The 54873-nt window shown below is 65.0% G+C and carries 58 protein-coding genes (1 of these 58 only partly in view); 41 read left to right on the top strand and 17 right to left on the bottom strand.

The window, feature by feature from the left end:
* On the top strand, nt 1-230 hold the 3' end of the coding sequence (locus FJ471_RS07975; protein ID WP_140802626.1) for a LysR family transcriptional regulator. Its footprint begins 667 nt before the window's first position; 230 of the gene's 897 nt are visible here — the last part of the coding sequence; the start codon falls outside the window, past its left edge; it ends in the stop codon at nt 228-230.
* Between the two features lie 32 nt (nt 231-262).
* Here FJ471_RS07975 and FJ471_RS07970 read toward each other — a convergent pair whose 3' ends face one another.
* Nucleotides 263-1438: an acetyl-CoA C-acetyltransferase gene (locus FJ471_RS07970; protein ID WP_140802625.1), complete on the bottom strand. Its 1176-nt coding sequence runs from the start codon at nt 1436-1438 to the stop codon at nt 263-265.
* 136 nt (nt 1439-1574) lie between these two features.
* On the opposite strand from FJ471_RS07970, the gene FJ471_RS07965 reads away from it, so the two are divergent.
* From FJ471_RS07965 to FJ471_RS07900, 14 genes are all read left to right on the top strand, one after another.
* Nucleotides 1575-3521 (top strand): acetoacetate--CoA ligase, encoded by a 1947-nt coding sequence (locus FJ471_RS07965; protein WP_140802624.1) that lies wholly within the window; start codon nt 1575-1577, stop codon nt 3519-3521.
* Nucleotides 3518-4669, top strand: coding sequence for a thiolase family protein (locus FJ471_RS07960; RefSeq protein ID WP_140802623.1), 1152 nt, complete (start codon nt 3518-3520; stop codon nt 4667-4669). The genes FJ471_RS07965 and FJ471_RS07960 overlap by 4 nt, the downstream gene beginning before the upstream one ends.
* Nucleotides 4669-5109, top strand: a complete 441-nt coding sequence (locus FJ471_RS07955) for a zinc ribbon domain-containing protein (protein ID WP_140802622.1) — start codon at nt 4669-4671, stop codon at nt 5107-5109. Before FJ471_RS07960 ends, FJ471_RS07955 begins: the two co-directional genes overlap by 1 nt.
* Nucleotides 5106-5558 carry a MaoC family dehydratase gene (locus FJ471_RS07950; RefSeq protein ID WP_140802621.1) on the top strand — a complete coding sequence of 151 codons (453 nt, stop codon included), beginning with the start codon at nt 5106-5108 and terminating at the stop codon, nt 5556-5558. Before FJ471_RS07955 ends, FJ471_RS07950 begins: the two co-directional genes overlap by 4 nt.
* Nucleotides 5555-6793 carry an MFS transporter gene (locus FJ471_RS07945; RefSeq protein ID WP_140802620.1) on the top strand — a complete coding sequence of 413 codons (1239 nt, stop codon included), beginning with the start codon at nt 5555-5557 and terminating at the stop codon, nt 6791-6793. Before FJ471_RS07950 ends, FJ471_RS07945 begins: the two co-directional genes overlap by 4 nt.
* 89 nt (nt 6794-6882) lie before the next feature.
* A complete protein-coding gene (locus tag FJ471_RS07940; protein WP_140802619.1) occupies nt 6883-7719 on the top strand; it encodes a GntR family transcriptional regulator in 837 nt (278 codons plus the stop codon).
* Nucleotides 7720-7920: 201 nt separating this feature from the next.
* A complete protein-coding gene (locus FJ471_RS07935; protein WP_140802618.1) occupies nt 7921-8697 on the top strand; it encodes an SDR family oxidoreductase in 777 nt (258 codons plus the stop codon).
* A 15-nt stretch (nt 8698-8712) separates the two neighbouring features.
* On the top strand, nt 8713-9372 hold the full coding sequence (locus tag FJ471_RS07930; protein ID WP_140802617.1) for an L-fuculose-phosphate aldolase: 660 nt from the start codon (nt 8713-8715) through the stop codon (nt 9370-9372).
* A gap of 70 nt (nt 9373-9442) precedes the next feature.
* The gene (locus FJ471_RS07925) at nt 9443-10444 is read left to right on the top strand and encodes a sugar ABC transporter substrate-binding protein (protein WP_210241999.1); all 1002 of its coding nucleotides are present in this window, start codon (nt 9443-9445) and stop codon (nt 10442-10444) included.
* Between the two features lie 68 nt (nt 10445-10512).
* Nucleotides 10513-12039, top strand: coding sequence for a sugar ABC transporter ATP-binding protein (locus FJ471_RS07920; RefSeq protein ID WP_181179230.1), 1527 nt, complete (start codon nt 10513-10515; stop codon nt 12037-12039).
* A complete protein-coding gene (locus FJ471_RS07915; RefSeq protein WP_140802616.1) occupies nt 12036-13067 on the top strand; it encodes an ABC transporter permease in 1032 nt (343 codons plus the stop codon). The genes FJ471_RS07920 and FJ471_RS07915 overlap by 4 nt, the downstream gene beginning before the upstream one ends.
* Nucleotides 13064-14050 (top strand): ABC transporter permease, encoded by a 987-nt coding sequence (locus FJ471_RS07910; RefSeq protein ID WP_140802615.1) that lies wholly within the window; start codon nt 13064-13066, stop codon nt 14048-14050. The genes FJ471_RS07915 and FJ471_RS07910 overlap by 4 nt, the downstream gene beginning before the upstream one ends.
* Nucleotides 14051-14070: 20 nt before the next feature.
* Nucleotides 14071-15036 carry a sugar kinase gene (locus FJ471_RS07905; protein ID WP_140802614.1) on the top strand — a complete coding sequence of 322 codons (966 nt, stop codon included), beginning with the start codon at nt 14071-14073 and terminating at the stop codon, nt 15034-15036.
* On the top strand, nt 15033-15800 hold the full coding sequence (locus FJ471_RS07900; RefSeq protein ID WP_140802613.1) for an SDR family NAD(P)-dependent oxidoreductase: 768 nt from the start codon (nt 15033-15035) through the stop codon (nt 15798-15800). Before FJ471_RS07905 ends, FJ471_RS07900 begins: the two co-directional genes overlap by 4 nt.
* 65 nt (nt 15801-15865) lie before the next feature.
* On the opposite strand, the gene hutH is transcribed toward FJ471_RS07900, so the two are convergent.
* Nucleotides 15866-17362, bottom strand: a complete 1497-nt coding sequence (gene hutH, locus FJ471_RS07895; RefSeq protein WP_140802612.1) for a histidine ammonia-lyase — start codon at nt 17360-17362, stop codon at nt 15866-15868.
* Between the two features lie 251 nt (nt 17363-17613).
* Here hutH and FJ471_RS07890 point away from each other — a divergent pair, with 251 nt between their 5' ends.
* The 10 genes from FJ471_RS07890 (at nt 17614) to FJ471_RS07845 (ending at nt 25832) form a co-directional block, all read left to right on the top strand.
* Nucleotides 17614-18111 (top strand): carboxymuconolactone decarboxylase family protein, encoded by a 498-nt coding sequence (locus tag FJ471_RS07890; RefSeq protein WP_140802611.1) that lies wholly within the window; start codon nt 17614-17616, stop codon nt 18109-18111.
* Between the two features lie 59 nt (nt 18112-18170).
* Entirely contained in the window at nt 18171-18968 is a 798-nt protein-coding gene (locus tag FJ471_RS07885; RefSeq protein ID WP_210242001.1) for a sigma-70 family RNA polymerase sigma factor, read from the top strand.
* A gap of 138 nt (nt 18969-19106) precedes the next feature.
* Nucleotides 19107-19325 carry a hypothetical protein gene (locus FJ471_RS07880; protein WP_140802659.1) on the top strand — a complete coding sequence of 73 codons (219 nt, stop codon included), beginning with the start codon at nt 19107-19109 and terminating at the stop codon, nt 19323-19325.
* A gap of 272 nt (nt 19326-19597) precedes the next feature.
* Nucleotides 19598-20800 (top strand): ABC transporter substrate-binding protein, encoded by a 1203-nt coding sequence (locus tag FJ471_RS07875; protein ID WP_140802609.1) that lies wholly within the window; start codon nt 19598-19600, stop codon nt 20798-20800.
* Between the two features lie 82 nt (nt 20801-20882).
* Nucleotides 20883-21749: a branched-chain amino acid ABC transporter permease gene (locus tag FJ471_RS07870; RefSeq protein WP_140802608.1), complete on the top strand. Its 867-nt coding sequence runs from the start codon at nt 20883-20885 to the stop codon at nt 21747-21749.
* Between the two features lie 7 nt (nt 21750-21756).
* Complete coding sequence (locus tag FJ471_RS07865; protein ID WP_140802607.1) at nt 21757-22737, top strand: branched-chain amino acid ABC transporter permease; 981 nt, start codon at nt 21757-21759, stop codon at nt 22735-22737.
* Nucleotides 22738-22740: 3 nt separating this feature from the next.
* The gene (locus tag FJ471_RS07860; protein ID WP_140802606.1) at nt 22741-23520 is read left to right on the top strand and encodes an ABC transporter ATP-binding protein; all 780 of its coding nucleotides are present in this window, start codon (nt 22741-22743) and stop codon (nt 23518-23520) included.
* A complete protein-coding gene (locus FJ471_RS07855; RefSeq protein WP_140802605.1) occupies nt 23517-24239 on the top strand; it encodes an ABC transporter ATP-binding protein in 723 nt (240 codons plus the stop codon). The genes FJ471_RS07860 and FJ471_RS07855 overlap by 4 nt, the downstream gene beginning before the upstream one ends.
* Before the next feature lie 11 nt (nt 24240-24250).
* On the top strand, nt 24251-24994 hold the full coding sequence (locus FJ471_RS07850) for an aspartate/glutamate racemase family protein (protein WP_140802604.1): 744 nt from the start codon (nt 24251-24253) through the stop codon (nt 24992-24994).
* Nucleotides 24995-25124: 130 nt separating this feature from the next.
* Nucleotides 25125-25832: a GntR family transcriptional regulator gene (locus tag FJ471_RS07845; RefSeq protein WP_140802603.1), complete on the top strand. Its 708-nt coding sequence runs from the start codon at nt 25125-25127 to the stop codon at nt 25830-25832.
* A gap of 49 nt (nt 25833-25881) precedes the next feature.
* On the opposite strand, the gene FJ471_RS07840 is transcribed toward FJ471_RS07845, so the two are convergent.
* Nucleotides 25882-26784, bottom strand: a complete 903-nt coding sequence (locus FJ471_RS07840; RefSeq protein WP_140802602.1) for an SDR family oxidoreductase — start codon at nt 26782-26784, stop codon at nt 25882-25884.
* A 98-nt stretch (nt 26785-26882) separates the two neighbouring features.
* Here FJ471_RS07840 and FJ471_RS07835 point away from each other — a divergent pair, with 98 nt between their 5' ends.
* Nucleotides 26883-27716, top strand: a complete 834-nt coding sequence (locus FJ471_RS07835; protein WP_140802601.1) for a helix-turn-helix transcriptional regulator — start codon at nt 26883-26885, stop codon at nt 27714-27716.
* Nucleotides 27717-27727: 11 nt separating this feature from the next.
* Here the strand turns inward: FJ471_RS07835 and FJ471_RS07830 are convergent, their stop codons facing one another.
* On the bottom strand, nt 27728-28666 hold the full coding sequence (locus FJ471_RS07830) for a GlxA family transcriptional regulator (protein WP_140802600.1): 939 nt from the start codon (nt 28664-28666) through the stop codon (nt 27728-27730).
* A gap of 89 nt (nt 28667-28755) precedes the next feature.
* On the opposite strand from FJ471_RS07830, the gene FJ471_RS07825 reads away from it, so the two are divergent.
* Complete coding sequence (locus FJ471_RS07825; protein WP_140802599.1) at nt 28756-29904, top strand: DJ-1/PfpI family protein; 1149 nt, start codon at nt 28756-28758, stop codon at nt 29902-29904.
* A 4-nt stretch (nt 29905-29908) separates the two neighbouring features.
* On the opposite strand, the gene FJ471_RS07820 is transcribed toward FJ471_RS07825, so the two are convergent.
* Nucleotides 29909-30853 carry a LysR family transcriptional regulator gene (locus FJ471_RS07820; protein WP_140802598.1) on the bottom strand — a complete coding sequence of 315 codons (945 nt, stop codon included), beginning with the start codon at nt 30851-30853 and terminating at the stop codon, nt 29909-29911.
* Between the two features lie 84 nt (nt 30854-30937).
* Between FJ471_RS07820 and FJ471_RS07815 the strand changes: the two genes are divergently transcribed.
* Nucleotides 30938-31765: a class I SAM-dependent methyltransferase gene (locus tag FJ471_RS07815; protein WP_140802597.1), complete on the top strand. Its 828-nt coding sequence runs from the start codon at nt 30938-30940 to the stop codon at nt 31763-31765.
* A 70-nt stretch (nt 31766-31835) separates the two neighbouring features.
* On the top strand, nt 31836-32339 hold the full coding sequence (locus FJ471_RS07810) for a hypothetical protein (RefSeq protein WP_140802596.1): 504 nt from the start codon (nt 31836-31838) through the stop codon (nt 32337-32339).
* Here the strand turns inward: FJ471_RS07810 and FJ471_RS07805 are convergent.
* Nucleotides 32336-32875: an Lrp/AsnC family transcriptional regulator gene (locus tag FJ471_RS07805; RefSeq protein WP_140802595.1), complete on the bottom strand. Its 540-nt coding sequence runs from the start codon at nt 32873-32875 to the stop codon at nt 32336-32338. The two genes, FJ471_RS07810 and FJ471_RS07805, sit on opposite strands and share 4 nt — an antisense overlap.
* A 48-nt stretch (nt 32876-32923) precedes the next feature.
* Here FJ471_RS07805 and FJ471_RS07800 point away from each other — a divergent pair, with 48 nt between their 5' ends.
* Nucleotides 32924-34102, top strand: a complete 1179-nt coding sequence (locus FJ471_RS07800) for an MFS transporter (RefSeq protein WP_140802594.1) — start codon at nt 32924-32926, stop codon at nt 34100-34102.
* A gap of 4 nt (nt 34103-34106) precedes the next feature.
* Here the strand turns inward: FJ471_RS07800 and FJ471_RS07795 are convergent, their stop codons facing one another.
* From FJ471_RS07795 to FJ471_RS07785, 3 genes are all read right to left on the bottom strand, one after another.
* Nucleotides 34107-35024: a sigma-70 family RNA polymerase sigma factor gene (locus FJ471_RS07795; RefSeq protein ID WP_140802593.1), complete on the bottom strand. Its 918-nt coding sequence runs from the start codon at nt 35022-35024 to the stop codon at nt 34107-34109.
* A 48-nt stretch (nt 35025-35072) separates the two neighbouring features.
* The gene (locus FJ471_RS07790; protein WP_140802592.1) at nt 35073-35492 is read right to left on the bottom strand and encodes a GFA family protein; all 420 of its coding nucleotides are present in this window, start codon (nt 35490-35492) and stop codon (nt 35073-35075) included.
* Nucleotides 35493-35583: 91 nt separating this feature from the next.
* Entirely contained in the window at nt 35584-36123 is a 540-nt protein-coding gene (locus FJ471_RS07785; protein WP_140802591.1) for a dihydrofolate reductase family protein, read from the bottom strand.
* A 157-nt stretch (nt 36124-36280) separates the two neighbouring features.
* Between FJ471_RS07785 and FJ471_RS07780 the strand changes: the two genes are divergently transcribed.
* The gene (locus FJ471_RS07780) at nt 36281-36703 is read left to right on the top strand and encodes a GNAT family N-acetyltransferase (RefSeq protein WP_140802590.1); all 423 of its coding nucleotides are present in this window, start codon (nt 36281-36283) and stop codon (nt 36701-36703) included.
* Here the strand turns inward: FJ471_RS07780 and FJ471_RS07775 are convergent.
* The gene (locus FJ471_RS07775; RefSeq protein ID WP_140802589.1) at nt 36700-37815 is read right to left on the bottom strand and encodes an anhydro-N-acetylmuramic acid kinase; all 1116 of its coding nucleotides are present in this window, start codon (nt 37813-37815) and stop codon (nt 36700-36702) included. The genes FJ471_RS07780 and FJ471_RS07775 overlap by 4 nt on opposite strands.
* Before the next feature lie 189 nt (nt 37816-38004).
* Between FJ471_RS07775 and FJ471_RS07770 the strand changes: the two genes are divergently transcribed.
* From FJ471_RS07770 to FJ471_RS07735, 8 genes are all read left to right on the top strand, one after another.
* Nucleotides 38005-38688 (top strand): SDR family NAD(P)-dependent oxidoreductase, encoded by a 684-nt coding sequence (locus FJ471_RS07770; RefSeq protein ID WP_140802588.1) that lies wholly within the window; start codon nt 38005-38007, stop codon nt 38686-38688.
* 202 nt (nt 38689-38890) lie between these two features.
* Nucleotides 38891-39727 (top strand): transporter substrate-binding domain-containing protein, encoded by an 837-nt coding sequence (locus tag FJ471_RS07765; RefSeq protein ID WP_181179227.1) that lies wholly within the window; start codon nt 38891-38893, stop codon nt 39725-39727.
* A gap of 29 nt (nt 39728-39756) precedes the next feature.
* Entirely contained in the window at nt 39757-41094 is a 1338-nt protein-coding gene (locus FJ471_RS07760; RefSeq protein WP_224670258.1) for a cation:dicarboxylase symporter family transporter, read from the top strand.
* Entirely contained in the window at nt 41091-41888 is a 798-nt protein-coding gene (locus FJ471_RS07755) for an amino acid racemase (RefSeq protein WP_140802586.1), read from the top strand. The genes FJ471_RS07760 and FJ471_RS07755 overlap by 4 nt, the downstream gene beginning before the upstream one ends.
* Before the next feature lie 208 nt (nt 41889-42096).
* Nucleotides 42097-42948: a MetQ/NlpA family lipoprotein gene (locus tag FJ471_RS07750; protein WP_140802585.1), complete on the top strand. Its 852-nt coding sequence runs from the start codon at nt 42097-42099 to the stop codon at nt 42946-42948.
* Nucleotides 42949-43029: 81 nt separating this feature from the next.
* Complete coding sequence (locus tag FJ471_RS07745) at nt 43030-44121, top strand: methionine ABC transporter ATP-binding protein (RefSeq protein ID WP_140802584.1); 1092 nt, start codon at nt 43030-43032, stop codon at nt 44119-44121.
* Nucleotides 44102-44755, top strand: a complete 654-nt coding sequence (locus FJ471_RS07740; RefSeq protein ID WP_140802583.1) for a methionine ABC transporter permease — start codon at nt 44102-44104, stop codon at nt 44753-44755. Before FJ471_RS07745 ends, FJ471_RS07740 begins: the two co-directional genes overlap by 20 nt.
* A 223-nt stretch (nt 44756-44978) precedes the next feature.
* The gene (locus FJ471_RS07735) at nt 44979-45998 is read left to right on the top strand and encodes an isopenicillin N synthase family oxygenase (protein ID WP_140802582.1); all 1020 of its coding nucleotides are present in this window, start codon (nt 44979-44981) and stop codon (nt 45996-45998) included.
* A 217-nt stretch (nt 45999-46215) separates the two neighbouring features.
* Here the strand turns inward: FJ471_RS07735 and hpaH are convergent, their stop codons facing one another.
* The 5 genes from hpaH to FJ471_RS07710 form a co-directional block, all read right to left on the bottom strand.
* Entirely contained in the window at nt 46216-47019 is an 804-nt protein-coding gene (hpaH, locus tag FJ471_RS07730; RefSeq protein ID WP_181179225.1) for a 2-oxo-hept-4-ene-1,7-dioate hydratase, read from the bottom strand.
* A complete protein-coding gene (locus tag FJ471_RS07725; protein WP_140802580.1) occupies nt 47016-47891 on the bottom strand; it encodes a fumarylacetoacetate hydrolase family protein in 876 nt (291 codons plus the stop codon). The genes hpaH and FJ471_RS07725 overlap by 4 nt, the downstream gene beginning before the upstream one ends.
* A gap of 100 nt (nt 47892-47991) precedes the next feature.
* Nucleotides 47992-48972: a 3,4-dihydroxyphenylacetate 2,3-dioxygenase gene (hpaD, locus tag FJ471_RS07720; RefSeq protein WP_140802579.1), complete on the bottom strand. Its 981-nt coding sequence runs from the start codon at nt 48970-48972 to the stop codon at nt 47992-47994.
* A gap of 12 nt (nt 48973-48984) precedes the next feature.
* Nucleotides 48985-50502 carry a 5-carboxymethyl-2-hydroxymuconate semialdehyde dehydrogenase gene (hpaE, locus tag FJ471_RS07715; RefSeq protein ID WP_140802578.1) on the bottom strand — a complete coding sequence of 506 codons (1518 nt, stop codon included), beginning with the start codon at nt 50500-50502 and terminating at the stop codon, nt 48985-48987.
* Between the two features lie 35 nt (nt 50503-50537).
* Complete coding sequence (locus FJ471_RS07710) at nt 50538-50924, bottom strand: 5-carboxymethyl-2-hydroxymuconate Delta-isomerase (protein WP_140802657.1); 387 nt, start codon at nt 50922-50924, stop codon at nt 50538-50540.
* Nucleotides 50925-51159: 235 nt separating this feature from the next.
* Between FJ471_RS07710 and hpaR the strand changes: the two genes are divergently transcribed.
* Nucleotides 51160-51564, top strand: a complete 405-nt coding sequence (gene hpaR / locus FJ471_RS07705; protein WP_246684639.1) for a homoprotocatechuate degradation operon regulator HpaR — start codon at nt 51160-51162, stop codon at nt 51562-51564.
* A gap of 156 nt (nt 51565-51720) precedes the next feature.
* On the opposite strand, the gene FJ471_RS07700 is transcribed toward hpaR, so the two are convergent.
* The gene (locus tag FJ471_RS07700) at nt 51721-52230 is read right to left on the bottom strand and encodes a flavin reductase (RefSeq protein ID WP_140802576.1); all 510 of its coding nucleotides are present in this window, start codon (nt 52228-52230) and stop codon (nt 51721-51723) included.
* 24 nt (nt 52231-52254) lie between these two features.
* The gene (locus tag FJ471_RS07695; protein ID WP_140802656.1) at nt 52255-53799 is read right to left on the bottom strand and encodes a 4-hydroxyphenylacetate 3-hydroxylase family protein; all 1545 of its coding nucleotides are present in this window, start codon (nt 53797-53799) and stop codon (nt 52255-52257) included.
* 94 nt (nt 53800-53893) lie between these two features.
* Here FJ471_RS07695 and FJ471_RS07690 point away from each other — a divergent pair, with 94 nt between their 5' ends.
* Nucleotides 53894-54772, top strand: coding sequence for a helix-turn-helix domain-containing protein (locus tag FJ471_RS07690; RefSeq protein WP_140802654.1), 879 nt, complete (start codon nt 53894-53896; stop codon nt 54770-54772).
* Nucleotides 54773-54873: the final 101 nt, after the last annotated feature.

Here is a 54873-nt window from a genome sequence, read left to right as displayed (position 1 = left end):
CGGTACGGCAAGGGCTCGGGATGACGACACTGCCGTGCTTCGTCGGCGATGCCGACCCCCTGCTGGCGAGGGTGCCGGGCACCGACCTGCATATGTACGGAACGCTCTGGCTTCTCACACAGGGGGAGACGCGCAAGACGGAGCGCGTGCGGCTCTTCACTGAGTTCGTATCCCGCAGGCTGGCCGCGTACGCTCCGCTTCTCGCGGGACTGTCCTTATCGCGCGATTGACGCGCGGCCGGTCGCCGGGCGATCGCCCGCGCTCACCGCTCCAGGCAGATCGCGACGCCCTGGCCGCCGCCGATGCAGAGCGAGGCCAATCCTTTTCGCGCGTCGCGGCGGATCATCTCGTGCAGCAGCGTCACCACGATGCGGCAGCCGGAACCGGCCAGCGGATGTCCGAGCGCGATGGCGCCGCCGCTCATGTTGATGATGTCCTCGTTCCAGCCCATCTCGCGGTTGACCGCGATGGCCTGCGCGGCGAAAGCTTCGTTGATCTCCATCACGTCGAGATCGCGGGTCTGCCATCCCGCCTTCTCGAGCGCCAGGCGTGAAGCAGCGACGGGACCGAGCCCCATATCCATCGGTTCGACACCGGCGGAAGCATAGGACGCGATGCGGGCGAGGGGCGTCATGCCGAGTTGCTTCACCCGCGCTTCCGACATCACCAGCACCGCCGCGGCGCCGTCGTTGAGGCCTGACGAGTTGCCGGCGGTGATCGTTCCCGCTGCATCGAAGACCGGTCTCAGCCGGCCGAGGCCTTCGATCGTGGTCGAGGGATTGGGATGCTCGTCACGCTCGATGACGACATCGCCTTGCCTTGTCTTGATCGACACGGGGACGATCTCGTCGTCGAATCTGCCTGCCCGGATGGCGGCGTCGGCCTTCTCCTGCGAGCGCAGCGCGAAACGGTCCTGTTCCTCGCGGGTGATCTGGTAGCGCTGCGCCAGCGCTTCGGCGGTCACGCCCATATGCACCTGATGGAAGGCGTCCCACAGCCCGTCGGTGATCATGGAATCCTTGACGGTCCGGTCGCCCATGCGGATGCCGGCGCGGGCGCCGTGAATGAAATGCGGCGCCGAGGTCATCGAATCCTGCCCGCCGGCGATCACGCAATCGGCGTCGCCGCAGCGAATAGCCTGGGCGGCGAGATGGATCGACTTCTGGCCGGCGCCGCAGACCTTGTTGACGGTCATGGCTGGGACGCTGATCGGCAGGCCGGCCTTGAGGGCAGCCTGCCTGGCCGGGTTCTGTCCGGCGCCGCCGGTCAGCACCTGACCCATGATCACCTCGCTGACGGCATCGGGCGCAAGCAGAGCATCGGCAAGCATCGCCTGGATCAGCTGCGCCCCCAGCTCTGCTGCCGAAAGATCGGAAAACGCGCCGTTCAGCTTGCCGATGGGTGTCCGCTTCGCGGCAACGATATGCACGGCATCCATCAGTCTGCTCCTCCGCCGGCGCGGTCCGCTTCGATGCGATCGCCGCTTGACATTCTGGTTATAACCAATAATCATGAAATGCATCGGCAAGCAAGGTCGCGGCATCGAGCTCGGCCTGCATTGCGGGAGGAAATCCATGTCATCCGTGCTTTGGACGCCGGCGCCGGCCGCGTTCCAATCGTCCAATCTTGCGCGCTTTTCGATAGCCAATGGCTTCGACCCGCGCGACTACGAGACGTTGCATCGCTGGTCGATCGGCGACCCCGGCGCATTCTGGCGGGCAGTGTTGGATTTCGCCGGGGTGATCGGTGATCCCGGCGCGATCTCTTTCTTGCGCGACGACAATGCGCCGATGACCGGGAGCCGCTTCCTTCCGGAAGCCTCGCTAAATCTTGCGGAAAACCTGATGCGCGGTGATGAGGACAAGGTTGCTCTCATCGAGGTTGATGAGAGTGGTCATTTCCGCACCATCACGCTCGGCGAGTTGCGCCGGCTCGTCGCCAGGGCTGCGCATGGCCTGCGCGCTGCCGGCGTCGGCAAGGGCGACTGCGTCGGCGGCATCCTCTCCAATCGTGTCGAAGGTCTCGTGGCGCTGCTGGCGACGCTGTCGGTCGGCGCTGTCTGGTCGTCCTGCTCGCCGGATTTCGGCGCCGCCGCGATCGTCGACCGCCTCGGCCAGATCGGCGTCAAGGTGCTCTTCGCGGCACCACGCTACCGCTATGCGGGCAAGGAGCACGACATCTCCGACAGGCTGGCCGAGATCGTCGCGGCGATGCCGACGGTGACGACGCTGGTGCTGACCGGCGAACCGGGTTCCAAGCCGGACTGCGCGGCGCATTGTATTTCGCTCGACGACTTTGGCGGCGACGGCCCACTCAGTTTCGAGCGTGTGCCCTTCGACCATCCGGCCTACGTACTCTACACCTCCGGCACGACAGGCGCACCGAAGGCGATCGTCCATCGCAGCGGCGGCGTGCTGCTCCAGCATCTGAAGGAGCATCTGCTGCATGGCGACGTCCGCCCGGGCGATGTCATGAGCTGGTACACCAACACCGCGTGGATGATGTATCACTGGCTGATCTCTGGTCTCGCCTGTGGCGCGACGGTTGTGCTCTATGACGGCGCGCCGATCCTGAAGACGGCCGACGGGCTCGACCCCAGCCCGCTCTGGACAATGGCCGAACGCGCCCGCGTCACGCATTTCGGCACCAGCCCGAAATACCTGGCCACGCTCGCCGCCGAAGGCTACGCGCCGGGGCGCTCGCACGATCTGTCGTCGCTCCGCTCGCTGCTGTCGGCCGGCGCACCGGTCTCTCCGGGGCAATTCGACTGGGTCTACGAGCACGTGAAGCGCGACATGATTTTTGCCTCGATCTCCGGCGGCACCGAAATCATCGGCTGCTTCCTGCTGGGATCGCCGATCCATCCTGTGCGCCGTGGCGAACTGACTGTGAAAGGGCTTGGCCTCGCGGTCGCAGTGATGGACGAGCGCAACGCGCCGGTCATCGGCCGCCAGGGCGATCTCGTCTGCACCGAGCCGTTCCCGTCGATGCCGCTGACCTTCTGGGGCAAGGACGGCGACGCGCGTTATCACGCCACCTATTTCGCCGCCCGCCGCGAGATCTGGACGCATGGCGACGTTGCCGAGATGACCGCCTATGGCTCGGCTGTGATCCATGGCCGTTCGGATACGACACTGAAGCCCGGTGGCGTGCGCATCGGCACGGCGGAAATCTACGCAGCCTGCGAAAATTTCGCCGAGATCGAGGACTGCCTCGTCTTTGGGGCGCCGGTCGAAGGCGACGAAGAAATCGTGCTCTGCGTCAAGCTCAATGACGGTTATGCGCTGACCTCCGAGCTTGCCGCGCAAATCCGCCGCGCGATCCGCGACGACGCCTCACCGCGCCACGTGCCGCATCGCATCCATGCGGTGCAGGCCGTGCCTTACACGCTGAACGGCAAGCGCGTGGAGGGCGCGGCCCGCACGACGCTCGAAGGCAAGCCGGTCAAGAACATGGCTTCGCTCGCCAATCCGGCCTGCCTCGAGGAATATCGCGCGCTCGATCGGAGCAAGGCGGCATGAGCCGGTCGAAGGGAGCGATCGTCGGCATCGGCGAGCTGAAGCCGCGGCGCCTAACCAGCGGCGTGACGACGCTGGAGATGATCGCCGAGGTCTCGCGCCTGGCGGTGCTCGATGCCGGGCTGGAGCCGGCGGCGATCGACGGGCTGCTGGTCGGACCGCAGGTCGGCGAGACGCCGCAGCATGTTCCAGCAACCATCGCCGAATATCTGGGTCTCGCACCGACCATGGCCAATGTCGTCGACCTTGGCGGCGCATCCGGCGCCGGCATGGTCTGGCGTGCGGCGGCGGCGATCGAGGCCGGCATGTGCGAGGCGGTGCTGTGCGTGCTCGGCAACAACCGCGAGGAGGCGGCGCCCCGCTCGCCCAACCGCAATCCGATCCGCGAGTTCGACGTGCCCTTCGGCGCCTCGGGCGCCAACATCTCCTATGCGCTGCTGATGCAGGCGCATATGGCGGCATACGGTTCAACCGCGCGGGACTTCGCCATGATCGCCGCCGCGGCGCGCGCCAACGCCCAGCTCAATCGCGATGCGATCTTTTATAGCAAGCCGGCCGATGTCGAAGCGGTGCTGGCCTCGCCAATGATCGCCTCGCCGCTGCATCTGCTCGAAATCGTCATGCCGGTCGCCGGCGGCGAAGCTGTCGTCGTCACCTCGGCCCAACGCGCGCGGTCGTTGCGCAGGCCGCCCGTCCATCTGCTCGGCGCCGGCGAGAAGGTCACGCATCGCGCCGTCAGCCAGGCGCCGAGCCTGACTTCCGGTCCGCTGAAGAGCGCCATGGCGCGGGCCTTCCAACAGTCCGGCACCCATGCCGACGAGATGGACCTTCTGTCGCTCTACGATTGCTACACAATCATGGTCGCAACGACGATCGAGGATGCCGGCCTCTGCGCGCCGGGCCAGTTCGGCGCGTGGCTCGGCGATCGCGACCTTTCGCACAAGGGCGACAAGCCGCTCAACACGCATGGCGGCCAGCTCGGCTTCGGCCAGCCCGACCTTGCCGGCGGCATGACCCATGTCGTCGAGGCGGTGCGCCAGCTGCGCGGCGAGGCGGGCGAACGCCAGATCGGCAAGGCCGGGCTCGCGTTGGTCACCGGCAATGGCGCGACGATGAGCGAAGCGACCGCGCTGGTGCTGGGAGCCGCCTGATGTCCGTCGATTTGAAGACGCTGAAAACCCCTGGCCCGACGATCACCGCGCTGACCAAACCGTTCTGGGATGCCGCCGCCGAAGGGCGCCTGACCATCCAGCACTGCGAGGACTGCGGCAAGGCCGTGTTCTATCCACGCCCGATCTGTCCGCATTGCTGGAGCAAACGCCTGGTCTGGAAGGACGCATCGGGCAGGGGGCGGCTCAAATCCTTTTCGGAGGTGTACAAGCCCGGCCATCCCGGCTGGCTGCCGGCAGCACCCTACGTGGTCGGCCTGATCGAGCTGGCCGAAGGCCCGACGATGCTGAGCTTCATCCTGGCCGGCACACGGCCGCTACAGATCGGGGACATGCTGCTTCTTGCGCCGACAGCCATCGGCGGCCGTGTCCTGCCGGCCTTCAAACCAATCGAACCCGGAGCAGAGGAGAAGCCGCAATGAGTAACGAGACGAAGGACGGTTGGGTGGGTGTCGTGAAAGGCCGCCCGCAGGTCGGCGCCTTTGCCGAGCGCACGCGGCGCACGCGCGTCAGCGACATCGAGGCCTTCACCGACATCACCGGCGACCGCAATCCGCTGCATTACGACCGCGCGCTGGCCGAGAAGTCGGTGTTCGGCAAGCTGATCGTCCAGGGCGGCGTCACCTCCGGCATCCTCAATGCGCTGGTCGCCGAGGATCTGCCCGGGCCCGGAACCGTTTTCCTCGAAGTGGCGTGGAAGTTCGTCAAGGCCGTGGGCGTTGATGAGGAGATCACCGGACGCGTGGAGGTCAAGGAAGTGCGCCCCGACAAGCCGATCTGCAAGATCGAGACCAGCGTGCGCAACGGCCAGGGCGAGCTTTGCCTTACCGGTACGGCCACGGTCTTCACCGTGCCGCTGCAAACCGCATGAGCACGGTCGGCCGGCTTGGCATGGCGGCCGATGGCGAGCGCTGGCGAGTGCTGTCGTTGCTTTGCCTGGCGGTCGTCCTGTCGCTGACCACCTGGTTTTCGGCGACCGCTATCCTTCCCGAACTGAAGCAGGAGCTCGCGCTAGGCGCGAGTGCCGAGGCGTGGCTGACCAATGGCGTCCAGGTAGGCTTCGTCATCGGCGCGCTGGCGGCGAGCCTGGTCAATCTTCCCGATCTTGTGCGGCTCAGCCGCCTGATGGCGGCCGCGGCGCTTGTCGCCGCGCTCGCGAATGCAACGCTGCTGCTTCATCCCGGGCCGGCCGGCGTGATCGCCGCGCGCATCGTCACCGGGGCAGCGCTCGCCGGCGTCTATCCGCCGGCGTTGAAGCTGGTCGCCACCTGGTTCACGCGCGACAGGGGACTGGCGCTCGGCGCGGTCATCGGCGCGCTGACCGTCGGCTCGGCGCTGCCGCATCTCTTCCGCGCCGTCTCGTCAGCGCTCGACTGGCGGCCGGTGGTCGCCGCCGCCAGCGTGGCGACGGCGGCAGGCGCGCTGCTCTTCCTGCTGTTTGCCAGGGAGGGACCTTATCCCTTCGGCAAGGCGGTGTTCGAGCCCTCGCGCATCGGCCAGGTGTTTCGCGAAAAACCGCTGCTGCTCGCCAATCTCGGCTATCTCGGCCATATGTGGGAGCTCTACGCCATGTGGGCCTGGCTGCTTGCCTATACGCGCGCCGCCTTCGAAGCGCAGGCGATCGGGACGGCCGCCACTGCCTCGCTCTCGACCTTCCTTGTCGTCGCCTCCGGCATCCTTGGCTGCCTGCTCGGCGGCTATCTGTCGGACCGCATCGGCCGCACCGCCACCACGGCCGGCATGATGCTGGTCTCGGGAAGCTGCGCGTTGCTGATGGGCTTCCTGTTCACCGGCCCGCTGTGGCTGTTCATGCTCGTCGCCATCGTCTGGGGCATCTCGGTGATCGGCGATTCGGCACAGTTCTCGGCTGCCGTCACCGAGCTTGCCGACCGCCGCTTCGTCGGCACCGCTCTGTCGGTGCAACTGGGCGCCGGTTTCGCGCTGACGGTGCTCGCCATATGGCTGACGCCGCGTTTCGCCGATTTCATCGGCGGCTGGCGCTGGGCCTTCCTGCTCTTGGTTCCCGGACCGCTTCTGGGGGCAGCCGCCATGCTATGGTTGCGAAACTTGCCGGAGAGCGAGAAAATGGCTGGCGGGCTCCGGTAGGGCCGCTGCTGCGCGTTGAGTCGCGGCAAACATTCATACCGGGCAGTTTGCCCGCAGCCTGAAGACCGATGATGGAACAAGCAACCAGAATGCGCGGGCGTCCTCGTTACGACCAGGAAGATGCCGGGGCGGCCGAGGCTTTCCGCTCGATCGGCTCAAAAGTCCAGCTCAACCGCGATGAGGCGGCGCCGCTCTGGGTGCAGTTGCGCAACCAGGTCGAGGAAGCGATCAACACCGGCCTGCTGGCCGCCAATTCGCGCATTCCCTCGGAACAGGCGCTGTGCGATTTCTTCGGTGTCTCGCGCCCCGTGGTGCGCGCCGCGATTGGCTCGCTGTCGAATGAAGGCCGCATCATCAAGATGCCGCGCAAGGGCATGTTCGTCGCCGCTCCCCGCGAGCATGTCGACTTCATGACCGCCAATCTCGGCGTGTTCGACGATTTGACCGCCAAGGGTCACAAGGTCTCGACCCGAACGCTGGAGATCTATCGCTGTCCGCCGAGCGACAAGGAGTCCAAGGTCTTCGGCATTCCCGCCAATGGCAGCGTGGTCCGCATCAGCCGCGTCTACATGACCGACGGCGCGCCGATCACCATGACGCGCATCAGCCTGCCGGGGCATCGGGTGCCCGGGCTGGAGAACATCCTGTCGGAAAACCAGTCGATCTTCGGCACCATCCGCGCCGTCTTCGGCCTGACGGTGAAGCGCGCCGACCGCTGGCTGCGGGCTGCACTTCCCACCAAGGAAGAGGCCGATCAGATGGGCGTCGCCGCCAACACGCCGCTGATCGAGATCGAGTCGATCGCCTATGACGCCGATGGCGCCGCGCTCGAATATTACGAGGCCTTCTACAACTCCTCCGTCGCCCGCATCCACATGGCGGTCGAGCAGCCTTCGGCGACCGTGAACGGCGTCGATCGCACCTGATTTCTTAGTCATCAAAAAAGATTCTGTTTTCTGGTTATAACCAGATTGACGGACCCGGGAAGCTTCTGTAACGTCCCTGTCATGGGGTCGGGAGGAGCCTGACCCGGAGGCATTTATCAGGACCTGTCGGCTTGCGACGCTGCTTCGGCGGCGAGGGTGGAGTTTTGCCCGCGCTCAAGTCCGTTCTGATGGAGGACGTGCATGGATTACCGGTCGCAATTCGATCTGGCAGGCGAGGTCGCCGTCGTCACCGGCGGCGCCAGCGGGATCGGCCTGGAGGCCGCCAAGGCGCTCGGAACTTGCGGCGCGAGAATCGTCCTGCTCGACATGAATGCGGATGGACTGAAGGCCGCTGCCGAAGCGCTCCAGGCCGCGGGGGTCGCAAGCGTCGATGGCCGCGTGCTCGATGTCACCGATCCGCAAGCGGTCGAAGCGATAGCAACCGCGATCGTCGCGGACTTCGGCAAGGTCGATATCCTGGTCAACAGCGCCGGCATCGCGCGCCTCAACACCGCGATCGACACGCCGGACGAGGAATGGCGCCTGGTGATGGATGTCAACATCAACGGCGTCTACTGGGCCTCGCGCGCTTTCGGCCGCTCGATGGTCGCCCGCAAGAAGGGTTCGATCGTCAATCTGGGTTCCATGTCGGGCCTGATCATCAACCGCCCGCAGACGGCACCGTCCTACATGGTGAGCAAGGGCGCCGTGCACATGATGACCAAGGCGCTCGCGGTCGAATGGGCGAAATCGGGCGTGCGCGTCAACGCGCTGGCGCCGGGCTATGTCGGCACCGAGATGACGCTGAAGATGCGCGAGCGTCCCGAACTCTTCAACACCTGGATCGACATGACGCCGATGGGGCGCTTGGGCACACCGCAGGAGATCGCCTCGGCGATCCTGTTCCTGGCGTCGCCGGCCTCGAGCTACGTGACCGGCGCGATCCTGTCGATCGATGGCGGCTACACGGCCTGGTAAGGATTGGAATATCGCATGACCCTTTCGGACCTCGAGGCGCGCCAGGCAATCATCGACGCCTGCATCGAGATGAACGCGCTGGGCATCAACCAGGGCACTTCAGGCAACATCAGCCGGCGCCATGGCGAGGGCATGCTGATCTCGCCGACCAGCACACCCTATGACGCGCTGCAGCCGGAAGACATCGTCTTCATGGGTTGGGATGGCGAGGTCGACGGACGTTTGCCGCCGTCCAGCGAATGGCGCTTCCATCTCGACATCATGAAGGCGCGGCCCGAGGTCAACGCCGTCGTCCACGCGCATCCGACCTACTGCACGACGATCGCCATCATGGGCCGGAAGATACCGGCGATCCATTACATGGTCGCGGTAGCCGGCGGCAGCGACATACGCTGCGCGCCCTACGCCACCTTCGGCACGGCGGAGCTTTCAGCGCATGCCGTGGAGGCGTTGCGCGACCGCAAGGCCTGCCTGCTTGCCCAGCACGGCATGATCGCCGTCGGGTCGAACCTTGCCCAGGCGATGTGGCTGGCCGTCGAGGTCGAGACGCTGGCGCGCCAGTATCACGGCGCTCTGCAGATCGGCGAGCCGCCGATCCTGTCCGACGAGGAGATCGAAAACGTCATCAAGCGCATGGCGAGCTATGGCCTGCGCGACAATGACGCCGCTGCCTGAGGAGGCAGCGATCCACTGTTTCGCATATCCTCCGGGAAGGCCCGGAGCGATCAACAAGGGAGGAAATGAAATGACCAGATCCATGAAAGGCCTCGTCAAGGCGCTCGCCCTGGGGTTGGCGGCGGCTTGCAGCCTTGCCGCCATCTCCGGCGCGACGGCAGAGGAGTTGTCGCTCAAGGGCAAGCGCATCGGCGTCTCTGCCATCGGCACCGACCATTATTGGGACCTGATGGCGTTCCGGGGTATCCAGGACCGCGTCAAGGAGCTCGGCGGTGAGGTGATCGCGCTCGATGCCGGCCGCAAGGACCAGCAGCAGATCGCGCAGTTGCAGACGCTGATCGCGCAGAAGCCTGACGCCATCATCGAGCAGCTCGGCAACCTCGAAGTGCTGAACCCGTGGCTGCAGAAGATCCGCGACGCCGGCATTCCGCTGTTCACGGTCGACACCGCGACGCCGCACGCTATCAACAACACCACCTCCAACAACTACAACATCGGCGCCGAGATCGCCTTGCAGATGGTCGCCGACATGGGCGGCAAGGGCAATGTGCTGGTCTTCAACGGCTTCTACAGCGTGCCGGTCTGCAAGATCCGCTACGACCAGCTGAAATATGTGCTGACCTCGTTCCCGGATGTGAAGATCGTCGAGCCGGAGCTGCGCGACGTCATCCCGAACACGGTGCAGAGCGCCTATTCCAACGTCACCGACATGCTGACCAAGTCGCCCGAGAAAGGCTCGATCGGCGCAGTCTGGGCCTGTTGGGACGTGCCGCAGATCGGCGCCACGCAGGCGGTTGAAGCCGCCGGCCGCAACGAGGTCAAGACCTACGGCATCGACGGCAGCCCGGAAGTCATCAAGATGGTGATGGATCCGAAGTCGTCGGCCGGCGCGGTCGCGGCGCAGCAGCCCTATGAGATCGGCAAGACTTCGGTCGACAACGCCGCCAAGTACCTGGCCGGCCAGAAGGTGCCGCCCTTCACCTTCGTTCCGTCAGTGCTGATCAACAAGGAAAATGCCGCCGAAAAAGGAAAGCCGTTCCTCGACGCCGCCGAGAAAGCAGGCGTTAAATAAGACGGAACGAAACGGCGGGCAGCCGCGCCTACGCGGCTGCCCGCCACATCCAATCGGGATTGACGGCCATGCAGACAGCAAAGCGTGAAATTGCTGTGTCGATGACGGGCATATCGAAGCGGTTCGGTCCGGTGCGCGCCTTGGAAGACGCGAACCTCGAGATCGCGCGCGGCTCGATCCTCGGCCTTGTCGGCCAGAACGGCGCCGGCAAGTCGACCATCATCAAGGTGCTAGCCGGCATCATCAAGCCGGACAGCGGCTCGATCGTCATCAATGGCGAGACGGCCAGCACGCTGACGCCGGCTTCGGTCGAAAAACTCGGCGTGCACTTCATCCATCAAGACAGGCTCCTGGTGCCGACCGCGACTGTCGGCGAGGCAGTCTTCCTCGGCCACGAAATCGGCCTCGGCCCGTTCGTCAGCCGACGCGCCATGGAGCGCAAGGCCGCGGACCTGTTGAAGCGCTTCTTCGGCATGGAACTGCCGGCCGGGACCTTGGTCAAGGACCTGACGACCGCGCAGCAGAAGGTCGTCCAGATCACCCGCGCTCTGGCGCAAAAGGCCTCTGTGCTTGTGCTGGACGAGCCGACGGCGGCGCTGGTCAAGCGCGAGGTCGACAGCCTGTTCGACGTGCTGCGCCGGCTGCGCGACGACGGCATCGCCGTGGTCTTCATTTCCCATTACATGCAGGAGATCGAGAAGCTCTGCGACCGCGTCACCGTGATGCGCAACGGCACCGATGTCGGCACGGTCGATCCGCGCGTAACCCCGATCGACGAGATCATCTCGATGATGATCGCCCGCGATGTCGGCGAGATGTTTCCGAAGCGCGCGGTCGAGCTTGGCGCGCCGGTGCTTGAGGTTTCCAATCTCCGCCTCGGCGGCAGTTTCGAAAACATCGGCTTCAACGTGCGCGCCGGCGAAATTGTCGGCCTGACCGGTTTGCTGGGCTCCGGCGCCAAGGAAATCGTCCAGTGCCTGTTTGGCCTCAAGACCGCCGATGGCGGCCAGGTCAGGGTCGAGGGCAGGGAGCTGTCGCTGTCGACGCCGGTCAAGGCGGTGCGCGACGGCATAGCGATGTTGCCGGAAGATCGTCGCGCCCACGGCGTGGCGCTCGGCCTGTCGGTGCGCGAGAACATTTCCTTGGCCAGCCTGCGCCGCTATTCGCGGACTGGCATGGTCAGCCGGAGCAGTGAGAACCAGGCGGTCGACGGACTGATCAAGGAACTGTCGATCAAGACGCCGCACCGCGACGCGCTGGTGCGCGAGCTCTCCGGCGGCAACCAGCAGAAGGTAGCCATCGCCAAATGGCTGAGCTGCCAGTCGCGCGTCTATGTGCTGGACGAGCCGACGGTCGCCGTCGATGTCGGCGCCAAGGTCGAGATCTACAACCTCCTCAATCGCCTGGCGGGCGAGGGCGCGGCGATCCTGCTTCTTTCCTCCGACCTGCTGGAGCTGGTAGGGGTCTGCGACCGCGTGCTGGTGGTCTATCGCGGTCGGCTTGCGGGCAGCTTCTCCGGTCCTGCAATGAACAGCGACGCGCTGCTGGCGGCTTCGTCCGGCGCGCGCTCGAACGCTGATGGAGTGGCCGCATGAGCGCGACTGTCCTCCACACCGAAGCCGGCGTTTCCGACGAAAAACAAGCCGCCGCCAAGAGCGCCGGCCGGCGCTTCGGAGCGCTCGTCGTGCGACTCGGCGCGATCGCCGCCTTTGCCGCGATCATGGCCTATTTCGTCATCTTCGCGCCTGGTTTCACCTCGACCTTCAACCTGATCAACGTCGTCGAGCAGTCGGCAATCCTGGGCGTGCTCGCCTATGGCATGACCGCGGTCATCATCGGCGGTGGCTCGGACGTCACCGAAGGCGGCATCGACCTGTCGATCGCCGCCAATATGGGGCTCTGTGCCGCCGTCTATGCGACGCTTCTGTCGATGGGCTATGGCGACTTCCTCTCGGTGCTTGCGGCGATCGCCGTCGGCATGGCGGTCGGCGCGCTCAACGCCCTTGCCGTGGTCGGCCTCGGCATCCTGCCGCTGCTCGCCACGCTTGCCGTGCTCAATGTCGCTGCCGGCATGGAACTAACGCTTACCCAGAACACGGTCGTCGGCGCATCCTCCCCGCTACTCGGCGTGCTGGTTTCGGGGAGTTTCCTCGGCATCTCCGCGCTGGCCTGGGCGCTGATCGTCTTCTCCGCGATCATGATCGTGATTGTCCATGGCACGTCGTTCGGGCTCAGGCTCTACGCGGTCGGCGGCCATCCCGAAGCGGCCCGCGCGGCGGGCCTCAGCGTGCCATTCTATGTGTCCTTCACCTATGTGCTGAGCGGCTTCTGCGCGGCGGTGGCGAGCATCCTCACTGTATCGCGCCTGTCGGCCAGCACACCCGGCTCCGGCGAGCTGCTGCTGTCGGTGCTGGCCGCGGCACTGCTCGGCACCGTCTTTTCCCGCCGCTTCGTGCCGACCATGGGCGGCACGCTGCTCAGCGTGCTGTTCATCGGCCTTTTGGCCAACGGCTTCCAGTTGCTCAACGTCTCCAGCTACTGGGTCAACGGCGTTCAGGGCGCGCTGATCCTGCTGGTGGTGGCGATCACATCCTTTGCCCGCGGTTCGGAGGGTTCGCGATGAGCGTCTCGGCCAACGACAACAACACCAAGGCGAGCTTGCGCGGCTTCCTCGCCAAATACAGCGTGCTCATCGCCTTTGCCGCGATCGTCATCTTCTTCGCCGTGGCGAGCCCGACTTTCCTGACGCCTGCCAACCTCTTCAACGTGTTGGTCAACAACGTCGTCATGCTGGCGATCGTGGCGCTCGGCCTTACCATCGTCATCTCGTCGGGGGGCATCGATCTCTCGGTCGGCGTCTCCGTCGACATGGCGAGCATGATCTTCGTCATGCTTCTGGCCGCCGGCTACAGCGGCGTGGTCGGCGTCGCGGGCGGGCTCGGCGCCGCGCTGATCGTCGGCATCCTCAACGCGATCCTCATCACCAGGCTCAACATCAGCCCGTTCCTCGCAACGCTCGGCGTGCTCTTCATCGGCCAGAGCACGCAGCAGCTCGCCACCAGCGGCGGCCAGCCGATCTATCTCACAAGTGGTTATGCAGCAGACCAGTTCAACGCCATCGCCCGCACCGCTCTGTTCGGGATGCCGACGCCGGTCATCGTGCTGATCGTGCTCGCCGTCGCGGTCCATCTCCTGCTGCATCGCTCGGTCTTCGGCCGCTATGTCCAGGCCATGGGCGCGCAGCCGGGCGTGGCCTGGTATTCCGGCATCCGCGTGCCGCGCGAATTGTCGATGGTGCATGTGCTGTGCGCGCTGCTCTCCGGCGTCACCGGCATCCTGCTGTCGGCGACGGTGAAGTCCTACGTGCCGCTGTCTGGCAACGCCTTCCTGCTCGACGCGATCGGCGCCACCTTCATCGGCACGACGCTGAGCCGCGAGCGCAAGCCTTCGGTCATCGGTACGCTGCTCGGCGTGTTGCTGCTCGCCATCGTCAAGAACGGGCTGCTGCTCGTCGGCTGGAATTTCTACTGGCAGCAGGTCGGCATCGGCGTGCTCGTCTTCCTGGTGCTGGCCGCGAGCTTCGGCCTGCGCCGCGCCGCTCATTGAATTCGAAAGGTCAGTCAGCCATGCCCCAATTCGACGTCAGCTCGATCGGCTTCTACGTCCTCGACATCCTGGGACGACCGGTCTCGCGCATCCCCGAAGGCGGCCGCGCCGACTATATCGAGGAGATCCGCATGACCGTCGCCGGCACGGCGGGCGCGACCGGCATGGACTGCGCCATCCTTGGCCTGAAGACCCGTGCCGTCACCACGCTCGGCACCGACGACATGGGTGACTGGTTCCTCGCCAAGCTGAAGAAATACGGCCTGGAGACGAGCCTCGTGCGCCGCGACGGCAGCGTCCAGACCTCGTCCACCATTTTGCCGGTGCGGCCGAACGGCGAACGTCCCGCTTTGCATGTGCCGGGCACGGCCACCTTGTTCGAAGTTGCCGATGCCGATCTCGATGCGGCGCTCGACGCGACCGTCGTCCATGTCGGCGGCACCGGCCTGTTGAAGCGCTTCGACGGCGAGCCGACCGTCAGGCTTTTGAAGCGCGCCAAGGCGCTTGGCCGCGTCACCACCTTCGATCTGATCCAGGCGACGCCGGAGACCTGGAAGCTGGTCGAGCCGTGCCTTCCTTACATCGACTATTTCGTGCCGAGCATCGATGAGGCCGGCGAGATGGCGCATGACCGCGAACCGGCCCGCGTCGCCGCCTTCTTCAAGGCGAGGGGCGTGAAGAATTGTATCCTGACGCTTGGCGCCGGCGGCGTCTATGTCTCGCCCGAACATGGCGAGGATTTTCATCTGCCGGCCTTCGAGGTCGAGGTTTTCGACACCACGGGCTGCGGCGACTCCTTCACCGCCGGCATCATCGTCGGCATCGTCAAGGGCTGGGACCTCAAGCAGTCCGCGCGCTTTGCCAGCGCGGTCGCCGCCAAGGTGGCGATGGGGCTGGGCTCCGACGGCAAACTCGTTTCATTCGACGACACGGTCGCGGCGATGAACTCGCTTCCGGTCAAGACATCAAAGGTGGAAGCAGCATGACCATTCTTCCTGAGGCGAGGGGCAAGACGGCTCTCGTGACCGGCGCGAGCCGCGGCATCGGCAGGGCGCTCGCGAAGGGGCTCGCCGAAGCGGGCTTCGACGTCGCCATCACCGATCTGCCCTCGCAGGCGGCGGAACTCGACACCACCAAGGGCGAGATCGAGGCGGCCGGCCGCAAGGCCTATGTCTACACGATGGACGTCAGCAAGAAGAAGGACATCGAAGCGACCGCGCAGGCGCTGCTCAAGGCGGCGGGCAGCATCGACGTACTGGTCAACAACGCCGGCATCCTGAAGCCCAGCCTGCTGCAGGATCTCGACGAGGCCAATTGGGACGCGCATTTCGACATCAACGCCAAGGGCGTGCTGATGATGTGCCAGGCGGTGCTGCCGCATATGCGCGCCAGGAAATCGGGCAGGGTGATCAACATCGCCTCGATCGCCGGCCGCCAGGGCGTGCCGACGCAGGGCCACTACGCCGCGACGAAGGCGGTGGTGATCACGCTCACCCGCGTGCTGGCGCAGGAGGTCGGCATGGACGGCGTTACCGTCAACGCGATCTGCCCTGGCATCATCCTGACCGAGATGGGCAAGAACAATCTTGGCAGCGAGGCGGCGATCCGCCATTGGGAGGACGTCGCCGCGCTGAAGCGCCTCGGTGCGCCGGAAGACATCATCGGACCGGTGTTGTTCTTCGCCTCGGACCTGTCGGCCTTCGTCACCGGCCAGGCGCTCAACGTCGACGGCGGCATCTACTACCATTGAGGCCGTAGCATCCCGAACGGGTGCTGCGTCGACCGGTGCGGCGGTTACGCGGGCCTCCTGGCTCGCTACAGCCGCGGCCCCGCCACCATGCGCGCGACGCGCGCCATGTCGGCGCTCATCTCGCGGTCGTCGTCGAGCGGGGCGACCAGCGCCCGCACGGCGTCATAGCTGCGCCTCGGGCCTTCGCCCATGCTGTCCAGCACGCCGCGCAGTTCCACGCCGGTGGCGGCGAAGATCAGCTCCATCGCCACCAGATAGCGCAGCCGCTCGATGATCCCTGCCGTCTTGGCCACCACGCGCGGCGCCATCGACGACTGGTCCTCGACGCCGTCCGAGATGGGGAGAGGGCTGAGCGACATCGGATTGGCGAGGTGGCGGATTTCGGCTTCGAGCGCCGCGACCGGCTTCTGCAGTTCGGCATAGCCCTGGCGGCTGCCGCCTCTGGCTGACAGGAAGCGCGGCAGCTCCGCCACCGTCGGCGACATCAGCTTCATCGAGCGGTTGGCGGTGCCGACCGCGCAATGCGCTAGCGCCTGGCCGAGGTTTTCCCAGGTCAGCGTGAAGGCGGTGAGGTCGAAATTGCCGTTGGAGACGACCCGTTCGGCTTCGGGCAGGATGACCGGATTGTCGCCGGAATGGCCGAGCTCGATCTCCGTCGCGAGCTTCGCCTGCTCATAGGCATGCAGCAGGCCACCCCATACCTGCGGCACGCAGCGGAAGCTGAGCGGATCCTGCAGGCGCCGCGCGGCGTTCTCCTGCCACAGCCCGGAGCCTGAAAGCTCCGCCCGCAGCCTTGCGCCGATCTCGACTTGGCCGAAGGCCGGCCGCGCCGCCAGCGCGTCCTGGTCGATGGCCTTGAGCGATGAGCGGAATGCCTCGTAGTTCAGCGCCACCGCCGCCAGCGACCAGTCGATCAGGCACGCAACCTCCTCGAGGGCGAGGCAGGCCGTTCCTGTGGACAGGCTGTTGGCGACGATGATGGCGTGGCCGTCCTTCTCGCGCAGGTCGAGGGGTTCGAGCCCGGCGAGCTTGAGCGCCTCGGCCGATGGCATGATCCTGCCCTGGTACTCGCTCTCGCCGTCGCCGCGCAGCGCCCGCGCCAGATGGCCGAGCGGCGCGAGATCCGCGGCGCCCACTGAGCCCCAGCTCGGAATGACCGGATGGACGCCGGCATTGAGCGCCGCGACCAGGCCCATGACGACGCCCTCGGAGGTGCCGGTGCCGCCCGTTGCCATGCCGCAGATGCGCGCGACCATCAGCGCCCGCACCGCCTCGGTCGGCAGCGACGGTCCGGCGCCCATCGAGTGGCTGAGCGGCACGCTGTGCTGGAAGGCGATAAGGTCGGCCTGCGCCAGCGGCGTGTCGACACAGGCGCCAAGCCCGGTGGTGACACCGTAGAGCGGCTTGCCGAGCTGGGTGAGGTGCTCGATGAGGGCGCGGCTGGCGCGGATGCGGCGCATGGCTTCCTCGCCGAGCACAAGCCGGGCATTGCGCCGCGCGATCTCGGCGACATCGCTTGTGCCGAGCGGCTTGGCGTCGAGGACGATCACTCTGGCTGTCATGTCCGGCGTCCATTCCCATGCGTCCCGGGCCGGTAGCCTCGGGCTGAAAGCGCACAAGATAGCCGCCATCGGCTCCGGCCATTGTCGAGAATCCGTCGTTGCGGCCGCCGTTATTTTTCGGCTGCGGCGGGCTATTTGAATCAAAACAGCGCAACTGCTCGACGGCGGCGGCGCATAAAATTTCGGCACCATGTCACATCAGACGAAACCTCGCTCGTCTTGAAGTCGGAAACAAACGAAAGGAACCGACCATGACTGTCAGACTTGACCCCCTTGCCGCCGCCCCTTCGCTGATGAAGGAGTGGCACCGCGCCTCTTTGGCCATCGCCGGCAGCCTCGATCCGGTGCTTGCCGAGCTCGTCGAGATCCGATCCTCGCAGATCAATGGCTGCGCCAACTGCATCAACATGCATTCGACCTATGCCCGCGAGCGCGGCGAGACCGAGCAGCGCATCTATCTGTTGTCGGCCTGGCGCGAGGCGCCGTGCTATACGGACCGCGAGCGCGCCGCGCTCGGCTGGACCGAGGCGCTGACCAGGATTTGCGAAGGCCATACGCATGAGGCGGCCTATGAAGCGCTGGAAGAGCATTTCTCCGAGGAGGAGCGCGTGAAGCTCACATTGATGATCAACATAATCAATGGCTGGAACCGCATCGCGGTCGGCTTCGGCGGCTTTGTCGATCCGGCGGCCATCAAGGCTGCCAATAAGGCCACCGTCCAGGCCGCCAACAAGGCGGCTGCGGCTTGACGACGGAGCCGGCTTTCACGGGCGCGGCGGCGGAATTCCAGCCGCTGCGCCCGAAGCTGATGCGGGTCGCCTACCGTATGCTTGGCTCGGTCGCCGATGCCGAGGACGTGGTGCAGGAGGCCTTCATCCGCCGGATGCGGACCGAGCGCGCCGAGGTGCGCCAGCCCGAGGCGTTCCTGCGCCGCACGGTCACGCGGCTTTGCCTCGACCAGCTCAAATCCGCGCGCCATCAGCGCGAGACCTATGTCGGCCCCTGGCTGCCGGAGCCGCTGGTGGAGGAAGACGAGGCCGACGACGTCACCTTGCCGCTGATGCTGGCGCTGGAGCGCCTGTCGCCGCTCGAGCGCGCCGCCTTCCTGCTGCATGACGTGTTTGGCCTGCAGTTCGAGGAAGTCGCGGCCGAGATCGAGCGGGACCCCGCCGCATGCCGCCAGCTTGCCGCCCGCGCGCGTGAGCATGTCCGCGAGGCGCGGCCGCGCTTCAAGGTCGAGAAGCAGCGCGGGTTGGAGATCGCCGAGGCTTTCTTCAACGCCTCGCGCAGCGGCGACATGAAAGCGCTTGGCGCGATGCTGAGCGCCGATGTCACCGCCCACGCCGACGGCGGCGGCAAGCGCCCGGCGGCGACCGAGCCGGCGCTCGGATTCGAGGCGGTCATGACGCAATACGCGGTCGTGGCGGCATGGCTGAAGGACAACCGCTCGAAGCTGGTCCGTTACGGCTTCATCAACGGCCTGCCCGGCTTTGTCACGCTGGAGGTCGATGGCGAGCTCCAGACCACGGCGCTCGACATCGAGGACGGCAGGATCACGGCGATCTACGTCATGCGCAATCCCGACAAGCTGCGACATCTGCACTAGCCGGGTCGAAAGCAGGGAAATGGGAACTTTTGCTCCGCTGGCGATTTTGGATATGCTGCAGATCCAAATTGCCAGAAGGTCGCTGCCGTGACGAAACATTTTGCAATCGCCGCGCTCACGCTTGCCGCCGCAGCCGCGATGATGGGCCCGGCTGCCGCCGGCGAGCATCGCCACCGCGTCACCGAACAGGAGCGTTATGTCCCGGCCAGCGACGACATCATCGAGACGCTGTTCGGCGGTCCGCGCTACTACGACCAGCAGATGACCAACACGGCGGCGGGCGCCTGCGCGTATCACCGCGTCGGACCGGACGCGAATGCCGTGAACGATATCAACGACCACTATTGCGGGAAGTAGGATCCCACGGGGGCCATAAGCCTCGACCCTCTTTGCGTTTATGGTCCTTACGAACTTATCCGAGTCGCTGGGGTGGCTTTCGTCGCCCGGACCAGGCCTCCTTGAATACTGATCCTGTAAGGGCTTGGCAGGTCATCGCACACATTCGGTCAAAATATTGTATACAATACTGAAGAAAGATGTTGACAATATGCCGCAGCCGGTTTCCCTTACGCTATACGCGCAGCCTACGAGCAAAACACAAAGCGCGATAACCAAGGGGAACTGTAGCTATGATCAACCGTCGCTCGACTTTGAAATCAATGGCGCTCGGCGCCGTCTCGACCCTGGCGATTGCCGCTGTCGGCATTTCGTATGCGCAGGCTGAAAACAAGGAACTGAAGATCGGTTTTGTCGGCGTCACCAGCGGTCCGGCGGCCGCCTGGGGCACCTCGAACGTGCGCTCGATGCAGACCCGCGCCGCCTGGATCAACGAGACAGGCGGCGTCAAGATTGGCAACGACACCTACAACGTCAACATCGTCACCTTCGACGACCAGAAGGATCCCAAGCGTGCCATCGCCGGCATGGAGAAAATGGCGCAGGAAGGCGTCCACTATGTCGTGGGCCCGAATGTCGATGACGGTGCTGCCGCGGTGCGCCCGGTCGCCGAGGCCAACGGCATCATTTATTTCCCCTACGCTTTCCCCAAGGCGCTCTACCAGAAGCCGGCCTCCAATGCCGTACTCGGCATGATCGCCAACTATCAGTCCGGTCCGGCGATCTACAAATACCTCAAGGAAAACAAAGGCGTGAAGAAGATCGCCTTTGTCGCCGCGAATGAGTCCGATCCGCTCAGCCAGCGTGACGGCGGCGTCGAGGCGGCCAAAGCGCTCGGCCTCGAAATCGTCGCCCAGAACGACACCTACCAGAACGACACCCGCGACTTCACGCCGGTGCTGACGCCGATCGTCGCGCTGAAGCCCGACCTGCTCGTCTTGTCCGGCGTGGCGCCGGCCAACGCGCCGCTGCTCATCCGCGCTGCCCGCGAGCTCGGCTATGAAGGCCTGATCTCGACCGAAACGGCACAGGACGCCAAGGTTCTGGAGGAAGGCGCCGGCGAATACGCCAACGGCTTCATCTCCGTCGGCGGCGCTTCCACGCCGGAGATCGCCTCCGACACGATGAAAGAGTTCGTCACCCGCTACACCAAGATGTTCGGCGAATATAACGATGAATCCAACACCAAGGTTTACGCGCTGGAATACATAATCGACACGCTGAAGGCCAATCCTGCCGCCATCAATGACGTCGCGGAATTCAAGAAGACCATGGACACCTTCACCGCGCCCAATCCCTTTCTCAAGGGGGACGCCAAGCTGGGCTATGTCGGCACGACGTCGTTCGGCCAGAAGCGCCAGCTCTCGGTGCCGATGGTGGTCAACGAATACAAGGATGGCGCTTTCCAAACCCTGTTCGTCGGCTCCGTCGACTAGCGTTACCTTCGAACGTCATTTCCTCAAGCTTGCCGCGGGGGCCGGACGATAGGCCGGACCCCGCGGAAGATCGAAGGTATCCATGGAACAGGTCATCGCCAACGGATTGTATCTCGGTGCCCAATACGCGCTGATCGCGCTGGGCCTGACCCTGATCTTCGCCCTGATGAACGTGCTCAATTTCGCCCACGGCCAGATGTATGTGCTGGGCGGGTTCATCACCTATACCATCTATGGCCAGCTCGGGCTGCCTTTCGTGGTGGCGCTGCTCGCCTCCGGCGTCACGCTCGCCGTCATCGGCGCGCTGATGGAGAAATTCCTCTTCCGCACCGTCATCAGGCGCAGCCACCGCGAGGAAAGCACCATGCTGCTCGCCGCTGCGACGGCCTTCTTCTTCGACGCCGTCATCCTGCTTCTGTTCGGCGAAAAGCAGCGCGGCGTTCCCAAGATCGTCAAGGGCGTCTTCAACGATGCCGGCATCATCATGCCCTATGACCGGCTCGTCGTCGGCGCTTTGGCCATCATCTTCATCGCCGCTTTCGTCCTTTACATGCAATACAGCCGGGTTGGCCGCGCCATGCGGGCGCTCGCCCAGGACCGCGTCGCCGCCCAGCTCATGGGCGTCCGCGTCGACCGCTACTCGATGATCGGCTTCGCCATGGGCGCTATGCTCGCGGGGGTCGTCGGTGGGCTTCTGGTCACCATCACCGGCGTCAATTCCGGCATTGGCGGGCCGATCTCGATCAAGGCCTTCCTGATGGTGATGATCGGCGGCGCCGGCGTCGTCGGCGGCGCGATCGCCGGCGGCTTCATCCTCGGCATGATGGAGTCGGTCGGCCTCACCGTGCTGCGCGAATATGGCGACGTGACCTACCTCGTCATCTTCGCCGCCCTGATGGTGTTCCTGTCGGTCCGTCCCAACGGGCTGATGGGCAAGCCGTGGGGTTGATCGCGCAATGACCCTCAATCGCAACACCAGGATCGCCGCGGTCGTCGCCTTCCTCGCGATCGTCTTTGTCGCCGTGCCGGCCGCCATCTCGTCGAGCGGCCGCTTCGACCTCTATTACACGCTGACCTCGGTGGCGCTGCTCAGCATCGCCAGCGCCGGTGTCTGGCTCACCTTCTATATCGGCCGCATCAACATCGGACAGGGCGCCTATGCGCTGATGGGCGGCTATGTCTCGGCCATACTGGTGATGAACCATGGCTGGTCGTTCTGGCTGACGCTGCCCGTCGCGGGGCTGTTCTGCGCCGCTGCCAGCGTGCTGATCGGCCTGCCGATCCTGCGCCTGCGCGGCGTCTATTTCGCCATGGTCACGCTGGTGTTGACCGAGGTGGCGCGGCTGCTCGCGCTGGCGCTGCCGATCACCAACGGAGCAAAGGGCATCGTCAGCATCCCGCTGCCCGGCGCGCTGTCGGTCTTCGGCGTCACGCTGATCCCCGATTTCGCCACGCTGCAGAATTCGCGGCTCGCCTTCTATCTGCTGGCGGTGACCGTGATGGTAGTCTGCTTCGCGGTCATGTACCGGCTGGTCAATTCGCGCATCGGCAAGCTCTGCCAGTCGCTTCAGCAGAATGAGGAGCTTGCTTCCTCGATCGGCGTCAACATCGCTTATCTGCGCGTCATCGCCTATGCCGTCTCGTCCTTCTTCGGCGGTGTTTCCGGCGCCATCTTTGCCGCCATCTCGCAGTCGATCTACCCGTCGAGCTTCACCGTCACCGATTCCGTCAACTTCATGCTGAACTGCTTCCTCGGCGGCCTGGGTTACGTGTTCGGACCGATGCTCGGCACGCTGGTGCTCTATTTCGGTTGGGACCTCCTGTTCCAGACCGGCCAGTTCCAGCTGCTCATCTATTCCGGCCTGATGATCGTCCTGATGCTGGTGCTGCCCAACGGCCTGCTCAGCCTTGCCGAAATGACCCGGAAGAAGGGTTGAGCCATGGCCGAAATGCTCGAAGTCTCCGGCCTGACAAAGCGCTTCGGCGGTCTCGTCGCGGTCAACAACGTCTCCTTCTCGGTGCGCGAGAAGGAGATCCTGTCGGTGATCGGTCCGAACGGCGCCGGCAAGTCGACTTTGTTCAAGCTGATCTCGTCGTTCCTCAAGCCCACGACGGGCGAAGTGCGGCTGAAGGGCGAACGCATATCTGGTCTTGCTCCCCATATCGCCGCCCGCAGGGGCGTGGTGCGCACCTTCCAGGAAACGACGATCTTCAGGAACATGAGCGTGCGCGACAACGTCATCATCGCGCACCATCTGCGCTCCAAGGCGAGCCTCTTCGGTTTCTTCCTCGGCACCGGCGCGGCGAAGACGGACGAAGCGGCCTTCGGCCAATCGGCCGACGAGATCCTGACACTGCTCGGCCTCTCCTCGCTCTCCAATGAGACTGCCCGCAACCTGCCGCATGGCCATTTGCGGGCGCTGGGCATCGCCATCGGCCTCGCCACCAACCCGTCCATCCTGCTGCTCGACGAGCCCTTCGCCGGCATGAACCACGACGAGACCATGCGTATGGTGGAAATGGTGCGGCGCCTGCGCGAGCGCGGCCTGACCATCCTGCTCGTCGAGCACGACATGCCGGCCGTGATGAAGATTTCGGACCGGCTCGTCGTGCTCAATTTCGGGCAGAAGATCGCCGAGGGAACGCCGTCGGAAATCCAGGCCGACGAGAAGGTGATCGAAGCCTATCTCGGCAGCGAAGACGAGGCGATCGGCCTATGAACCAGATCCTGAACTTTGCCAATGTCGAGCTCTATTACGACCACGTCTATGCGCTGAAGGGCGTCTCGCTTGAGGTCAATGAGGGCGAGACCGTCGCGCTGATCGGCGCCAACGGTGCCGGCAAGTCGTCGATCCTTCGCGCCATCACCGGCCTGCGCAAGATCAGGACTGGCGAAATCCATTATGGCGGCAAGCGCATCGACGGCGCGGCCCCCGACGAGATCGTCAAGATGGGCATCGCCATGGTGCCGGAAGGGCGCCGCGTCTTCCCCTTCATGTCGGTCAGGGACAACCTCCTGATGGGCGCCTTCACCCGCACCAGCAAGGCCGAGATCGCCGCGTCGATGGAGATGGTGCTGGGTCGCTTCCCGCGGCTGAAGGAACGCTTCTCGCAGGCTGCCGGCACGATGAGCGGCGGCGAGCAGCAGATGCTGGTCATCGGCCGCGCGCTGATGGCGAAGCCGAAGCTCCTGCTGCTCGACGAGCCGTCGCTCGGCGTCGCGCCCAAGCTCGTCCAGGACATCGCCCGCTCGATCGTCGCCATCAACCGCGACGAGAAGGTCAGCGTGCTTTTGGTCGAGCAGAATTCGCGCATGGCGCTGCGCATATCGCAGCGCGCCTATGCGCTGACCACCGGCAGTGTCGCGCTGAGCGGCAACTCCGCCGAATTGCTGACCGACGACCGGGTCAAGCGTCTTTATCTCGGCGGCGAGATCTGAGGCTGATTGGAATGCGCATTCTCGTCATCAATCCCAACACCACCCAATCGATGACCGCCAAGATCGGCGAGGCGGCAGCGAGTGTCGCCTCCGGCTCGACCCAGATCGTCGCCGTCAATCCGGCCGACGGCCCGCCGAGCATCGAAGGTTATTTCGACGAGGTCTTCGCCATTCCGGGCATCATCGCCGAGATGGGCAAGGCGCCGGCGGCCGATGCCTATGTCATCGCCTGTTTCGACGACACCGGGCTGGACGCGGCGCGCTGCGCCACCGAGGCTCCCGTCATCGGCATCGGCGAGGCGGCGTTCCATATGGCGAGCCTCGTCGCCGGCAAGTTCAGCGTCGTCACCACGCTTGCCCGTTCGGTTCCGGCGATCGAGCACAATCTGGCGAAATACGGCCTCGCGTCGCGCTGCGCCAAGGTGCGCTCGTCGGACGTCGCCGTGCTCGAGCTCGAACGTCCGGGCTCGAATGCAAGACACCGGATCTCGCAGGAGATCGCGCGCGCCATCAGCGAGGACAGGGCCGAAGCGATCGTGCTTGGCTGTGCCGGCATGGCCGACCTTGCGCACAGCCTGTCCGAGGAGCACGGCGTTCCGGTGCTGGACGGCGTCGTCTGCGCCGTCACGCTGGCCGAGAGCCTGTTCAAGGTCGGCTTGAAGACATCGAAGATCGGCGGCTATGCGGCTCCGCGCGGCAAGCGGTTCGCCGGCATGTTCGCACCGCTGTCGCCCACGCAAGCCGAGATCGTCTAGGCGGCTTCATGCCGCCGGACGGCCGGCGCCGGACAGGTGGGATTGACCGCCGCGCGAGCGATACTAGATTGGACGGGCTGCCGGCGATTTGGGGGCAGATCGGGCCATTTCGGGCCTGCGCATTGAAAGTATGTTGACGGTACTCAGGGAAGAAGATCGAGACGACAAGCCGGCGGCGCGCTGGTCGCCGATCTATTATGGGTTGAGGGATGCCATCGTCAGCCATCGTCTCGCGCCAGGCACCAAGCTGCCGGAGGACGAACTGGCCTCGATCTATTCGGTGAGCCGCACCGTCGTTCGCTCCGCCTTGCAGGCGCTCGCGCATGACCGGCTGGCCCGGCTGGAGCCAAATCGCGGCGCCTTCGTCGCGCAGCCCTCGAAGACCGAGGCGCGGGAAGTGTTCGAGGCGAGGGCGCTGATCGAACCCAAGGTGGCAGCACTTGCCGCCAGGACGGCGGTGCCGTCAGACATCGTGCAATTGCGGGCGCATCTGGAGAAGGAGCACGAGGCGCTGCATGACGGCCGCGACAGCGACGCCATCATGCTGTCGGCGCGCTTCCATGTCGGCATTGCCGAGATCGCGGCGCATTCGGTGTTCACCAATTTCGTGCGCGACCTCGTCTCGCACTCCTCGCTGATCATCGCGCTCTACTGGAAGCGCCGCGACGCCACCTGCGAAAAGCATGCCCATCACGCCCTGGTCGATGCGATCGAGGCCGGCGACAGCGCCGACGCGGCCGCCCTGATGAACAGCCATCTGGTCGACCTTTTGTCGGGACTGGATCTCACCGACAAGGTCGAGAAGTCGGACAGCCTGGCGGATTTGCTGCGCGCTTAGGAACATGAGGCGGTTCAGCTGGATCGCCGAACCGCCAAGAGACATGGCGCTAAGCCGCGGCGGCTTGCGAATAATCCATCCGCTCGAGGTCGGCGATGAGGCCAGGTCCGGTCGGCTGCCAGCCGAGATGCGCACGCGTCCATTCGCTGGACGCTGGCATGTCGAGGCCCGCGAAGATGGAAAGCCATCCGAAATGGTCCGCCGCTTCTTCCTGCGACAGCGAGACCACCGGCACGTTGAGGCCGGCGCCGATCACTTCCGCGATCTCGCGCATGGCAATGCCTTCCTCGGCGACGGCGTTGTAGCGCACGCCGGCTTCCTGCTTGTCCAGCGCCAGGCGGTAGAGCTTCGCGACATCCAGCACATGCGCCGACGACCAACGGTTGCGGCCCTCGCCAAGATAGGCCGACACGCCCTTGGCGCGCGTCTGCGCGATCAGTGGCGTGATCAGCCCCTGCTTCACCGTGTCATGCACCTGCGGCAGCCGCACCACCGATACTTTGACGCCCTTCTCGGCCATCGCCGCGCCGGTAAGCTCGGACAGGATGCGCGGGTTGCGATGTTCGGTGTTGAAGACGTCTTCCTTCGCCGGCTCTCCATGTTCGCCAGAGCCCATGCCGACACCCGACGTGATGATCAACAGCCGGTCCGAGCCGGCGAGCGCTCCGCCCAGCGCTTCGATGACGCGCTTGTCCTTCTCGCAATTCGCCACGAAATTCGAGAAATTGTGGTCGAAGGCGGTGTGGATCACCGCATCCGACTTCGACGCGCCGTCGCGCAGGCTGTCGAGGTCTTCGATGTCGCCGCGATGCGGCTCGGCGCCGGCGGCGGCAAGCGCGCGCGCGCCTGCGTCGGAGCGGGTCAGGCCGAGCACCTGATGGCCGGCTGCAAGAAGTTCAGGCACGATCCTGGAACCGATGAAGCCGGTCGCGCCGGTAAGGAATACACGCATGGGAGGTCTCCTGTGGTTGTTCGGAGGCCTTATTTGCGCTATAAATCATCCTGTTAAAGTAGTGACCTTATCATGGTATAATAGTCAACAGGATCACCATGCCTGCGCAGACCGTCAACCAGCTCGGCAATTTCCTGCGCGATCGCCGCATGCGCCTCGATCCGGCCACGTTCGGCTTCGCCACGGGGCGGCGGCGCACCCAAGGGCTGCGCCGCGAGGAGGTGGCGCAGCGCGCCAATATCAGCCCGACCTGGTACACCTGGCTGGAGCAGGGGCGGGGCGGCGCTCCGTCCGCCGATGTGCTGAACCGCATTGCGACGGGATTGATGCTGACCGAGCCCGAACGCGAGCATCTGTTCATGCTGGGGCTCGGCCGGCCGCCGGAAGTCCGCTACAGAAACGTCGACAGCGTGACGCCGCGTCTGCAACGCGTCCTTGACGCCTTGGACCCCAGCCCTGCGATCATCAAGACCGCAACCTGGGACGTGGTCGCCTGGAATCGCGCCGCGGCCGCGATGCTGACCGACTATTCCAAGCTGCCGCGCGAGCAGCGCAACATCCTGCGCCTGATGTTCGGCAATCCCCGCGTGCGCGACGCGCAGGACGATTGGCAGAGTGTCGCGCGCTTCGTGGTCGGATCCTTCAGGGCGGATGCCACGCGGGCAGGCGCAGGCGCGGAAATCACCCAGCTCGTCGAGGAGCTTTGCCGGATCAGTCCGGAATTCGAGGCGCTCTGGCGCGACAATGACATCGTTCCGGCCCATGGCGAGGGCGTGAAGCGCCTGCGGCATCCCGATATCGGACTGATCGAGCTGGAGTTCTCGGTCTTCGCGGTCGACGGACGCCCCGAGCTCGGCATGATCGTCTACAACCCCGCGACGCCTGCTGACGCCGAGCGCATCCAAGCGCTGATAGCGTCTCGCTCCGGCTGACGCCGTGCTTCTCAGGGCCTCACAGCCGCGCGCCTCAACGCCTGCGGCGGTTGGCCGAAGCTCCTCATGAAAGCACGGCGCATGCGCCCGGCGTCGCCGAAGCCGCTAGCCTCGGCGATATGATCCAGCGGCGCGCTGCTGGTTTCCACCGCCATGCGCGCGGCCTCGAGGCGCAGCCGCTCGACGGCCTTGGCCGGTGTGGCGCCGGTCTCCGTGGTGAAAGCGCGGGCGAAATGCCTTGGGCTCATCGCAGCGCGGTCGGCGAGGCGCTCGACGGTTAAAGGCTCGGCCAACCTTGCGCGCATCCATTCGATCAGCTCGACGAAGCGGCCTGACCGTCCGCCGAATTCCACAAGCCCTGAAAATTGCGACTGCCCACCAGGCCGGCGCTGATGGACGACGAGCTGCTGCGCGGTCCGGCGCGCGATCGCCGGGCCGAGATCGTCCTCGATCAGCGCCAGCGCCAGGTCTATGCCGGCGGAGATCCCGGCCGATGTCCACACGCCGTCGTCCTGGATGAAGATGCGCTCGGCATCGAGCTTCACCTTCGGGTAGCGGCGGGCGAAATCGTCGGTGCTCCACCAATGCGTGGTGGCGCTGCGTCCGTCGAGCAGCCCTGCCTCCGCCAGCAGATAGGCGCCGGTGCACACGCTTGCCGTCCGGCGCACTTCTGCCAGCCGCAGCCACACCACGATCTCCTGGGCCGCGGCCATCGAACGGATGATCTCGCCGCCGGAAATGACGGCCGTGTCGAGCGTCCCGGCATCGGAAAGAGGTCGTGCCGCCAACCGCATGCCGGACGAACTCTCGACCTCGCCGCCGCCTGGCGCCAGCATATCCAGCCTGTAGCTGCCGGGCTGATAGTGCTCGGCCAGCTCGAAGGCCGCCGCGGGGCCGGCGACGTCCAGCAACTGGAAACCCGGATGGATGATGATGCCTATCGCCCGCATGGCAGTTTTTGCCCGATATATGTCATTTCGGCCAAAACCTAACGGAGCTAGGTTGCCGGTCAAGCGTTAAAGACTGGAAGGACCAAGCCATGAGCCTGCGTGTCGTGTTGTGGAGCGTCCTCGGCGTCCTGCTGATTTTCGCGGTGGTCGGCGCCGGCTGGCTGCTTTCGCTGCCTTCCGCGTCGCTGGCCGCGGTGCAGCCGGCGATTGACGCCAGGGAAGCCGAGGCCACACTCGCGGCGCTGAAGCCGAAACGGCCTCGCCCGCTGATCGCGATTATCGGCGTCAATGACGGCACCGAGACCACCGATTATCTGATGCCATACGGCATCCTGCGCCGCGCCGACGTCGCGGATGTCGTCGCGCTGGCGACACGGCCGGGACCGGTTCAACTGCACCCGGCCCTACGCGTCGAACCGGATGCGACGACGGCGGCCTTCGACGCCCAGCATCCGGAAGGCGCCGACTACGTCATCGTTCCCGCCATGATGCGCGACGACGATCCGGACGTGTTGAAATGGATCAGGGCGCAGTCGGCCAAGGGGGCCATGGTGATCGGCGTCTGCGTCGGCGCCACGGTGGTGGGCGCCAGCGGCTTGCTCGATGGCAAGCGTGCGACGACGCATTGGTATTCGCTGAAGGAATTGCGCCAGAAACATCCGACGATCCGCTATGTCGCCGACCGTCGCTACGTCGTCGACGGGAATGTCGCGACCACCACCGGCATCACCGCGTCGATGCCGATGATGCTGACCTTGATCGAGGCGATTGCGGGCCATGAGAAAGCCGAAGCCGTCGCCCGCGATCTCGGCCTTGACCATTGGGACGCGCGCCATGACAGCGGCGCCTTCAAATTCACCCGGCCTTTCGCGCTGACGGCGATCGGCAACACGCTCGCTTTCTTCAACCACGAGCAACTCGGCATCCCGCTGACGCCGGGCATGGACGAGGTGTCGCTGGCGCTTGCGGCGGACGCATGGTCGCGAACCTTTCGTTCCGGCGCGGTCACCTTTGCCGCGAAGGATGGCGCCGTCGTCAGTCGCGAAGGCATCCGCATCCTGCCTGATCGGGTCGCAGCCGACTGGCCGGTGGATCGCAAGGTGCAGGCCATGGTGGACGTGCCGCCGGCAAAGGCCCTGGATCGGACGCTCGATAATATCACGGCGCGCTACGGCGCACGCACCACGGATTTCGTCGCCATGCAGCTCGAATATCCGCGAACACAGCCGACGCCATGAGACGTCAATTTTGCTTCTGCCCGCTCGGTCGCTTCGGGGCGCCGGCCGGTTGCCTGATGTGGTCGATGAAGGCGCGCAATTTGGGGAGCACCTGGTGCCGTTCCGGGTAATAGAGGAAAACGCCCGGCGTGGTCACCGCGAAGCGGCCGAGCAGCGCCTGCAGGCGTCCATCGGCGATCGGCGCTTCGGCGATCGGACCGGGCACCTGGGCCAGCCCGACACCCTGGATCGCCGCGCCGAGCAGCGACGGATAGTCATGCGCGATCAGCGGTCCCGAGACGATTGCCTCTATCGTCTTGTTGCCGTCGATGAAGGACCAGGGCGCAACCGAGCCGTTCGAGCGGCGCAGGCGCAGGCAGGCGTGGTCGCGCAGGTCCTCGATGCGCTCAGGCGTGGCGCGCCGGCGCAGATAATCGGGACTGCCGACGACCATCATCGGGAAGGACGGCGTCAGCCGGATCGCGACCATGTCGGGCGCGATCAGATCGCCCATGCGGATGCCGGCGTCGAATCCTTCGGCGGCGAGATCGGCCAACTCGCCGCTGGCGACGATCTCCAGCTCGATCTCGGGATAGGCCTGGCAGAAGGAGGCGATCATCGGCTCCAGCAGCATCGGCACGACGGCCGGCGGCACTGAAAGGCGCAACAGCCCGGCTGGCCGCTGGCCAATCCCGCGCGCGATCTCGCTCGCGGCGATCAACTCCTCGAAGGCAGGCCGAGCGCGGGCGAAAAAGCGCTCACCCGCTTCCGTCAGGCCGACGCTGCGCGTCGTGCGGATAAAGAGCGCAGCACCGATGCGCGCCTCGAGCGTGCGTATCGCCTGGCTGATCGCTGACGGCGTGACGGCAAGCTCGGCCGCCGCCTTGCGGAAATTGCGGTGCCTGGCGACGCTCAAGAATGCTTCGACGCCGTCGAGGGCGCCATGCCTGACTGTGAAGTTCTGCTTCATGACCCGTCGACATTATCGCGGATAGTCGCTCGCAGAAAGCCGCCATATCTCTTGCGTGACCTGGAACATCAAAGGGAAGTGGCAATGACCGATGAACTGGACCGCGTGCGCGATCACTATCGCGCAACAGGATTGACCGATCGATTGAGGACCGCGCTGGCGGTCTTCGGCCCTGAGGAAGGGCGGTTGAAGCCCGAGCAACTGGCGACGCTCGACCAGTTCCACACCCGCGGGCTGGTCGCGACAGCGGAACTCGCCAATCTCGCCGCCATTACCGCCGGCATGTCGGTGCTCGACGTCGGATCGGGCGTTGGCGGGCCGGCTCGCTTCCTCGAGGCGACCTATGGCTGCAAGGTAACCGGCGTCGACCTCAGCGCCCCCTTTGTCGAGGCCGCGCGCTATCTGACCGCGCGAACCGGGCAGGACGGCAAAGTGTCGTTCGAAACCGGCAGCGCGCTGGCGCTTCCCTTCAAGGACGGCATGTTCGACGCCGCGCTTTTGCAGCATGTGGCGATGAACATAACCGACCGGCCGCTGCTCTACCGCGAGATCAGGCGCGTGCTGAAGCCGGGTGGAAAATTCGCGACCTTCGACGTCGTGCTCAACGGCGGCGACCCACACTATCCGGTGCCTTGGGCAAGGACGCCGGGTGAAAGCTTTCTGCTGCCGGCCGACGCGACCTGCGAAGCGATCGAAGCCGCCGGCTTCGGCACGCTCGTCCGCCGCGACGACACGGCTGCCGCCAAGGCCTGGTTTGCCGAGTTCCGCGCCTCCGGGCCGCCGCCTTCGCTCAATCTCGGCGTCGTCATGGGGCAGGGTTTCGCCGAATTCGCCACCAATCTCGGACGCAATCTGATGGAGGGACGGCTGGGCATCCTGACGGCGGTGTTCGAGGCCGTTCCGGTCAACTGAGCAATTCCAGGAAAAGTGTTCAGCGGTTTTCCGTCCGGAATTGCGAAAACTAACATTGAGGGAGGCGAAGATGTCACCGGCCGTAATCTTCAACATTCATCTCGCACTGGGCTACGTGCCGTGGCTGCTCTGCTTCGCCGCCTATGTCTGGCCAAGACTGAGATCGATGGAGCCGGCAGAAGCGCAGCGCGCCATCGCCACGCTGCACAGTTTCCGCTTCTTCGGGCTCGTCTTCCTCATTCCGGGCGCGGTCGGCCCCGACCTTGCTCCTGGCTTCGCAAGCTTCGCCGCCTATGGCGACTTCGCCACCGGTCTGCTCGCCATGTTGGCGCTGCTCTTGGCGGCGAGGCCCGCGATCTTCTGGCCTCTGGTCGTCGCCTTCAATGTGGTGGGCGTGGTCGACCTTGCCGGCGACTACTACCACGGCGTCGTGCTCGACCTTCCCGGCCACGCCGGGCAATTGGGCGCGACCTATGCGATCCCGATCCTCTACGTGCCGCTTTTGATGATCACACATGTCGCGGCCTTCTACCTGCTGGCGCGTGCCAGGCGCCGTCAGTTGGCGGCGGCCTAATACATCGGGTTTGCCATGTGCTTCGGTGCCGGCCACTCGCTCGTGATCTCCGGCTGCACCGGACGCTCGAGATAGGTCGACAGCACGACATAGCTGCGCGTCGAGGTAACGCCGGGCGTGTCGTAGAGGCGGGCCAGCAATCCCTCCAGCGCCCGCGTGTCCTCGGTGCGTACCTTGAGCAGCATGCAGGTGTCGCCGGCCACCGTGTGGATTTCCTCCACCTCCGGATATTTGGAGACCGCCATTAGCTCCGGCGTCTTGCCCCAGCCCCTTGTGTCGATATGCACGAAGGCGAGCAGCGGCTTCTTCACCGCCCTCGGATCGATGATCGCCGAGGTGGCGCGGATAGCGCCGCTGCGCTTCAGCCGCTTGACCCGCTCATGCGCCGCCGGCGGCGAGAGGCCGACGCGCTCGCCCAGATCGGCATAGCTGATGGTCGCGTCCTCCACGAGGACGCCTAATATCTTTCGGTCGATCGGGTCGATCTCACGGACCGGCTGCTTGTTCCGCTGAATGTCATCTGTTTCTGCGTTCATATGGAAATTCTCCATTGCTGCGGAATTTAGTTCGGCCATTATGGAGATATGTCGAACACCAATCAATCTGCAATTATGACCGGCGCGCCTCGGGCGCCGATACCGGCCGCCGCCTATCTGCTGACGGGCTGTATCGCCGTTATCGGCTCCAACTCGCTGGTTCTGGGACCGATCGCGCCGGCGGTGGCTGCATCGTTCGGGACCAGCGTGCCGGCGGTGATGACAGCGGCCGCCGCCTTCGGCCTCGGCACGTCCGCCAGCGCGCTCTTCCTCGCCCGCTACATCGACAGGATCGGCGCGCGGCGCATGTTGCAGGGCGCACTCTTGTTGCTGGCTCTGGCGCTCGTCGCCAGTGCTTTGGCGCCGACGGTCGTGTTGCTCGTCACGGCGCAACTCGTTGCCGGCATTGCTGCCGGCATCGCCATGCCGGCGATCTACGCCAGCTCGGCCGCGATCGCCCCGCCCGGCCGCGAGAGCGGCACCATCGGCGTGGTGCTGACCGGCTGGACGCTCTCGATGGTCGCCGGTGTCTCGCTGTCGGCCGTGATCGCCGACCTAATCCACTGGCGCGCCGTCTTCGCGGCCGTGGCGCTGCTGGCGGGAGCGGCCGTTGCCGGCCTGGCGATGAGCTCGCTGCATGACACCAGGAAAACCGGCCCGGCGCCTTCGCCGCTCGGCGCGCTCACCGTTCCCGGCATAGTGCCGCTGCTCATTGCCTGCGGCGCCTTCATGACCGCCTTCTATGGCGTTTACGGCTATCTCGGCGACCATCTGCACGAGTCTCTCGACGAGCCGGTCAGCGCCAACGGCCTGGCGGCGGTCGCCTATGGCCTCGGCTTCGGCGCGGCCGCATTACTGGACAGTGTCATCGACCGGCTCGGCGCGCGCCGCGTCATGCCCTTCGCCTATCTGCTGGTCGCCGCCGTCTACGTCGCGATCGCTTTGGCGAGCGGCGGCTTCGGCCTGCTGCTTGCGTCAATAGCCGTCTGGGGCCTCGCCAACCATTTCGGGCTCAACGTGCTGGTCATGCGCCTGACCGCCCTCGACGCGTCGCGACGCGGCACCATCATGGGGCTGAACAGCGCAGTCACCTATCTGGCCGTCACAATCGGCACGGCAGGCTTCGGCCCGCTCTACACGAGCCTCGGCTTTGCCAACTGCGCTCTGATCGCCGCGGGATTGATGCTGGTGGCGGCGGCCGCCGCGGCTTGGCGGTCAGCGGGCTGACCGATCAGTCTGGGTTCGCAACGGTCACCATGCGTGCCACCTTCAGCAGCCACGGACACGCATAATAGTCGCTGATCCGAATGACGGCACCCTCGGTCGCTTCGATCCGAACCGGATAGGCCGATTCCCAGCCGGCTTCGCCGCGGTGAAGCACGAGCAGCACGATCTCGCCATCGACCGCGCCGATCGCCATTTTCCAGTTGTCCTTGCCCTTTTCATATTCGACGAAATAGATCGAATCCAACAAAGACCCCCTGAAGCAGTCCGACACCCGCAATTGCGCGTCGGCGCTGGTCAATGCCCGCACGCCGTCCCAGTCACGGCGGTTGAAGAGTTCGACATAGCGGTTGAGCAGTTTTGACAGCTCGGGATCCGGCGAAGGCTCCGGGCGAACGGCCGGCTGGCCCGGCAGCGCGGCCAGCTTGGCGCGGCCGCGGCTCAAGGCCGCCTTGACGCCGCCGACCGTCGAGCCGACGAGATCGGCTATCTCTTCCAGCGAATGGTCGAAGACGTCCTTCAGCAGAATGCAGGCGCGCTCCTTCGGCGGCAGGTGGATCACCAGCCGTTCTATGGCGCGACCGGCGCTCTGGCCCACGAGCTCGCCCGGCATGACGATCTCATCGACCGCGAAATTGGCCTCGGCGCGCTGGCGCGTTTTCCGGTTGCGCAGGAAGTCGATGCAGCGGTTATGCGCGGTGCGAAACATCCATGAACGAAGCGCGCCAGGATCGTCGATCTTCTCGATCTTGCGATAGATCTCGAACAGCGTTTCCTGCATGACGTCCTCACCGTCGAGCGCCGAGCCAGTCATGCGCGTGCAATAGCGGTGCAGCCGCTCCCGCAGATGCGCAACCGTTTCCAGGAATGCGGCGTAGCGAATGTCGAAGAGCCCGCTAGGCTCAAGTCTTGGCTGCATCGTCATGGCGACACGAACTCCGTATGCGCTTCCCGTGAGGCAAGGTCCGCCATGCTACATCGTCCTGATGTCGTCGGGAGTCCGATCGAAGCGATCATGTCTGCCGTCGACATGCATCACCGGCGCCGCCGCCAGTTCTTCCGGGTCTATCCCGTCGAGAGCCGCCATCGGAATGGCGTAGACGATGCCGCCAAGCGCCGGAACGTCGCCACGCGCCGGCATGCGCACGCCGCAGGTCGCGCAGAAATGATACTGGACGCTGGGCGCCTCCCGGCCCGGCGGGGTCCACTGGTATTCGGTCTGCGCCTCGGCGCCGGACACAAGGCGATAGTGCTGCGGACCGACGAAGCCCACCCAGGAGCGCGTCTTGGCGCATGTCGAGCAATTGCATTTGACGGTTCCCCGGCTGAGATCGATATCGGCCTCGAACCGCACTTTGCCGCAATGGCAGCTTCCTGCGTAGGTCTTCAACATAGCCCGATGGTCTCCGTGCTCGCCGACCGGCATGATCGCCGGCCGACTCCAGGACGGATGGCAGCGGGAAAAGGATACGTGCGCGCCAAGATCATTTCAGCACGCGATAGGTCAGCGTCACGATGCCACTCTCGAACCGGCGTGTGTCCGTGAGCTCCAACCTGACCAGGGATGGGTCGACATCCTGGAAGGCGCGCTTCCCATAGCCGACACGTGTCGGCAGGATGGACAGCTGATATTCGTCGACCAGCCCGCTGGCGAGCAAGGTCTGGTCGAGCTGGCTGATGCCGTATTTCAGTATGTCGCCGCCGCCTTGCGCCTTGATCGCGGCGAGGCCCTCCACAATGTTGCCTTCGATCAGGGAAGCGTTCCAGCCGACCTCTTTCAGGGTCCGCGATGCGACCAGTTTCTTCATCCCGTTCATGCGGTCCATATACTTGCCTTGGATCTGCGGCCATCGGCTGGAAAACAACTCGTAGGTGACGCGTCCGAGCAGGAAGTACTCTGCCTCGCCGGCCTTCTGATAGGAATGTTCCAGCGCATCTCCGACAAAAAAGGGCGACGCCCAGTTCATCGGCGCCTCGATAACGCCGTCGAGTGAAATGAAGCTGCCGACGATCAATTTCCTCATCGAAGTTTCTCCTGTTGCGTGGTGACGCTCCTAGGACGTACGACGCGCGCTCCGGGATACGTGGTGTGGGAATTATTTTCAGGGCCGAGGTTGGCTTGCCGACGCCGTGGCTCCTTCGATATGGCTTGGCGCAGTATCGGCCGGAGCGAAAAGCGCGATGAAGACGACCCTTGAAGTCACGGCCGAGCCCTTGCCGCAGGACCTCGCTTTCCTGAGTGGGAGTCTCAGTGCCTTCAACGATGCCGATGTTGGCGCATCGGGCCGGAAGCCGCTCGCGGTTATCGTGCGCGACGAGCATGGCGACATCGTCGCCGGCATTTCCGGCTACACCGCCTGGGGCTGGCTCTATGTGCAGTGGCTGTGGGTCGACGAAAGGCTACGTGGCCGCCGCATGGCCGCCAGCATGCTCGACACTGCCGAACAAGAGGCGATCGGACGTGGCTGCCACGGCGCCTGGATCGACACCTTCAATCCCATCGCCGAGAAGGTTTACCGGCGCCAGGGCTACAGGCCGTTCGGCGAACTGCCTGACTTTCCCGCCGGCCGCAGCCGCATCTTCCTGCAGAAGAAGTTGCCTTAACCCGCGAGCTTTCCGCCGCGCATCGGCTCAGGTGCGCCGGTGGTGCTCGGAAAGCTGATCGGCAGGCCGCGCAGCACGCGCACGGCGAGGAAAGCAAAACATTCCGCTTCCACCGCGTCGCCCTTCCATCCAAGCGTCTCTGCCTGCACCACCTCGACGTCGGCGCGGCTTTCGAGCATTGCCATCATCGTCGGGTTGTGGCGGCCGCCGCCGCTCACCGCGAGCCGCTTCGGCCGGCGCGGCAAAAGGTCGAGCGCCTTGCCGACGGCCGACACGGTGAAGGCCGTCAGCGTCGCCGCGCCATCCTCCGCGCCGAGCCCCTCTGCCATCGCCGCAGTGAAGTCGAACCGGTCGAGCGACTTCGGGTAGGGCTTGGTGAGGTAGGGATGCTTGAGCAGCCGGGCGAGCCTTTCCTCGTCGACCTTGCCGGCTGCGGCCAGTCTGCCGTCCCGGTCCATCTCGCCGAGCCCTTGCGCCTTGATGAAGTCGTTGACCGGCGCATTGGCCGGCCCTGTGTCGAAGGCGACGATATCGCCCTTGCCGTCCCACCAGGTGATGTTGCCGACGCCGCCGAGATTGAGCACGGCGGTGTCGCCGCTGGCGTCCGTCTCCTTCAGCAGCGCCGCGTGGTAGGCGGCGGCCAGAGGCGCGCCTTGCCCGCCGGCCGCGACATCGGCCGAGCGGAAATCATAGGCGACCTTGGCGCCGAGCAGCGAAGCCATCAGTTCGCCGTCGCCCAGCTGGCGAGTCCTGCCGATCTTGCCCGGCTGCGGCGCGCGATGCAGCACGGTTTGCCCATGGAAGCCGACGACGCCGATATCGGCCATGCTCATGCCCTGGCTCTCGACCAGGTCTCTGACCGCAGCCGACTGCGCGCGCGTCAGCGCTTCTTCGGCTTCGCGAAAGATCGCCGGCTCCGGTCCCTCGAAATTCCAGGCGCGCGCCTGGCGCAGCGTCTCTTCCAGCAAGGCACGGATCGATTGCGGGTAGGGGGCCAGCGTGTAGGTGCCGGTGTCGGCGATGCGCTCGCCATCCGTCTTGATCAACGCCACGTCGATATTGCCGTCGAGCACCGTGCCGGTCATCAGGCCGACCGCCCAGATTGGTTCCATGGTTTTGTCCTCGAATCGTCTTTGATCCACGTGTCGGACGGATTGGCCCGGCAGGCAAGTCTTCCGCCGCGCCCATCCAGATGGCCTTTTGCGCCAAATGGCGGAAATCGAGCATCCACGTGCTTGCCTCTTGTCGCCGAAGGCGCGAGCCTGCAGGTTCGACAACGAGGGACCTCAAGGAGGAACGCTATGGCAGCCAATGTTGCGGTGATCGCGGGCGCCGGCTCGGGGCTAAGCGCCTCGCTGGCACGGCTCCTCGCCAAGGAGGGGTTCCGCATCGTCCTTGCCGCGCGCAACGTCGACAAGCTGGCCGCGCTGGTCAAGGAAACCGGCGCCCAAGCCGTGGAAACCGACGTGTCTGACGCGGCCTCCGTCGAGCGGCTGTTCGAGGCGGCCGACAAGGCTGGTCCGCTTGAGATCGCCGTCTTCAACGCCAGCGGCCGCACGCGCGGCCCGATCGCCGAGCTCGATCCCGAGGCGGTCAAGCAAGCCTTGCTCGTCGGCGCCTATGGCGGCTTCCTGGTCGGCCAGCAGGCGGCGCTCCGGCTTATAGCGCGGGGCTCAGGCTCGATCCTGTTCACCGGCGCCAGCGCAAGCCTCAAAGGCTTTTCCGGTTCCGCCGGTTTCGCCATGCCTAAATTCGGCCTGCGCGGCCTGGCGCAATCGATGGCGCGCGAGCTCGGCCCGAAGAACATCCACGTCGCGCATTTCATCATCGATGGCCAGATCGCCTCGCCCGCGAGGACGCCCGAGCGGACGGACAGCCACCTGTCACCCGATGCGATCGCCGAGACTTATCTCGCCACCCATCGTCAGCATCGCAGCGCCTGGAGCTTCGAGGTCGATCTCAGGCCCTGGGTCGAGACGTTCTGACGACCCGTTGCGCAAACGGTACAATAACGCGCCTCGCCGTTGCCTTATTACTTTAGAAGGTATGCATATTTCTTGATGCTACTTTAGTGATCCGCAATGTAAAAAGGCGCAAAATAAAAGATACCTTTACTTAACTTCGGCGTGCATACTGCGCATTTATCAGATTTGTTGTCCGGCTTCCCCGCACGAATTGAGAACGCGCATGCCGCTTACACGTCGCACGCTGTTTGCAGCCGGAGGCGGAGGGCTGCTGATCGCGCAGGCGCAAGCCGTGGCCACGCCGGCCCAGGCGCAAGACGCTCCCCAACCTGTCGTCGGCGTCAACAAGCTGCGCATCGCCATGCCGGCCTTCGCCTCCGATCCGTTCTTCCCGGCCGACGGCTCGGGGGACGGCGGCATCGACGTGGACCTGGCGCGCGGCATAGCCGCGGAGCTTGGCGTCGAACCGGTGTTCGACCGGTCCGCCGTGACCTTCGACGCCATGGTGCAACTGCTGACGTCCGGCGAGGCGGATCTGGCGATCGGCAAGCTGAGCCGCACTCTTCAGCGCGGTCGCTCGATCCTCTATTCCCGGCCCTACGCCATGCTGCACCAGGGGCTGCTTGCCAACCGCGTGAACCTGGCGCGCATCGCGCAAGGCAAGCCGCCCGAACAGATCATCCGCGATTTCTCCGGCGATCTCGGCGTGATCGAAGGCTCATCCTTCGCCACCTATGCGGCGACCACATTCCCGCACGCCACGATCCAGCGCTTCGCGGGCTGGAACACGGTCATCGATGCGATCCGCAACGGCACGATCGACCTTGCCTATCGCGACGATTTCGAGATCAAGAAGCTGATGGTCGACGATCCGTCGATGACGGTCGTCGCGCGCTCGATCACGCTGACGGACAAGGTCGACACGATCGCGGTCGGCGTCAGCCCGGCCAATCCCCATCTGGCGGCCTTCGTCGATCTCTATCTCGATCTGGCGCGAGGCCAGCAGGTCCTCAGCACTGACGAGATCATCGCGCGCTATCGTCAGGGGAGCAAAGCCTGACAATGGCCGTCTCGGATGTAGCCGCACCCATGTCTTTCGATTGGCGCCTGGCGGCAAAGCGCATCCTGCGCTCGCCGTTGACGACGATGATCATGATCCTGGCCGGGATCCTGTGCGGCCTCTATTACCCGGCCTTCGCCCACGCCATCAGTCCGGTTGCGCAGATCTACCTGAATTTCCTAAAGATGGTCGTCTTGCCCTATCTGGTCTCGTCCGTCATCTTCTCCATCACCGCGATGGTCCAGGATCCGAAATCGGTCCGCTATCTTGGCAAGGTGGGCATAGCCGTTCTGGTCGTGTCGTTCCTTGCCGTGCTGGTGAGCGGCACCTATTCGCTGATCCTCAAGCCCGGCCAGATCGAGAACCCGCAGTCGCGCATCGAGCTCGGCGAGTTCATCAATTCCCAGGGCAGCGTCTCCACCGATCTCGCATTCCCGTTCCAGCCGCCGCCATCGACCGGCGATCCGAACGCCGGGCATTCGATCTTCATGGACCTGGTGCCGAACAACGTCTTCAACGCGTTGGCCTCGGGCCAGACCATCCAGGTCCTGTTATTCTGCCTGCTTTTCGGTCTGGCGATGGGCAAGATTCCGCAGCCCTCGTCGCTCAGCCTGTCGCAAGCGCTCAACGCGGTGTACCGGGCGTGCACGGTGCTGACCAACTGGTTCGTCTGGGGGCTGCCCTTCGCGACCTTCATCCTGATCGCGGACCAGACCGCGTCGACCGGCACCAAGCCGCTGATGCTGATGGGCGGCTATCTGCTGGTGATGGGCCTTTCCTGCCTGACCTTCCTCGCCGGCGCGTTTGCAATTATCGCCATGCGGTCGCGACGGAGCTACTGGGCCACGATCAGGACCTGCCAGCCGCTCCTGATGGTGGCCATCACCACACGCTCCTCGGTCGCTTCGTTGCCATGGGTCATCAACCTGTTGAGCGAGCGCCTGCGCTTCAACCTTGTCGTCGTCGAGTTGCTCGTGCCGCTGCAGGCGGCTTTGCTGCGAACAGGCCCGGCGCTGGTCTACACCTCGGGTGCCCTGTTCATCGCCCAGCTCTACGGCCATCAACTGGCGATCCCTGATCTCTTGCTCGTCGGCATCGTCTCCGCACTTCTGGCGCTGACCACCGGCGGCATGGGCAGCCTGCTCATCCTGTCCCAGATGTCGATCGTCTGCGGTTACCTGAAGCTTCCCTTCGAGGCAGCGTTCGCCCTGTTCGTGGCGGTGGATGCGGCCGTCGATACGTTCATGACGCTGTCCAGCGTCTGCACCGTGGCGGCGAGCACGGCCATGATCGCGCCCAACCACAGGGAGACGACGCAGTCCGATGAAACGGTCGCGGGCGAGTTCGAAGCCGAGCCCGTCCGATGATCGACGACAGCATTCGTCCTAAGCTTGGCATCATCGGCGGTCTCGGGCCGCTGGCATCGGCGGACTTCTATTTCAAGCTGACCCGGATGACCGAGGCGTTCAGCGACAACCAGCATGTGCCTTCCGTCATCCTCAGCGTGCCGCAACTGCCCAACCGGACCGAAGCGATCCTGGCCGGACATGACGGGCCGCTGGCGCCGCTGATGGCCGCGGTCTCGACGCTGAACGCGCTCGGCGTTGCCTGCATCGCCATGCCCTGCAACACCGCTCATCATTGGTATGAAAAGCTGGTGGCGAACTCGCAGGCCGAGATCATCCACATCGGCGACGCGGTGGCGGCGGAAATCCGCCGCGGCTTGGACCGGGGCAGGGTTGCGAATCTCGCAACCCGGGGCACGCTTGCCTCCGGTTTCTATCAGGAGAGGATATCGGTGGCGGGTTTCGAGCCTTGCCTTCCCGCGGACACGGAGTTCCAGGAACGCGTCGACAGCGCCATCGGCCTCGTCAAGGCCGGCTCGATCGCGCAGGCCGCGGCTGAAACCGAGCGGGCGCTTCATCTCGCGCAACTGGCTGGCGCCGATGCGGCACTTCTCGGCTGCACCGAACTGTCGGTCGTGTCGGCCAGCCTCGGTGACACGAACGGATTGATCGTCATCGACAGCAATGCGGCCCTGGCGCGGGCCTGCCTGACGCGCCTGGGCTTCGGCGTTCAGGAAGTGCGAGGCCTGCCGACGGTGCCTCGCCTGCGGGGGAATGGCCGATTGAGCTGGCGCGCTGCGCGGCAAGCCTCTTAAGCGTCATCGCTTCGGACCTTGACCGGCCCAAACCGGCTTGCCAGCGGCTGGCATGCTCCAAGTCATAAAATCTTTGAGAGAATATTTTCCGCGCTCCGCCTGAGAGGAAATGCGCTTCTTTGCCTGACCGGGCAGCATTGGTGATGCTGATATCAAGGCTTCGCATCCCGCCAGGCCAAAGTGATTTCAGGATCGCAAGGAACGCATCATGTCCGAACGCGGCAACGCTTCAAATTCTCTCGTTACGTCAATCACCAGGCGCGCCGGACTTGCCGCGCTTTTCGCTACGACGCTTGCCGTGGTCGGCTTCGCCGGACCGTCGCCGTCCTTCGCCGAAGACAAGAAGGCGATCAAGGTGGGCATCATCAGCGGCGAGGACGAGGATGTCTGGCGCGTCGTCACCGCCGAGGCGGCCAAGAAAGGGCTGACGATCGAGACCGTCGTCTTCAACGACTACACCCAGCCCAACGAGGCGCTGGAGCGCGGCGAGATCGACGCCAACGCCTTCCAGCACAAGCCCTATCTCGACAACCAGATCAAGACGCAGGGCTACCACATCGTGCCGGTCGGCTATACCGGCGTCTGGCCGATCGGCCTCTATTCGAAGAAGCACGCCAAGGTCGCCGAGCTGCCCGAGGGCGCCGTCATCGGCCTGCCGAACGACCCGTCCAACGAAGGCCGTGCTCTGCACGTCCTGGAGCATGAGGGTCTGATCAAGCTCAAGGAGGGCACCGGCATCCTGGCGACCACCGCCGACATTGCCGACAACCCGAAGAAGCTCGAGATCAAGGAACTCGACGCCGGCATCGTCGGCCGCTCGGTGGAGGATCTCGATGCCGCCGTCGTCAACACCGACTGGGCGCTGAAAAGCGGCCTCGGCCCTGAAAACCGCATCGCGCAGGAACCGGTGGCCGACAACCCTTACCGCAACTTCATCGCCGTCAAGGCAGGAACCGAGAACGAGCCCTGGGTGAAGGCGCTGGTCGCCTCCTACCAGAACGAGGCGGTCAAGGCTGAGTTCGACAAGGTCTACAAGGGCACCGGGATCAGCGCCTATTGATCGGGGCCTGGCTGTCGGAAGTTGGCTCCGCTGTTGAGCGGGCCGCCGTCGCGTTTGAGCGGCACTGAAACGGAAACAGAGATGAACCAGCACGTCACGGCCGAGATAGGCGACCCGGTCGTTATCGATCCCACGAGGTCGCAAGACGTCGTCCGCCTCGTCGACCTGAAGCGCCGCTTCGGCGCGACGGCGGCGCTCGACGGCGTTTCGCTTAACGTGAAGAAGGGCGAGATCCTCGGTATCATCGGCCGCAGCGGCGCCGGCAAGTCGACGCTGATCCGCTGTCTGAACGGGCTGGAGCGGCCCGATTCCGGCGAGGTCTTCATCGAAGGCAGCGAGATCGGCCGTCTGGGCGAACGCGAACTGCAGCCGCTGCGCCGCCGCATCGGCATGGTGTTCCAGCACTTCAACCTTCTGTCGGCGAAGACCGTCGAGGAGAATGTCGCGCTGCCGCTCAAGATCGAAGGGCGGCCCCGCGCCGAGCGCATGACGCGCGCGGCCGAGTTGCTGCAACTGGTCGGCCTTTCTGAGAAAGCCAAAGCCTATCCGGCCTCGCTGTCGGGCGGACAGAAGCAGCGTGTCGGCATCGCCAGGGCGCTCGCCGCGCGCCCGGCGCTGCTCTTGTCCGACGAAGCGACCTCGGCGCTCGATCCGGAGACGACGCGCTCGATCCTGGCGCTGCTCAAGGACATCAATTCCAGGCTCGGGCTGACCATCCTGCTCATCACGCACGAGATGGAGGTGATCCGTTCCATCGCCGACCGCGTGGCGGTGATCGATGCCGGCCGGATCGTCGAGGAGGGCGCCGTCTGGCAGGTCTTCGCCAACCCGAAATCGGAGATCACCCGCAGCCTGCTCGGCGGCATCCGGCCGCAACTGCCGCCGGAGATCGCCAGCCGATTGGCCAAAGGCGAAGGCGCGGAAACTATTCTTCGGATCGATGTCGCCGGCGAAGCGGCACGTGGCCCGCTGTTCTCGGAGCTGAGCGCCAACGTGCCCGGCCCGTTCCGGCTTGTGCATGGCGGTATCGACCACGTGCAGCAGCAGCCGGTCGGCACGCTGTTCGTGGCGGTTCCTGGAGCCGACGCCGCGCATCTGGCGGCAGTTATCGCTTTCCTGAAAGACCGCGGGGCGCGGGTGGAGGTGCTTGGCCATGTCGCCGATCCTGTTTGAACTCCTGCTCCGCTCGATCTGGGAGACGGTGCTGATGACCGGCGCGTCCGGTATCATTTCGCTGGTCTTCGGCCTGCCGCTCGGTCTGGCGCTGGTCGCCACCGATCGTGGCGGCATCGCCGAAAGCCTTTGGCTCAACCGCATCCTCGGCGCCATCATCAATGGCTTCCGCTCGGTGCCCTTCATCATCCTGCTGGTGGCGCTCATCCCGGTGACGCGGCTGATCGTCGGCACCTCGATAGGCACCTGGGCGGCGATCGTGCCGCTGTCGATCGCCGCGACGCCTTACTACGCCCGCATCGCCGAAGTCTCGCTGCGCGAGGTCGACCACGGCTTGATCGAGGCGGCGCGCGCCATGGGTGGCAACCGCTGGACCATCATCCGCGAGGTGCTGGTGCCGGAAGCGTTGCCCGGCATCGTCGCCGGCTTCACGGTGACGCTGGTGACGCTCGTCGGCGCCTCGGCCATGGCCGGCGCGATCGGCGCCGGCGGCCTCGGCGACCTCGCCATCCGCTATGGCTACCAGCGCTTCGAGACCAGCGTCATGGTCGCCGTGGTCATTGTGCTGATCGTGCTGGTCTGCGGCATCCAGTGGATCGGCGACCGGCTGGTCGCAAGGCTGGATCATCGCTGACAGGGCAGGGCATGGGTGGCGTCGCGAACGCAATTTGCCGCAAAAGCCGGGAATTGAGCGCCGGCTTGCGCCGTTTGCAATGAGATTGGTCGGCGCGTTTCTTCACCCGCAATGGCGCGCATGTCATCTTGCGGCAGGGGCGCTAGAGCAATTCCAAGGAAAGTGCAGCGGTTTTCCGTCCGGAATTGCGAAAAACAAGAGTTACGCCAAGAGGAGCCTGTCCATGCCCAGAATAATGCCGGTGCTCGATCTCGACCGCCTGGAGCAGGGCCCGTCGGAGCTTCGAACTTTCTTGTTTGATTTGCGCACGGCAGCCCGCGATGTCGGCTTCTTCTATCTGAGCGGCCACGGCATCACCCAGCCGGAAATCGATGCGGTGCTCGACGCGGCGCGCCGCTTCTTCGCCCTGCCGGAAGCCGACAAGCTCGGCATCGAGATGGTGAAGTCGCCGCAGTTTCGTGGCTATACGCGCGCCGGTGGCGAGCTGACCAGGGGCAAGGCCGACTGGCGCGAGCAGTTGGACATCGGGGTCGAGCGCCCGGCCGTTTCGCAAGGGCTGGGCGTGCCGGCTTGGACGCGGCTGCAAGGCCCGAACCAGTGGCCCGCAGCACTTCCCGATCTCAAGCCCGCGCTGCTTGCCTGGCAAGCCAAGGCGACCGACGTGGCGATCCGGCTGCTCAAGGCTTTCGCGCTGTCGCTCGACCAACCGGAAGACGCTTTCGACCCGATCTATCGCGGCGAGCCGAACCATCGCATGAAGATCGTGCGCTATCCCGGCCGCGATGCCACCGGTGACGACCAGGGCGTCGGCGCGCACAAGGATGGCGGTTTTCTCACCCTGCTGCTGCAGGACGAGAACAAGGGCCTGCAGGTCGAGTATGATGGCAGCTGGGTCGATGTCGATCCCATCCCGCGAACGCTCGTCGTCAACATCGGCTCGCTGCTCGAACTCGCCTCGAACGGCTATCTCAGGGCAACTGTGCACCGCGTGGTGACGCCGCCGGCCGGCGTCGAGCGCATTTCCGTGCCGTTCTTCTTCAGCGCCCGCCTCGACGCGACGATCCCGCTGCTCGACCTGCCCGAGGAACTCGCCGCCGAAGCGCGCGGCCCGGCCAGCGACCCCGACAATCCGCTGTTCCGCAATGTCGGGACCAATGTGCTGAAGAGCCGTCTGAGGTCGCATCCAGACGTTTCACGGCGTCACTATGCCGACCTTCTGGAAAAAGCATCGGCCGCCGGCTGAGGATTCCTGATGATTGCGCGAGATTTTTTCGCATTTCCGATCTTTTTTGGAATTCCGTTCGTGGAAAATACACCGTTTAGGCCCCAAATAAGAGGCATCGCTCGGTGTTTTCCTCCCATTGCGCCGGGCGGTGTTCCCCTCTGAAGGTTATGACCTTCATTCTTGGCCGGGCCGCTTTCGCGCCCGGCCTTTTTTCAGAAGCTGAGAAATGCCTGGATCAGGCGAAGGCGATGCGGATCGCGCCAAAGGGCCCGAAATCCGAGACGATCCGGTCGCCATGCCGGCATTCGACCGGCCGGATGAAGGAGCCCGACAGCACGACTTGGCCGGCCTCGATCCGCATGCCGTACTGGTGCAGCCGGTTGGCGAGCCAGACGATGCCCTTGGCGGGATGATCGAGCACGCCGGCGCCGAGGCCCGTCTCCTCGACCTCGCCGTTGCGCGACACGATCGCGCCGATCCAGCGCAGATCCGCCTCGCGTGGGCCGGCGGCGCGGCCGCCGACGACGATGCCGGCATTGGCCGCATTGTCCGAGATCGTGTCGAAGAAGGTGCGGATCCTGCCGGTCTCCTTGTTCATCCGCTCGATGCGGGTGTCGAGGATTTCAAGCGCCGGCGTGATATGATCGGTGGCGTCGAGCACGTCGTCGACCGAAATGTCGGGACCAGCCAAAGGCGCCTTCATGACGAAGGCGATCTCGGCCTCGATGCGCGGCTGGATGAAACGATCGGCAGGCACGGTGCCGCCATCTTCGAAGAACATGTCGTCGAACAGGATGCCGGAATCCGGAATGTCAATGCTGAGCGCCGACTGCATCGCCTTCGAGGTCAGGCCGATCTTCCAACCCTTGATCGTCAGTCCCGATGCGGCCTTGCGCTTCACCAGCGCCGCCTGCACGCGGTAGGCGTCGTCCATCGTCGCCTCTGGAAAATCGAGGCTGAGCAGCCTGATCTGGCGCCGGTCGCGCTCGGCTTCGAACAGCCTGCGGGCGGCGTCCTCGATTTGGCTTTCCGTCATCATCGGCCGGTTCCTTCGTCGACGACGCCATTCCTGAGCGTCCCGATGCCTTCCGCCTCGACCTCGATGACGTCACCTGGCGTCAGCCAGATCGGCGGGTCGAAACGGGCGCCGGCACCGGTCGGTGTTCCCGTGACGATGACGTCGCCCGGCACCAGTGTTGTGAAGGTCGAGATGTAGTTGATGATCTTGCGGAAGGAAAAGATCATGCGCCCGGTGCGGTCCTGCTGGCGGATCTCGCCATTGACGCGGGTGGTCAGCGAAATGTCGGCGATCTGCGCCTCGTCGGCGAACGGCACCAGCCACGGTCCGATCGAGCCTGTGCGGTCGAAATTCTTGCCTTGGGTGACGTTGAATTTGGCGTGGCGCACCCAGTCGCGGATCGTGCCTTCGTTGCAGAGCGAAAGCGCCGCGATATGGCCGAGCGCATCGGCCTCGGCGATCCGCCGCCCGCCCTTGCCGATGACGATGACGATCTCGCCTTCATAATCGAGCTGCGGCGATTCCGGCGGCCGCACCAGCGGTGAGCCATGGCCGACGAAGGAGCGCGGGAAGCGGATGAACAGCGACGGGTTCGAGGGCGCTGCCTGCCCATCCTTGTACTCCTCGTTGCGGTCCGGATAGTTGACGCCGACGCAGATGATCTTTTCCGGCGAGGGCACCGGGATTTCGTAGGCGATGTCCTCCACGCTGAAATCGGCTGCCAACCCTTCAGCTTCCTCGGCGAGCTTTACGAGCGCGCCGGCCTCGATCACCTCGCGCAGCGTCGTCCATTCGGGATGGCGCGCCGAAAGGTCGACTACGCCTCTGTCTGTGACCGCGCCGTAGCGCGTCTTGCCGCGGACGGTGAAGGTGACGAGCCGTCCCGTGCTCATGCTGAAACTCCGATGAATAGCCAATCTCCCCACTTGAGCGGGAGATGTCCGGCAGGACAGAGAGGGGGGCGAAGGAACGCGAACATCTCGCAACAGCCCATCAAGGCGCCACGATCGGCGAGGCCGCCAGATCGGACTTGCGCGGCTCGACACCGGCAAACACGCTACCTTCCTCGAACCAGCTTCGCGGCGCCGGCGCGCCCCACAGCGTCTGGCGCTGCGGGTCTTTCAAATCCCACTTGATCGGCTCGAGATCCGGATCGACCGTCTGGTAGTCCGAGCAATAGATCTCGACGCGATGGTTGTCCGGATCGCGGATGTAGAGGAAGAAGGCGTTGGAGATGCCGTGCCGTCCAGGCCCGCGCTCGATGTTGCCGACATAGCCGGTGGTCGCCATCAGGTCGAGCAGGTCGATGATGTTGAGCGGCGTCGGCACCCAGAAGGCAACGTGGTGCAGGCGCGGGCCGAGGCCGTTGGTGAAGGCGATGTCGTGTACGCCGCCCTTGCGGTGCGTCCAGGCCGCCCACAGCCTCCCGGTCTCTTCGTCCTGCGTGTATTCGGTCACGCGGAAGCCGAGCTCGTTGTAGAACGCCACCGCTTCATCGACGTTGGGCGAGAAGCAGTTGAAGTGGTCGATGCGCAGCGGCTTCACGCCTTTGTACAAGGCGTATTTCTGATGGATCGGCGGCAGCCGTTCCATTTTGGAATAGAACTCCAGCGGAATGCCGTGCGGATCACGGGTGCGGAAGGTGCGTGACTGGTAGGGCCGTTCGACCCATTCCACCGGCAGGCCTTTTCCCTTGAAGAAATGCTCGGCCTTGTCGAGATCCTCGTCGGAGAACACCTTGAAACCGAGCTCGCGCGCTTCGGGCGTTGTCGCCTTGCGCAGCACGATGCAGTGATGGCCGCGTTCCTCCATGGCGCGCAGATAGATCGCGCCGCTGGTCTCGTCGGTCACCTGCAGGCCGAGCGTGTCGACATAGAAGGCGCGGGATTTTGCAAGGTCGGTGACGGCGAGCTCGACATGGCTGAGCCGCACGATGTTGAAGGCGGGGTAGAGGTTGGGTTGGGGCAGGGCCATTTGTGTCTCCGGTCAGCCGCCGAGCTTCTGGATCGAATGCGGCGCCGTCGCGAACGCGATGTTCTTGGTTTCCATGTAGAAGTCGAACGACCAGTCGCCGCCGTCGCGGCCGATACCCGAGCTCTTGACGCCGCCGAACGGCGTCGGCAGATGTCGCACATTCTCCGAATTCACCCAGATCATGCCGGCGTCGAGCGCATCGGTGAAGCGGAAGGCGCGGGTGACGTCGGAAGTCCAGAGATAGCCGGTCAGGCCGTATTGCGTGTCGTTGGCCAGCGCCAGAGCCTCCGCCTCGTCCTTGAACGGGATTGCCGTCAGCACCGGCCCAAAAATCTCCTCCTGGGCGATGCGCATCTTGTTGGTGGCGCCGACGAAGAGCGTCGGGCTGACATAGCAGCCGCCGCCCGGGCCGGCGAACTTGCCGCCGCCGGCCGCGACCACCGCGCCTTCCGACTTGCCGATCTCGATATAGGAGAGCACTTTTTCTTCGTGCACCGGATGGATCAGCGGCCCGACCACGGTCTCGGGATCGAGCGGGTGGCCGATCCTGATGCGCTTGGCCTTCTCCGCCACAAGGTCGGTGAACTTGTCGTGCACGGAGGCCTCGACCAAAAGGCGCGACGACGAGGTGCAGCGCTCGCCGTTCAGCGAATAGATCATGAAGACGGCGGCGTCCGCAGCGCGCTCCAGGTCGGCGTCGGCGAAGACGATGACCGGGTTCTTGCCGCCGAGCTCGAAATGCACGCGCTTCAGCGTCTCTGCGCCCTGCTTCATGATCATCGAGCCCGTGCGGCTTTCGCCGACGAAGCCGATCGCCTTGATGTCGGGGTGCTCGGTCAGCGCCCGGCCTGCATCCTCGCCGAACCCGTTGACGAGGTTCCACACGCCCTTGGGGAGGCCGGCTTCCTCGGCGATCTCGACCAGCAGCCGGGCGGTGAGCGGCGACAGCTCGGCCGGCTTGTGCACCACCGTGCAGCCGGCGGCCAGCGCCGGCGCGATCTTCCAGGTCGACAGCATGAAGGGCGTGTTCCACGGCGTGATCACGCCGACCGGGCCGATCGGCACGCGTGTCGTCATGTTGAGCTGGCCGGGCGCCCTGAGCGAACGGCCGTCGCGCGCTTCCGGCGCGCGGTCGGCATAGAAGCGGAAATTCTCGGCGCCGCGCAGTGCCGCCTTGGCCATGAACTTCAGCGACTGTCCAGTGTCCATGCATTCGACGAAGGCGATCTCCTCGGCGCGCGCGACGATGGCGTCGGCGATTTTGTGCATGAGCTTCTTGCGCGCATCGCCGGAGATCGCCGCCCAATCCCTGAACGCGGTCTTCGCGGCCTTGGCGGCGCGGTCGATGTCGGCGGCCTTGCCGCGCGCCACGGTGGCAATCGGCTTGAGGTCGATCGGCGAGATCGTCTCATAGGTCGAACCGTCGGCCGAGGGCACCGCCTCGCCGGCGATCTGGTTGAGCACGCCGCCTTTACGGAAGCGTTCGAGATAGGCCTCGGCCTTCTTCAGATTGTCGTCCAATGCCGCCATGGGTGTGCTTCCTGTCGATTGCTTGCCGCGCCCGGTTATTTGCCACGCAGGCGCGGATGGATGGCGTTCTTCTTCCAGCTTAGCTCGGCGTCGATCTCGCGGATCTCCAGCGACAGCGCGAAATGCGGCGTGGCGAACAGCGATGCCAGATGATCGGTGACCGCCGCGAAGATGGCCTCGCCGGCGCTCTTCTTTTCCGCCGCGCTGCGACCCTTGCCGATGCGGAAGTTCATGTCGATGAAGCCGTTCTCCGGGAGCCGGTCGGCAATCGCATAGGCTTCGGCGCAGAAGGCGCGCACCCGGACCGCGCCCGGTTCGAACAAGCCTGTTTCGAGGATGGTGCGCGAGACCAGCGCGCAGAGTTCGCCCATGTCGAGCTTCGCGTCGAGATTCGCCGAATATTCGATCGCCATATGGGGCAAGGTTTCCTCCGCCGGCAGCACCGGTCTTGTAGTTAACATGTGAATTACATCTTGACGCGGGAATGTCAAGCGTCGTTCTCTCTGCGGATGCAACTCCCGGGGTGGGATTGCCGCTCTCGGCAAAATCGCGGATATAGCTGCGATCCCGCCCTAGACCTTTGTTGCGAGTCGTACTGGACTGGAATTTTTCGGAGACCTGATTTTGCTACCGCCCAGCACCCGCCGTTCCTTGCCCATGGCTCTGCTTCGCGCCCGCGAAGTGATCATGGCGCATTTCCGGCCGATGCTCGCCCGCCATGATATCACCGAGCAGCAGTGGCGCGTGCTGCGCGTTCTCGCCGAAACCGGTCCGCTGGAAGCGACCGAGCTCGCCAACCGCGCTTCGATCCTGCCGCCGAGCCTCACCCGCATCATCAAGGCGCTGGAGGAGAGGGAGTTCATATCCCGCAACAAGGTGAAGGATGACGGCCGCCGCGCGCTGCTCGCCATCAGTCCGACCGGCGTGGCGCTGATCGAGGAACTGGCGCCCGAGCGCACCGCCATCTACGAGGCGATCGAGAAGCGCTACGGCGCCCAAGAGCACGAGCGCCTGCTAGATATGCTGGATAGCCTGATCCAGTCGGAGTCGATGGAGGGCTAGGATTTCCCTTTTCGCCTTGTGGGAGAAGGTGGATCGGCGCGCAGCGCCGAGACGGATGAGGGGTGTTCCAGGGAACGCCAGCGTCTCACTCCGCTGGAGCACCCCTCATCCGTCGCCTTCGGCGACACCCACAAGGGGAGAAGGGATGGGCGCTCCTCACCCGCCAAAACTCCCCAGCGCGCTCGGCTGCATGTAGTTGCGGCCGACATACAGCAGCGCCGCCTCGTCGCTGCCGTGACGGATGTCGACAACACGGCCGAACATCACATTGTGCGTGCCGACCTTGTTCACCGCGCCGATCTCGCAATCGAAGCTGACGATCGCGTCGAGCAGCGCCGGCATGCCGGACGGCATGGTCTGCCACCGCGCGGCCTGATAGCGCTCGGTCATGTCGCGGATCGCGCCGGCGAATTTTGCCGCCAGATGCATGTGCGACTGGGTCAGCACATTGACGCAAAAACGCTGGTTGGCGAGGAACATTGCAGTCTGCGCCGAGCGCTCGTTCATGCACACCAGCAGCGTCGGCGGATCGTCGGAGACGCTGCACATGGCGGTCGCGGTGAAGCCGCCGCGCCCGGCCGGACCATCGGTGGTAACGATGTTGACCGGCGCGCAGACCCGCGCCATCGCCTCGCGGAATTCCAGCCTCGCGACTTGTGACGTCATGGCCGCTTCCATGGCTGGCCTCCGTCAGTTGGCCTGGGCGCCGAGGGGTGGCAGCCAGGTGTCGCCGGTCCAACCCTTCTCGTCATAGTCGGCCATGCATTGGTCGACGAGTTCCTCCATCTGCTTCAGCCGCCCGCCGCGCTCCGCGCCCTTCAGCACCTGCAGCCGCACCTCTTCCGGCGCGCCGGCATAGTTGAGCTCGTAGAGCGCGTGGCGGCCGCCGAATTCGGTGCCGGTCGCGTCCCACAACAGCTTCATGATCTTGATGCGTTCGACATGGCCCATGTCGTTGGAGCCGCGCACATACTGCGCGAGATAGCGGTCGATTTCCGGATTGTCGAAATCGCGCGCCGAGGAGGGCAGATAGATCAGCCCGGAAGCGATCACGCGGCGCACCGTGTCGATGACGCGCGGATAGGCTTCCGACATGAAGGTGCGGTAAGCGAGCGCGGCCTCGAGATTGGGCAGCACCGCGCCGTTGGCCCAGGGAATCGGATTGTGCGCCATCGCGTTGGAGAAGCTCCAGAACATGTGGCGCAGCGCAATCACCTCGCCGAGCGCCGCCTGGTTACCGCGGAAGGCATCGCCGCCGGTCGCGCGCAGCGCCTTGGCGAGCAAGCCGGCGAGAAAGTCGAGTTTTACCGCAAAGCGCGTGCAGCCCTGGAAGCAGTAGCCATGCATGAAGCCCGACGCCGGATGGAAGGACAGGATTTTTTGCGCGTCGCGCAGCACCAGCACGTCCTCCCAGGGGATGAAGACATTGTCGAGCACCAGGATCGCGTCATTCTCGTCGAAGCGCGACGACAGCGGATAGTCGAAGGGATGGCCGACAGTGTTGGCGGTCTGTTCGTAGGAGACGCGGCAGAACATCTTTATGCCCGGCGCGTTCATCGGCACGATGAACATCACCGACAGCGACGGATCCTCCGTCACCGTCGCCGAGCTCTGCGCCAGGAAATTATAGTGGGTGAGCGCCGACGACGTCGCCACCACCTTGGCGCCCGACACCCAGATGCCGGCATCGTTCTCCTTGGTGATGTGCACGAAAACGTCCTTCACCTGCTCGGCCGGCTTGTGGCGGTCGATCGGCGGATTGACGATGGCATGGTTCATGAACAGGACCGCTTCCTGGGCTCTGCTGTGCCATGCGCGCGCATTGTCCTTGAACGGTCCGTACCATTCGGCATTGGCGCCGAGCGTGTTCATCAGCGCCGCCTTGTAGTCGGCGGTGCGGCCCATCCAGCCATAGGTCATGCGCGCCCAATGCGCGATCGCGCTTTGCTGCGCGGCAAGCTCGGCGGAGGAGTGCGCGACGCGGAAATATTTGTGCGTGAAACCGCCGGAGCCGGTGTCGGTCGGCGAGGTCAGCACCGCCTGCTGGTTGGGATCATGCAGCGCGTCGTAGAGGCGTGCCAGCGAGCGCACCGAATTGCGCATCGCCGGATGGCTGGTGACGTCGGCCACCCGTTCGCCATTGATATAGACCTCGCGCCCGTCGCGTAGGCTCGCCAGATATTCGGCGCCCGTGAACGGCCGCGACTTGTCGGCCCGGAATTCTTCCGATCGCATCATGATCCTCCCTTGATTGGTGGAGAGTAGCGGGAGCCGAGCTAATGGTTTATGGACGAAAGCGCAAAACCGCTTGGACTTTTTCCGGCTGCTCATGGGCCAGACCGCCATTCCGGAATTCTTCGTCTACGGCGAGCCGGCACGGGCGCTCGACGTCGGCTTCCTGCATGTCGAGACCGTGCAGGCCCGCGCTTCGGTGCACCGCGGCCAGGTTCTGGCCCACAAACACCCGCAAATGGCGCAGGTCACGTTCTGGACGAGCGGGCAGGGCATCTACCGGATCGAGGACAGGACCTGGAGTTTTTCGGCACCGACGGTCAGCTTCATGCCGAGCGGCGTGGTGCATGGGTTCGACATCGAGCCGGGCACTGACGCGATCGTCGTCTCGGTCGCGGACGCGGCACTCGCGGCGATCGCCGAGCACTCGGCGCTGGCGCTCGACCAGCCGGTTCTCATCACCGCACGTGGTGAGGAAGCGCTTTGGCAAAGGCTCGGCGACACGGTCAGGATGATCCAGGCCGAATATGCCGAGGCGCAAGCCGGCGCGGAAAAGATCCTGCCGCCGCTGGTCGCCGTGGCATTGTCGCACATCGCCCGTCTCGACGCGCAATCGCATGCGATCATGGTGCCCGCGGCGGTCGCTCTAGGCGGCCGGCTCAGGCGGCTGATCGACCGACACTTCCGCGACGACTGGCCGGTCGAGCGCTATGTCGAGGAACTCGGCACCACGCGCCATCTGCTCGACAAGGCGGCGCATCAGGTGCTGGGCTCCGGCGTGCGTCAGTCGATCGGCGAAAGGCGCCTGGTCGAGGCCAAGCGGCTGCTGCTCTTCACCATCCGCACGGTCGAGGACATCGCCTATGAGACCGGCTTCAACGACCCAGCCTATTTCTCACGGTTCTTCCGCCAGGCGGTTGGGGTGGCGCCGGCGGCGTGGCGCAAAGAGCGTCTGGCAGTAGGCAGTAGGCAGTAGGCAGTAGGCAGTAGGCAGTAGGCATGGAGTGCACCCCAAAACTGAGACAAGGATATAAGGGACAGTCCTGAGAGAGGGACTGATGCCTCAAAGACGGAAAT

Origin of the sequence: Mesorhizobium sp. B2-7-1, assembly GCF_006440735.1 — a bacterium.
In the GTDB taxonomy this organism is placed as follows: Bacteria; Pseudomonadota; Alphaproteobacteria; order Rhizobiales; family Rhizobiaceae; genus Mesorhizobium.
Note: the sequence above shows the minus strand (reverse complement) of the source record. Positions and strands in the feature narration are given on the sequence as shown.

Coding starts and splice junctions, on each gene's coding strand:
- FJ471_RS07970 (WP_140802625.1), bottom strand. CDS start 1,438: ATGGATGCCGTGCATATCGTTGCCGCGAAGCGGACACCCATCGGCAAG.
- FJ471_RS07965 (WP_140802624.1), top strand. CDS start 1,575: ATGTCATCCGTGCTTTGGACGCCGGCGCCGGCCGCGTTCCAATCGTCC.
- FJ471_RS07960 (WP_140802623.1), top strand. CDS start 3,518: ATGAGCCGGTCGAAGGGAGCGATCGTCGGCATCGGCGAGCTGAAGCCG.
- FJ471_RS07955 (WP_140802622.1), top strand. CDS start 4,669: ATGTCCGTCGATTTGAAGACGCTGAAAACCCCTGGCCCGACGATCACC.
- FJ471_RS07950 (WP_140802621.1), top strand. CDS start 5,106: ATGAGTAACGAGACGAAGGACGGTTGGGTGGGTGTCGTGAAAGGCCGC.
- FJ471_RS07945 (WP_140802620.1), top strand. CDS start 5,555: ATGAGCACGGTCGGCCGGCTTGGCATGGCGGCCGATGGCGAGCGCTGG.
- FJ471_RS07940 (WP_140802619.1), top strand. CDS start 6,883: ATGCGCGGGCGTCCTCGTTACGACCAGGAAGATGCCGGGGCGGCCGAG.
- FJ471_RS07935 (WP_140802618.1), top strand. CDS start 7,921: ATGGATTACCGGTCGCAATTCGATCTGGCAGGCGAGGTCGCCGTCGTC.
- FJ471_RS07930 (WP_140802617.1), top strand. CDS start 8,713: ATGACCCTTTCGGACCTCGAGGCGCGCCAGGCAATCATCGACGCCTGC.
- FJ471_RS07925 (WP_210241999.1), top strand. CDS start 9,443: ATGACCAGATCCATGAAAGGCCTCGTCAAGGCGCTCGCCCTGGGGTTG.
- FJ471_RS07920 (WP_181179230.1), top strand. CDS start 10,513: ATGCAGACAGCAAAGCGTGAAATTGCTGTGTCGATGACGGGCATATCG.
- FJ471_RS07915 (WP_140802616.1), top strand. CDS start 12,036: ATGAGCGCGACTGTCCTCCACACCGAAGCCGGCGTTTCCGACGAAAAA.
- FJ471_RS07910 (WP_140802615.1), top strand. CDS start 13,064: ATGAGCGTCTCGGCCAACGACAACAACACCAAGGCGAGCTTGCGCGGC.
- FJ471_RS07905 (WP_140802614.1), top strand. CDS start 14,071: ATGCCCCAATTCGACGTCAGCTCGATCGGCTTCTACGTCCTCGACATC.
- FJ471_RS07900 (WP_140802613.1), top strand. CDS start 15,033: ATGACCATTCTTCCTGAGGCGAGGGGCAAGACGGCTCTCGTGACCGGC.
- hutH (WP_140802612.1), bottom strand. CDS start 17,362: ATGACAGCCAGAGTGATCGTCCTCGACGCCAAGCCGCTCGGCACAAGC.
- FJ471_RS07890 (WP_140802611.1), top strand. CDS start 17,614: ATGACTGTCAGACTTGACCCCCTTGCCGCCGCCCCTTCGCTGATGAAG.
- FJ471_RS07885 (WP_210242001.1), top strand. CDS start 18,171: ATGCGGGTCGCCTACCGTATGCTTGGCTCGGTCGCCGATGCCGAGGAC.
- FJ471_RS07880 (WP_140802659.1), top strand. CDS start 19,107: ATGATGGGCCCGGCTGCCGCCGGCGAGCATCGCCACCGCGTCACCGAA.
- FJ471_RS07875 (WP_140802609.1), top strand. CDS start 19,598: ATGATCAACCGTCGCTCGACTTTGAAATCAATGGCGCTCGGCGCCGTC.
- FJ471_RS07870 (WP_140802608.1), top strand. CDS start 20,883: ATGGAACAGGTCATCGCCAACGGATTGTATCTCGGTGCCCAATACGCG.
- FJ471_RS07865 (WP_140802607.1), top strand. CDS start 21,757: ATGACCCTCAATCGCAACACCAGGATCGCCGCGGTCGTCGCCTTCCTC.
- FJ471_RS07860 (WP_140802606.1), top strand. CDS start 22,741: ATGGCCGAAATGCTCGAAGTCTCCGGCCTGACAAAGCGCTTCGGCGGT.
- FJ471_RS07855 (WP_140802605.1), top strand. CDS start 23,517: ATGAACCAGATCCTGAACTTTGCCAATGTCGAGCTCTATTACGACCAC.
- FJ471_RS07850 (WP_140802604.1), top strand. CDS start 24,251: ATGCGCATTCTCGTCATCAATCCCAACACCACCCAATCGATGACCGCC.
- FJ471_RS07845 (WP_140802603.1), top strand. CDS start 25,125: ATGTTGACGGTACTCAGGGAAGAAGATCGAGACGACAAGCCGGCGGCG.
- FJ471_RS07840 (WP_140802602.1), bottom strand. CDS start 26,784: ATGCGTGTATTCCTTACCGGCGCGACCGGCTTCATCGGTTCCAGGATC.
- FJ471_RS07835 (WP_140802601.1), top strand. CDS start 26,883: ATGCCTGCGCAGACCGTCAACCAGCTCGGCAATTTCCTGCGCGATCGC.
- FJ471_RS07830 (WP_140802600.1), bottom strand. CDS start 28,666: ATGCGGGCGATAGGCATCATCATCCATCCGGGTTTCCAGTTGCTGGAC.
- FJ471_RS07825 (WP_140802599.1), top strand. CDS start 28,756: ATGAGCCTGCGTGTCGTGTTGTGGAGCGTCCTCGGCGTCCTGCTGATT.
- FJ471_RS07820 (WP_140802598.1), bottom strand. CDS start 30,853: ATGAAGCAGAACTTCACAGTCAGGCATGGCGCCCTCGACGGCGTCGAA.
- FJ471_RS07815 (WP_140802597.1), top strand. CDS start 30,938: ATGACCGATGAACTGGACCGCGTGCGCGATCACTATCGCGCAACAGGA.
- FJ471_RS07810 (WP_140802596.1), top strand. CDS start 31,836: ATGTCACCGGCCGTAATCTTCAACATTCATCTCGCACTGGGCTACGTG.
- FJ471_RS07805 (WP_140802595.1), bottom strand. CDS start 32,875: ATGAACGCAGAAACAGATGACATTCAGCGGAACAAGCAGCCGGTCCGT.
- FJ471_RS07800 (WP_140802594.1), top strand. CDS start 32,924: ATGTCGAACACCAATCAATCTGCAATTATGACCGGCGCGCCTCGGGCG.
- FJ471_RS07795 (WP_140802593.1), bottom strand. CDS start 35,024: ATGACGATGCAGCCAAGACTTGAGCCTAGCGGGCTCTTCGACATTCGC.
- FJ471_RS07790 (WP_140802592.1), bottom strand. CDS start 35,492: ATGTTGAAGACCTACGCAGGAAGCTGCCATTGCGGCAAAGTGCGGTTC.
- FJ471_RS07785 (WP_140802591.1), bottom strand. CDS start 36,123: ATGAGGAAATTGATCGTCGGCAGCTTCATTTCACTCGACGGCGTTATC.
- FJ471_RS07780 (WP_140802590.1), top strand. CDS start 36,281: ATGAAGACGACCCTTGAAGTCACGGCCGAGCCCTTGCCGCAGGACCTC.
- FJ471_RS07775 (WP_140802589.1), bottom strand. CDS start 37,815: ATGGAACCAATCTGGGCGGTCGGCCTGATGACCGGCACGGTGCTCGAC.
- FJ471_RS07770 (WP_140802588.1), top strand. CDS start 38,005: ATGGCAGCCAATGTTGCGGTGATCGCGGGCGCCGGCTCGGGGCTAAGC.
- FJ471_RS07765 (WP_181179227.1), top strand. CDS start 38,891: ATGCCGCTTACACGTCGCACGCTGTTTGCAGCCGGAGGCGGAGGGCTG.
- FJ471_RS07760 (WP_224670258.1), top strand. CDS start 39,757: ATGTCTTTCGATTGGCGCCTGGCGGCAAAGCGCATCCTGCGCTCGCCG.
- FJ471_RS07755 (WP_140802586.1), top strand. CDS start 41,091: ATGATCGACGACAGCATTCGTCCTAAGCTTGGCATCATCGGCGGTCTC.
- FJ471_RS07750 (WP_140802585.1), top strand. CDS start 42,097: ATGTCCGAACGCGGCAACGCTTCAAATTCTCTCGTTACGTCAATCACC.
- FJ471_RS07745 (WP_140802584.1), top strand. CDS start 43,030: ATGAACCAGCACGTCACGGCCGAGATAGGCGACCCGGTCGTTATCGAT.
- FJ471_RS07740 (WP_140802583.1), top strand. CDS start 44,102: ATGTCGCCGATCCTGTTTGAACTCCTGCTCCGCTCGATCTGGGAGACG.
- FJ471_RS07735 (WP_140802582.1), top strand. CDS start 44,979: ATGCCCAGAATAATGCCGGTGCTCGATCTCGACCGCCTGGAGCAGGGC.
- hpaH (WP_181179225.1), bottom strand. CDS start 47,019: ATGATGACGGAAAGCCAAATCGAGGACGCCGCCCGCAGGCTGTTCGAA.
- FJ471_RS07725 (WP_140802580.1), bottom strand. CDS start 47,891: ATGAGCACGGGACGGCTCGTCACCTTCACCGTCCGCGGCAAGACGCGC.
- hpaD (WP_140802579.1), bottom strand. CDS start 48,972: ATGGCCCTGCCCCAACCCAACCTCTACCCCGCCTTCAACATCGTGCGG.
- hpaE (WP_140802578.1), bottom strand. CDS start 50,502: ATGGCGGCATTGGACGACAATCTGAAGAAGGCCGAGGCCTATCTCGAA.
- hpaR (WP_246684639.1), top strand. CDS start 51,160: ATGGCTCTGCTTCGCGCCCGCGAAGTGATCATGGCGCATTTCCGGCCG.
- FJ471_RS07700 (WP_140802576.1), bottom strand. CDS start 52,230: ATGACGTCACAAGTCGCGAGGCTGGAATTCCGCGAGGCGATGGCGCGG.
- FJ471_RS07695 (WP_140802656.1), bottom strand. CDS start 53,799: ATGCGATCGGAAGAATTCCGGGCCGACAAGTCGCGGCCGTTCACGGGC.
- FJ471_RS07690 (WP_140802654.1), top strand. CDS start 53,894: ATGGGCCAGACCGCCATTCCGGAATTCTTCGTCTACGGCGAGCCGGCA.